The organism is Bacillus sp. hwrm1, assembly GCF_040207805.1.
In the GTDB taxonomy this organism is placed as follows: domain Bacteria; phylum Bacillota; class Bacilli; order Bacillales; family Bacillaceae; genus Bacillus; species Bacillus velezensis.
On the sequence record NZ_CP157943.1, the window covers coordinates 1,837,945 to 1,892,325 of the forward strand.

Annotated in this window: 84 protein-coding genes; 75 read left to right on the forward strand and 9 right to left on the reverse strand. The window is 35.1% G+C overall.

The features are described from left to right. Positions 1-8: 8 nt before the first annotated feature. The gene (locus ABK447_RS09395) at positions 9-1,100 is read right to left on the reverse strand and encodes an acyltransferase (RefSeq protein WP_197200330.1); all 1,092 of its coding nucleotides are present in this window, start codon (positions 1,098-1,100) and stop codon (positions 9-11) included. A gap of 303 nt (positions 1,101-1,403) precedes the next feature. Between ABK447_RS09395 and ABK447_RS09400 the strand changes: the two genes are divergently transcribed. The 6 genes from ABK447_RS09400 (at position 1,404) to ABK447_RS09425 (ending at position 4,628) form a co-directional block, all read left to right on the forward strand. After that, positions 1,404-1,841 (forward strand): hypothetical protein, encoded by a 438-nt coding sequence (locus tag ABK447_RS09400; protein ID WP_197200329.1) that lies wholly within the window; start codon positions 1,404-1,406, stop codon positions 1,839-1,841. A gap of 93 nt (positions 1,842-1,934) precedes the next feature. Then, a complete protein-coding gene (locus ABK447_RS09405) occupies positions 1,935-2,138 on the forward strand; it encodes a helix-turn-helix transcriptional regulator (RefSeq protein WP_014470137.1) in 204 nt (67 codons plus the stop codon). 117 nt (positions 2,139-2,255) lie between these two features. Further along, a complete protein-coding gene (locus ABK447_RS09410; protein WP_095353121.1) occupies positions 2,256-2,570 on the forward strand; it encodes a hypothetical protein in 315 nt (104 codons plus the stop codon). A 53-nt stretch (positions 2,571-2,623) separates the two neighbouring features. Further along, positions 2,624-4,114: a hypothetical protein gene (locus ABK447_RS09415; RefSeq protein ID WP_197200328.1), complete on the forward strand. Its 1,491-nt coding sequence runs from the start codon at positions 2,624-2,626 to the stop codon at positions 4,112-4,114. Between the two features lie 33 nt (positions 4,115-4,147). Next, on the forward strand, positions 4,148-4,375 hold the full coding sequence (locus ABK447_RS09420; protein WP_197200327.1) for a hypothetical protein: 228 nt from the start codon (positions 4,148-4,150) through the stop codon (positions 4,373-4,375). A gap of 28 nt (positions 4,376-4,403) precedes the next feature. Beyond that, entirely contained in the window at positions 4,404-4,628 is a 225-nt protein-coding gene (locus ABK447_RS09425) for a hypothetical protein (protein WP_197200326.1), read from the forward strand. A 10-nt stretch (positions 4,629-4,638) separates the two neighbouring features. Here ABK447_RS09425 and ABK447_RS09430 read toward each other — a convergent pair whose 3' ends face one another. After that, positions 4,639-4,821: a hypothetical protein gene (locus ABK447_RS09430; RefSeq protein ID WP_041482308.1), complete on the reverse strand. Its 183-nt coding sequence runs from the start codon at positions 4,819-4,821 to the stop codon at positions 4,639-4,641. 70 nt (positions 4,822-4,891) lie between these two features. Here ABK447_RS09430 and ABK447_RS09435 point away from each other — a divergent pair, with 70 nt between their 5' ends. The 14 genes from ABK447_RS09435 (at position 4,892) to ABK447_RS09500 (ending at position 13,964) form a co-directional block, all read left to right on the forward strand. Next, positions 4,892-5,143, forward strand: coding sequence for a hypothetical protein (locus ABK447_RS09435; RefSeq protein ID WP_197200325.1), 252 nt, complete (start codon positions 4,892-4,894; stop codon positions 5,141-5,143). Between the two features lie 228 nt (positions 5,144-5,371). Beyond that, positions 5,372-5,503, forward strand: a complete 132-nt coding sequence (locus tag ABK447_RS09440) for a hypothetical protein (protein ID WP_197200324.1) — start codon at positions 5,372-5,374, stop codon at positions 5,501-5,503. Between the two features lie 78 nt (positions 5,504-5,581). Next, positions 5,582-6,238: a uracil-DNA glycosylase family protein gene (locus tag ABK447_RS09445; RefSeq protein WP_038458678.1), complete on the forward strand. Its 657-nt coding sequence runs from the start codon at positions 5,582-5,584 to the stop codon at positions 6,236-6,238. A gap of 50 nt (positions 6,239-6,288) precedes the next feature. Then, the gene (locus ABK447_RS09450) at positions 6,289-7,170 is read left to right on the forward strand and encodes a DUF4238 domain-containing protein (protein ID WP_197200323.1); all 882 of its coding nucleotides are present in this window, start codon (positions 6,289-6,291) and stop codon (positions 7,168-7,170) included. A 150-nt stretch (positions 7,171-7,320) separates the two neighbouring features. Next, positions 7,321-7,896, forward strand: coding sequence for a hypothetical protein (locus tag ABK447_RS09455; RefSeq protein WP_197200322.1), 576 nt, complete (start codon positions 7,321-7,323; stop codon positions 7,894-7,896). A 172-nt stretch (positions 7,897-8,068) separates the two neighbouring features. Then, complete coding sequence (locus ABK447_RS09460; protein ID WP_197200321.1) at positions 8,069-9,217, forward strand: AimR family lysis-lysogeny pheromone receptor; 1,149 nt, start codon at positions 8,069-8,071, stop codon at positions 9,215-9,217. Positions 9,218-9,238: 21 nt separating this feature from the next. After that, complete coding sequence (locus ABK447_RS09465; RefSeq protein ID WP_124692917.1) at positions 9,239-9,379, forward strand: lysogeny pheromone AimP family peptide; 141 nt, start codon at positions 9,239-9,241, stop codon at positions 9,377-9,379. A 121-nt stretch (positions 9,380-9,500) separates the two neighbouring features. Further along, a complete protein-coding gene (locus ABK447_RS09470) occupies positions 9,501-9,656 on the forward strand; it encodes a hypothetical protein (protein WP_164504863.1) in 156 nt (51 codons plus the stop codon). Between the two features lie 149 nt (positions 9,657-9,805). Next, positions 9,806-10,018, forward strand: coding sequence for a hypothetical protein (locus ABK447_RS09475; protein ID WP_014472000.1), 213 nt, complete (start codon positions 9,806-9,808; stop codon positions 10,016-10,018). A gap of 14 nt (positions 10,019-10,032) precedes the next feature. Next, positions 10,033-10,263 carry a hypothetical protein gene (locus ABK447_RS09480; RefSeq protein ID WP_014471999.1) on the forward strand — a complete coding sequence of 77 codons (231 nt, stop codon included), beginning with the start codon at positions 10,033-10,035 and terminating at the stop codon, positions 10,261-10,263. Between the two features lie 38 nt (positions 10,264-10,301). Then, positions 10,302-10,466: a hypothetical protein gene (locus ABK447_RS09485; protein WP_021493556.1), complete on the forward strand. Its 165-nt coding sequence runs from the start codon at positions 10,302-10,304 to the stop codon at positions 10,464-10,466. A 9-nt stretch (positions 10,467-10,475) separates the two neighbouring features. Continuing rightward, a complete protein-coding gene (locus ABK447_RS09490; protein WP_072589268.1) occupies positions 10,476-11,534 on the forward strand; it encodes a tyrosine-type recombinase/integrase in 1,059 nt (352 codons plus the stop codon). Positions 11,535-11,610: 76 nt separating this feature from the next. After that, positions 11,611-12,960: a DNA sulfur modification protein DndB gene (locus ABK447_RS09495; RefSeq protein WP_072589267.1), complete on the forward strand. Its 1,350-nt coding sequence runs from the start codon at positions 11,611-11,613 to the stop codon at positions 12,958-12,960. Positions 12,961-12,980: 20 nt separating this feature from the next. Continuing rightward, the gene (locus tag ABK447_RS09500) at positions 12,981-13,964 is read left to right on the forward strand and encodes an integrase (protein ID WP_072589266.1); all 984 of its coding nucleotides are present in this window, start codon (positions 12,981-12,983) and stop codon (positions 13,962-13,964) included. A gap of 220 nt (positions 13,965-14,184) precedes the next feature. On the opposite strand, the gene ABK447_RS09505 is transcribed toward ABK447_RS09500, so the two are convergent. After that, a complete protein-coding gene (locus ABK447_RS09505; RefSeq protein WP_038458670.1) occupies positions 14,185-14,406 on the reverse strand; it encodes a helix-turn-helix transcriptional regulator in 222 nt (73 codons plus the stop codon). Between the two features lie 165 nt (positions 14,407-14,571). Between ABK447_RS09505 and ABK447_RS09510 the strand changes: the two genes are divergently transcribed. The 14 genes from ABK447_RS09510 (at position 14,572) to ABK447_RS09575 (ending at position 21,555) form a co-directional block, all read left to right on the forward strand. Further along, entirely contained in the window at positions 14,572-14,871 is a 300-nt protein-coding gene (locus ABK447_RS09510; protein WP_020954129.1) for a hypothetical protein, read from the forward strand. A gap of 74 nt (positions 14,872-14,945) precedes the next feature. Next, positions 14,946-15,191: a hypothetical protein gene (locus ABK447_RS09515; protein ID WP_020954128.1), complete on the forward strand. Its 246-nt coding sequence runs from the start codon at positions 14,946-14,948 to the stop codon at positions 15,189-15,191. A 367-nt stretch (positions 15,192-15,558) separates the two neighbouring features. Then, complete coding sequence (locus ABK447_RS09520; RefSeq protein WP_173722090.1) at positions 15,559-15,840, forward strand: hypothetical protein; 282 nt, start codon at positions 15,559-15,561, stop codon at positions 15,838-15,840. Beyond that, positions 15,837-16,319 carry a YopX family protein gene (locus tag ABK447_RS09525; protein ID WP_197200320.1) on the forward strand — a complete coding sequence of 161 codons (483 nt, stop codon included), beginning with the start codon at positions 15,837-15,839 and terminating at the stop codon, positions 16,317-16,319. Before ABK447_RS09520 ends, ABK447_RS09525 begins: the two co-directional genes overlap by 4 nt. Next, positions 16,316-16,519: a hypothetical protein gene (locus ABK447_RS09530; RefSeq protein ID WP_041352901.1), complete on the forward strand. Its 204-nt coding sequence runs from the start codon at positions 16,316-16,318 to the stop codon at positions 16,517-16,519. The genes ABK447_RS09525 and ABK447_RS09530 overlap by 4 nt, the downstream gene beginning before the upstream one ends. Further along, complete coding sequence (locus ABK447_RS09535; RefSeq protein WP_197200319.1) at positions 16,516-16,947, forward strand: hypothetical protein; 432 nt, start codon at positions 16,516-16,518, stop codon at positions 16,945-16,947. Before ABK447_RS09530 ends, ABK447_RS09535 begins: the two co-directional genes overlap by 4 nt. 100 nt (positions 16,948-17,047) lie before the next feature. Next, on the forward strand, positions 17,048-17,305 hold the full coding sequence (locus ABK447_RS09540) for a hypothetical protein (protein WP_241745092.1): 258 nt from the start codon (positions 17,048-17,050) through the stop codon (positions 17,303-17,305). A 126-nt stretch (positions 17,306-17,431) separates the two neighbouring features. Continuing rightward, a complete protein-coding gene (locus ABK447_RS09545; RefSeq protein ID WP_197200317.1) occupies positions 17,432-19,630 on the forward strand; it encodes an RNA ligase in 2,199 nt (732 codons plus the stop codon). 48 nt (positions 19,631-19,678) lie between these two features. Further along, a complete protein-coding gene (locus ABK447_RS09550) occupies positions 19,679-19,996 on the forward strand; it encodes a hypothetical protein (protein WP_259429519.1) in 318 nt (105 codons plus the stop codon). 31 nt (positions 19,997-20,027) lie between these two features. After that, entirely contained in the window at positions 20,028-20,327 is a 300-nt protein-coding gene (locus tag ABK447_RS09555; protein ID WP_197200356.1) for a hypothetical protein, read from the forward strand. Between the two features lie 38 nt (positions 20,328-20,365). Then, positions 20,366-20,602, forward strand: coding sequence for a hypothetical protein (locus ABK447_RS09560; RefSeq protein WP_197200315.1), 237 nt, complete (start codon positions 20,366-20,368; stop codon positions 20,600-20,602). A 41-nt stretch (positions 20,603-20,643) separates the two neighbouring features. Further along, positions 20,644-20,886 (forward strand): hypothetical protein, encoded by a 243-nt coding sequence (locus tag ABK447_RS09565; protein WP_241745091.1) that lies wholly within the window; start codon positions 20,644-20,646, stop codon positions 20,884-20,886. Between the two features lie 11 nt (positions 20,887-20,897). Further along, positions 20,898-21,143 carry a hypothetical protein gene (locus tag ABK447_RS09570; protein ID WP_197200313.1) on the forward strand — a complete coding sequence of 82 codons (246 nt, stop codon included), beginning with the start codon at positions 20,898-20,900 and terminating at the stop codon, positions 21,141-21,143. A 190-nt stretch (positions 21,144-21,333) separates the two neighbouring features. Further along, a complete protein-coding gene (locus ABK447_RS09575) occupies positions 21,334-21,555 on the forward strand; it encodes a hypothetical protein (RefSeq protein WP_197200312.1) in 222 nt (73 codons plus the stop codon). A gap of 13 nt (positions 21,556-21,568) precedes the next feature. Here the strand turns inward: ABK447_RS09575 and ABK447_RS09580 are convergent, their stop codons facing one another. Then, positions 21,569-21,943: a YoqO family protein gene (locus tag ABK447_RS09580; protein WP_038458651.1), complete on the reverse strand. Its 375-nt coding sequence runs from the start codon at positions 21,941-21,943 to the stop codon at positions 21,569-21,571. Positions 21,944-22,359: 416 nt separating this feature from the next. Between ABK447_RS09580 and ABK447_RS09585 the strand changes: the two genes are divergently transcribed. Further along, the gene (locus ABK447_RS09585) at positions 22,360-22,722 is read left to right on the forward strand and encodes a hypothetical protein (protein WP_038458648.1); all 363 of its coding nucleotides are present in this window, start codon (positions 22,360-22,362) and stop codon (positions 22,720-22,722) included. Between the two features lie 52 nt (positions 22,723-22,774). Here ABK447_RS09585 and ABK447_RS09590 read toward each other — a convergent pair whose 3' ends face one another. Next, positions 22,775-22,927 carry a hypothetical protein gene (locus tag ABK447_RS09590; protein WP_197200311.1) on the reverse strand — a complete coding sequence of 51 codons (153 nt, stop codon included), beginning with the start codon at positions 22,925-22,927 and terminating at the stop codon, positions 22,775-22,777. Positions 22,928-23,069: 142 nt separating this feature from the next. Here ABK447_RS09590 and ABK447_RS09595 point away from each other — a divergent pair, with 142 nt between their 5' ends. The 3 genes from ABK447_RS09595 to ABK447_RS09605 are packed head-to-tail and all read left to right on the forward strand — an operon-like array spanning position 23,070 to position 24,679. Further along, entirely contained in the window at positions 23,070-23,906 is an 837-nt protein-coding gene (locus ABK447_RS09595) for a hypothetical protein (RefSeq protein WP_160229015.1), read from the forward strand. Then, complete coding sequence (locus ABK447_RS09600) at positions 23,903-24,439, forward strand: terminase small subunit (protein WP_160228922.1); 537 nt, start codon at positions 23,903-23,905, stop codon at positions 24,437-24,439. Before ABK447_RS09595 ends, ABK447_RS09600 begins: the two co-directional genes overlap by 4 nt. A 42-nt stretch (positions 24,440-24,481) precedes the next feature. Then, positions 24,482-24,679: a hypothetical protein gene (locus ABK447_RS09605; RefSeq protein ID WP_014470184.1), complete on the forward strand. Its 198-nt coding sequence runs from the start codon at positions 24,482-24,484 to the stop codon at positions 24,677-24,679. 217 nt (positions 24,680-24,896) lie between these two features. Here ABK447_RS09605 and ABK447_RS09610 read toward each other — a convergent pair whose 3' ends face one another. Together ABK447_RS09610 and ABK447_RS09615 are read right to left on the reverse strand one after the other, a co-directional pair. Further along, positions 24,897-25,709 (reverse strand): RNA ligase family protein, encoded by an 813-nt coding sequence (locus ABK447_RS09610; RefSeq protein ID WP_160228920.1) that lies wholly within the window; start codon positions 25,707-25,709, stop codon positions 24,897-24,899. 69 nt (positions 25,710-25,778) lie between these two features. Further along, on the reverse strand, positions 25,779-26,453 hold the full coding sequence (locus tag ABK447_RS09615) for an SOS response-associated peptidase (RefSeq protein ID WP_160228918.1): 675 nt from the start codon (positions 26,451-26,453) through the stop codon (positions 25,779-25,781). 71 nt (positions 26,454-26,524) lie between these two features. On the opposite strand from ABK447_RS09615, the gene ABK447_RS09620 reads away from it, so the two are divergent. The 7 genes from ABK447_RS09620 to ABK447_RS09650 all read left to right on the forward strand — a co-directional run bounded on the left by ABK447_RS09620 (position 26,525) and on the right by ABK447_RS09650 (position 31,778). Next, positions 26,525-26,767 carry a hypothetical protein gene (locus ABK447_RS09620; RefSeq protein WP_160228916.1) on the forward strand — a complete coding sequence of 81 codons (243 nt, stop codon included), beginning with the start codon at positions 26,525-26,527 and terminating at the stop codon, positions 26,765-26,767. Then, positions 26,748-27,635, forward strand: coding sequence for a hypothetical protein (locus ABK447_RS09625; RefSeq protein ID WP_014470191.1), 888 nt, complete (start codon positions 26,748-26,750; stop codon positions 27,633-27,635). The genes ABK447_RS09620 and ABK447_RS09625 overlap by 20 nt, the downstream gene beginning before the upstream one ends. After that, the gene (locus ABK447_RS09630) at positions 27,625-27,897 is read left to right on the forward strand and encodes a hypothetical protein (RefSeq protein ID WP_014470192.1); all 273 of its coding nucleotides are present in this window, start codon (positions 27,625-27,627) and stop codon (positions 27,895-27,897) included. Before ABK447_RS09625 ends, ABK447_RS09630 begins: the two co-directional genes overlap by 11 nt. A gap of 183 nt (positions 27,898-28,080) precedes the next feature. Beyond that, on the forward strand, positions 28,081-28,479 hold the full coding sequence (locus ABK447_RS09635; protein ID WP_160229013.1) for a hypothetical protein: 399 nt from the start codon (positions 28,081-28,083) through the stop codon (positions 28,477-28,479). A gap of 100 nt (positions 28,480-28,579) precedes the next feature. Continuing rightward, positions 28,580-29,401, forward strand: a complete 822-nt coding sequence (locus ABK447_RS09640; RefSeq protein WP_160228914.1) for a poly-gamma-glutamate hydrolase family protein — start codon at positions 28,580-28,582, stop codon at positions 29,399-29,401. Further along, positions 29,398-31,140 carry a right-handed parallel beta-helix repeat-containing protein gene (locus ABK447_RS09645; RefSeq protein ID WP_160228912.1) on the forward strand — a complete coding sequence of 581 codons (1,743 nt, stop codon included), beginning with the start codon at positions 29,398-29,400 and terminating at the stop codon, positions 31,138-31,140. Before ABK447_RS09640 ends, ABK447_RS09645 begins: the two co-directional genes overlap by 4 nt. Positions 31,141-31,253: 113 nt before the next feature. Beyond that, positions 31,254-31,778, forward strand: a complete 525-nt coding sequence (locus ABK447_RS09650; protein WP_197200310.1) for a hypothetical protein — start codon at positions 31,254-31,256, stop codon at positions 31,776-31,778. Positions 31,779-31,809: 31 nt separating this feature from the next. On the opposite strand, the gene ABK447_RS09655 is transcribed toward ABK447_RS09650, so the two are convergent. Next, positions 31,810-32,046: a hypothetical protein gene (locus ABK447_RS09655; RefSeq protein WP_038460778.1), complete on the reverse strand. Its 237-nt coding sequence runs from the start codon at positions 32,044-32,046 to the stop codon at positions 31,810-31,812. 72 nt (positions 32,047-32,118) lie between these two features. Here ABK447_RS09655 and ABK447_RS09660 point away from each other — a divergent pair, with 72 nt between their 5' ends. From ABK447_RS09660 to ABK447_RS09730, 15 genes are all read left to right on the forward strand, one after another. Continuing rightward, positions 32,119-32,496 carry a hypothetical protein gene (locus ABK447_RS09660; protein WP_061573817.1) on the forward strand — a complete coding sequence of 126 codons (378 nt, stop codon included), beginning with the start codon at positions 32,119-32,121 and terminating at the stop codon, positions 32,494-32,496. A gap of 105 nt (positions 32,497-32,601) precedes the next feature. Beyond that, positions 32,602-32,769 carry a hypothetical protein gene (locus ABK447_RS09665; protein ID WP_166460972.1) on the forward strand — a complete coding sequence of 56 codons (168 nt, stop codon included), beginning with the start codon at positions 32,602-32,604 and terminating at the stop codon, positions 32,767-32,769. Between the two features lie 259 nt (positions 32,770-33,028). After that, on the forward strand, positions 33,029-33,409 hold the full coding sequence (locus ABK447_RS09670; RefSeq protein WP_038458620.1) for a hypothetical protein: 381 nt from the start codon (positions 33,029-33,031) through the stop codon (positions 33,407-33,409). 21 nt (positions 33,410-33,430) lie between these two features. Beyond that, complete coding sequence (locus ABK447_RS09675; RefSeq protein ID WP_197200309.1) at positions 33,431-34,345, forward strand: hypothetical protein; 915 nt, start codon at positions 33,431-33,433, stop codon at positions 34,343-34,345. Between the two features lie 89 nt (positions 34,346-34,434). Beyond that, entirely contained in the window at positions 34,435-35,406 is a 972-nt protein-coding gene (locus tag ABK447_RS09680; RefSeq protein WP_038458615.1) for an ATP-binding protein, read from the forward strand. Positions 35,407-35,447: 41 nt separating this feature from the next. After that, complete coding sequence (locus tag ABK447_RS09685) at positions 35,448-35,918, forward strand: hypothetical protein (RefSeq protein WP_197200308.1); 471 nt, start codon at positions 35,448-35,450, stop codon at positions 35,916-35,918. 14 nt (positions 35,919-35,932) lie between these two features. Continuing rightward, positions 35,933-37,450 (forward strand): replicative DNA helicase, encoded by a 1,518-nt coding sequence (locus tag ABK447_RS09690; protein ID WP_045207846.1) that lies wholly within the window; start codon positions 35,933-35,935, stop codon positions 37,448-37,450. A gap of 15 nt (positions 37,451-37,465) precedes the next feature. Further along, positions 37,466-38,602: a hypothetical protein gene (locus ABK447_RS09695; RefSeq protein WP_045207845.1), complete on the forward strand. Its 1,137-nt coding sequence runs from the start codon at positions 37,466-37,468 to the stop codon at positions 38,600-38,602. Then, positions 38,602-40,329 carry a single-stranded-DNA-specific exonuclease RecJ gene (recJ, locus tag ABK447_RS09700; protein ID WP_197200307.1) on the forward strand — a complete coding sequence of 576 codons (1,728 nt, stop codon included), beginning with the start codon at positions 38,602-38,604 and terminating at the stop codon, positions 40,327-40,329. The genes ABK447_RS09695 and recJ overlap by 1 nt, the downstream gene beginning before the upstream one ends. Before the next feature lie 12 nt (positions 40,330-40,341). After that, positions 40,342-44,271: a DNA polymerase III subunit alpha gene (locus ABK447_RS09705; protein ID WP_197200306.1), complete on the forward strand. Its 3,930-nt coding sequence runs from the start codon at positions 40,342-40,344 to the stop codon at positions 44,269-44,271. A 26-nt stretch (positions 44,272-44,297) separates the two neighbouring features. After that, positions 44,298-44,999 (forward strand): 3D domain-containing protein, encoded by a 702-nt coding sequence (locus tag ABK447_RS09710; RefSeq protein WP_349909938.1) that lies wholly within the window; start codon positions 44,298-44,300, stop codon positions 44,997-44,999. 11 nt (positions 45,000-45,010) lie between these two features. Further along, on the forward strand, positions 45,011-45,214 hold the full coding sequence (locus ABK447_RS09715) for a YorP family protein (protein ID WP_014417936.1): 204 nt from the start codon (positions 45,011-45,013) through the stop codon (positions 45,212-45,214). Positions 45,215-45,218: 4 nt separating this feature from the next. After that, entirely contained in the window at positions 45,219-45,377 is a 159-nt protein-coding gene (locus ABK447_RS09720; RefSeq protein ID WP_165882056.1) for a hypothetical protein, read from the forward strand. Further along, positions 45,374-45,871, forward strand: coding sequence for an AAA family ATPase (locus tag ABK447_RS09725; protein WP_163113697.1), 498 nt, complete (start codon positions 45,374-45,376; stop codon positions 45,869-45,871). The genes ABK447_RS09720 and ABK447_RS09725 overlap by 4 nt, the downstream gene beginning before the upstream one ends. Positions 45,872-45,879: 8 nt before the next feature. After that, complete coding sequence (locus ABK447_RS09730; RefSeq protein WP_072589230.1) at positions 45,880-46,398, forward strand: 5'-3'-deoxyribonucleotidase; 519 nt, start codon at positions 45,880-45,882, stop codon at positions 46,396-46,398. A gap of 62 nt (positions 46,399-46,460) precedes the next feature. Here ABK447_RS09730 and ABK447_RS09735 read toward each other — a convergent pair whose 3' ends face one another. Continuing rightward, complete coding sequence (locus tag ABK447_RS09735; protein ID WP_197200304.1) at positions 46,461-46,808, reverse strand: hypothetical protein; 348 nt, start codon at positions 46,806-46,808, stop codon at positions 46,461-46,463. A gap of 140 nt (positions 46,809-46,948) precedes the next feature. Between ABK447_RS09735 and dcm the strand changes: the two genes are divergently transcribed. The 15 genes from dcm (at position 46,949) to ABK447_RS09810 (ending at position 54,353) form a co-directional block, all read left to right on the forward strand. Continuing rightward, entirely contained in the window at positions 46,949-48,397 is a 1,449-nt protein-coding gene (gene dcm / locus ABK447_RS09740) for a DNA (cytosine-5-)-methyltransferase (RefSeq protein ID WP_238810246.1), read from the forward strand. Between the two features lie 46 nt (positions 48,398-48,443). Beyond that, entirely contained in the window at positions 48,444-48,662 is a 219-nt protein-coding gene (locus tag ABK447_RS09745; RefSeq protein WP_197200303.1) for a hypothetical protein, read from the forward strand. Positions 48,663-48,941: 279 nt separating this feature from the next. Continuing rightward, on the forward strand, positions 48,942-49,139 hold the full coding sequence (locus tag ABK447_RS09750) for a hypothetical protein (protein WP_197200302.1): 198 nt from the start codon (positions 48,942-48,944) through the stop codon (positions 49,137-49,139). Between the two features lie 186 nt (positions 49,140-49,325). After that, the gene (locus ABK447_RS09755; protein ID WP_197200301.1) at positions 49,326-50,084 is read left to right on the forward strand and encodes a hypothetical protein; all 759 of its coding nucleotides are present in this window, start codon (positions 49,326-49,328) and stop codon (positions 50,082-50,084) included. 793 nt (positions 50,085-50,877) lie between these two features. Beyond that, positions 50,878-51,105, forward strand: coding sequence for a hypothetical protein (locus ABK447_RS09760; protein WP_160228887.1), 228 nt, complete (start codon positions 50,878-50,880; stop codon positions 51,103-51,105). A 26-nt stretch (positions 51,106-51,131) separates the two neighbouring features. Further along, entirely contained in the window at positions 51,132-51,308 is a 177-nt protein-coding gene (locus ABK447_RS09765; RefSeq protein WP_160228885.1) for a hypothetical protein, read from the forward strand. Positions 51,309-51,340: 32 nt separating this feature from the next. Continuing rightward, positions 51,341-51,811, forward strand: coding sequence for a hypothetical protein (locus ABK447_RS09770; protein ID WP_160228883.1), 471 nt, complete (start codon positions 51,341-51,343; stop codon positions 51,809-51,811). A gap of 31 nt (positions 51,812-51,842) precedes the next feature. Next, positions 51,843-52,022: a hypothetical protein gene (locus ABK447_RS09775; protein ID WP_020954083.1), complete on the forward strand. Its 180-nt coding sequence runs from the start codon at positions 51,843-51,845 to the stop codon at positions 52,020-52,022. A gap of 32 nt (positions 52,023-52,054) precedes the next feature. Beyond that, positions 52,055-52,450 carry a hypothetical protein gene (locus ABK447_RS09780; RefSeq protein ID WP_160228881.1) on the forward strand — a complete coding sequence of 132 codons (396 nt, stop codon included), beginning with the start codon at positions 52,055-52,057 and terminating at the stop codon, positions 52,448-52,450. A gap of 14 nt (positions 52,451-52,464) precedes the next feature. Beyond that, complete coding sequence (locus tag ABK447_RS09785) at positions 52,465-52,812, forward strand: hypothetical protein (protein WP_160228879.1); 348 nt, start codon at positions 52,465-52,467, stop codon at positions 52,810-52,812. A gap of 392 nt (positions 52,813-53,204) precedes the next feature. Continuing rightward, positions 53,205-53,525 carry a hypothetical protein gene (locus ABK447_RS09790; RefSeq protein ID WP_197200300.1) on the forward strand — a complete coding sequence of 107 codons (321 nt, stop codon included), beginning with the start codon at positions 53,205-53,207 and terminating at the stop codon, positions 53,523-53,525. A 47-nt stretch (positions 53,526-53,572) separates the two neighbouring features. Then, positions 53,573-53,764: a hypothetical protein gene (locus ABK447_RS09795; protein ID WP_197200299.1), complete on the forward strand. Its 192-nt coding sequence runs from the start codon at positions 53,573-53,575 to the stop codon at positions 53,762-53,764. An 89-nt stretch (positions 53,765-53,853) separates the two neighbouring features. Then, the gene (locus tag ABK447_RS09800) at positions 53,854-53,991 is read left to right on the forward strand and encodes a DUF1653 domain-containing protein (protein WP_236822294.1); all 138 of its coding nucleotides are present in this window, start codon (positions 53,854-53,856) and stop codon (positions 53,989-53,991) included. 13 nt (positions 53,992-54,004) lie between these two features. Next, positions 54,005-54,139: a hypothetical protein gene (locus ABK447_RS09805; protein WP_068947567.1), complete on the forward strand. Its 135-nt coding sequence runs from the start codon at positions 54,005-54,007 to the stop codon at positions 54,137-54,139. A 19-nt stretch (positions 54,140-54,158) separates the two neighbouring features. Beyond that, positions 54,159-54,353: a hypothetical protein gene (locus tag ABK447_RS09810; protein WP_068947568.1), complete on the forward strand. Its 195-nt coding sequence runs from the start codon at positions 54,159-54,161 to the stop codon at positions 54,351-54,353. Positions 54,354-54,381 lie beyond the last annotated feature (28 nt).

Here is a 54,381-nt window from a genome sequence, read left to right on the forward strand (position 1 = left end):
CCTTGCAGTTAGCTCGCAATCCTTGTTTTGACTGGTTTGTTTTTCTTGATATTACGTAATTTAAGAGCGGGTTTTTCCACTATTCTGTACGAAAGAAATGCGGATGCAGCAGTAACAGCAATTAGAACTATGATCAACGGGTAATCAGACAGTGTTTTATTAATTCCAGTGTATAGGAAGACGTTGATAATCACCATGTGCCATATGAAAATCCCCATACTGATATCATCTAACCGGTTTAGTTGCCGCAATATCTTCGGCCCATTGTAACCGAACCATACAATTGCATAGCTCAAAGGTACGAACCATAAAAAGTTCCATAATGTGCTGTTTATTGAGCTGAGGTGTAAAGGGTCAATTTTAAAGAATAAAAATAAAATTATTGAAGATAAGAATAAAACAATATGCCGCGGTGACTTACTCCATGCCTTTGCCCAGAAGATGCCCAAGGTGAAATAAAACATCTGCGGCAAAAAAGAATGTAAGTATAAGCTACCGATTACATTACCAGGCAAGAACTTCAAAACCCCGAAAGAAATCAGCACACTAAAAGCAGAAACAGCAAAAGAACAAAGAATCATTTTTTTGAATCCGAAGCGTTTATAAAACCAATAAATTGCGGGTAATACCAGGTAAAAGCTAATCTGAACAGGAATTGTCCAAAGTGAATCGTTAAGACGACCTGTGCCAATGTGATGGAATATGTCAGGGAAATATTGAGGGTATAACACAAAATTGCTAAGAAGCCATGTCCAGTACTCTTTAGTAGTGAATACTGTTAATGAAAGAGCTCCTAGAACAATTAGCAGTACAGTGGAGACAATAGCATAGGTGTATATTGCGGGTGCGATCCTGATAATTCTGCTCCAATAAAAATCGATTACATTGTTTCCTTTTGTCTTGGATCTTTCATAAGAAGTGAAAAGAAAAAATGCGCTTAGAAAAAAGAAGATTGATATGCCGGTGTGAAACATTGCTTTACTCTCTGGGGTATAACCAAAGACAGAAATGTTTAGATCTCTTGTAGCATGGCCAATCAACACACAAAGAGCAACAAAAAGCCTGACAACAAAGAAACAATTAGAGTGTTTTACATTCATTAAAAGAACCTCTTTCCTATACCATATGGCGAATAAGCAGTAAGGCTGCCTATAAGCAGTGATGATTATATCATAAAAATGGAAGATTTGTTCTTAAAAATGAACTAAAATAAATATTTTTGTTCTCAATAAGATGTTTTTGTGTGGTATAGAGAGGTATAGATACTTATAAATACACGTAGATATTCATAGATACATGTATATCTAGCTATATCATGAAGAATACAGATAAATCACGATGTTTCTGCCTGTTCTTTCACCCTTATTTCAAATATAGTATAATTTGGAAAAGGAGGAGAAGGAATGAAAAAGCTAATCTTTTTGGTTGTGATTTGCATTGGTTTTATATTGAGTTTTAACACACCAAGTGCTGAGGCGAAGCTTACATTAGACTACAAAAATGTGAATTTTCACATGAGTGAGGATTCAGAGAGTTTTTCAATGGCAGATTATTTTGATCGGAATTATGATCGCACTTGGCTCTTCTACAAATTCACAATTAGCAATGCAGAAGGGTGTACTCTAAATATGAAAATCAGCAGGATAACTCTTGCTGGCTGGGTATTTCCACGTAGTGAGAAGCAGTTTGTAGGGAACTACGCCGACTATACTGCTACAGATCGAGTAGAGGGAGATGCTAATCGTAATCATATGTTAGAGATTACAAAGAATCCAGGCTGCGGAGATGTGTGGATTAAAGGCATTTATGGATTTGAACACGAAGACTCATTTGATTGGTAAGCTTAATACATAGTCAAGGTATATCCTTGACCTTTTTTATGCATATGATGATAATTTAAAGTGATCATACATAATGAATGTGAGGTAGTTAAATTGATTAAATCAAATCTAAAGCCGATATTAGACGAAAGGAATATCAGTATTCGAAAGCTGTCCAATGATATTGACCATGGTTTTAACACAGTTAGGAAGCTTTATCACGATGAAATGGAGCGGTACCCAAGAGATCTGTTGGATAAAGTCTGTACATATTTAGACATTGAGCTGCATGAGCTGTTGATTTACAAAAAAGATTAAAAAGATATTGATCACTTTAAGTGATCATGGTATACTAAAGTTACTAGAACAGTAAATACTTACAAATTTTCTAAGTCTACATAAAATCGTACTTTCATAGGGAAAAGAGGAAAAGAAATGTTGCCAACTTCTTTAAAAGCAAAAGTTCAGCGAATTTTATTAAAAGGTAGCTTTAAAAAATCTGAGAGCTCTAAAAGCGGAGTAAAAGGACTAAGCAATATTTCTGCGGGTTTTACTTTTGCCAAGACGTTTGACGACGATTACTGCCTCTATTATACAGCTGGTAATATGGCCTTCCGGGGAATGCCCAACGAAGAAAAGGATAATCAAACAGAAAAAATGTATCAGTTCTTATTGGATCAGGGCCTTCAAAAAAACATTGAACTGATAGAGTTTAGAAATCAAAAAGCAATTTTGTTGAAAGTGGAGTAATTTCGCAGCACTTTGAGAAACAGCATAAAATCATTCTTTTAAGGAGATATTGGATGGATAATTACGAACCAAATATTCAACGTCTAAATACAATTGATAAACGACTTAGGAGATATAGCCTTGATTCAAAGCTAGAATTGTTAAGGTTGCTTTATCACGGAGCTAGCCCTTATTTACCAAACGATGATTTTTTGCGAAGTATTCTGCCTCAAAGCCCCCTTAGAAAAAGGGTTAGAGGCAGAGTTTATAATCATGAATTGGCTTACCTCTCTCTGGCTGCAATTGTAAAAGGGGAGTGGAATGGTCAAATAAAAGATATTGATTTTAATGCACTGAAAAAAATTATAGAATTATATCGAGATTATAACGTCCCATTTATACATAAAGAAGATAGTGATTTATCAGACAGTGAAATGTTTGCACAATTTTCAGTACGGACAGGATTACAACAGTTTATATTTCAAAGGTATCCGTTTAGAAGTTTTTACAGATACAACTATTTTTTTAATTATATGCACTCAAATCTAAATATTAAAGACATTTTTATAAACGAATTTGGATACTGTTATCAAGATTATTTGTTATTTTCTTGGGTACTTTATGTTTATTCTTCGAAATCTTCTATTTTCAATCTAGATGAATTATTAAAAAATTGTACAGAAACACTCGGTTTTTCTGAAAGTAAAGCCAGGAGGATTGTTAGTACGTTTTCGATAGAAAGAGAAGATTATCAAGATTTTTATAAAAAATATTCAACAAACGATGAAAATATGAGGATTTATGATTTTAACCCTCTTTTAGTCAAGCCGATTTTAACATATGATTCAAAAAGTTATTTTCCGATGCCATTTGCTATATTTATAGCAGTTACTGAAGGATTATATCAACAGTTATGTACCATAAAAGGACTCCAATTTAAAACTGATTTTGGAAAACTTGCTTTTGAAGACTATATAGAGCATATTTTAAAATTACATAAATATGACTATATAAAAGAGTTTGAATACGAGGTAAATAGAAATCAATTAAGATCTCCTGATTTTATTTTAATTAAAAATGACCATATTATTTTTATGGAATTGAAAGCTAGAGCACCTATGATTAGTCTTAGAACGGCAAATAGAAACAAATATAGAGAAGAGCTTAGAAAATCACATGGTGCAGCATTAGCCCAATGTTTTAAAAAGGAAAGTCATATTAAAAAGGGATTTTTAAAGCATCCTAAACTTCCACAAAATATATCAAGGATATCACATATTGCTTTAACACTTGAGGAATTTAATATAGTAGACAGAACAGGGATTGATGAAGCAATTGCAATGCAAGGAGCACCTTTAAGCGATTCACAATACCATACAATGAGCACAACTACACTTGAGTCCATTTTAGAGGAAGATGACAGAGACGTTTTTGAATATTGTATGGACAGAGAAACGGCAGGTACAACAAATACACATTTTTCTGATGCCGATGTAAAAAGGGTGAAGATTGAAAATAATAGGGATGAAAATTTAATGAGAGATATTATAAGAAAAATCATTTGAATAAACTATGATTTGAAAGGGAGAGGATGACTTATGGCAGCTAAAATGGTAACTGTCTGGTGCAAATATGATAAAAAAGGCAGCGAAGCCAAACTGAATCATATTGAAGATGGATGGGTGAACGGTGAATACCCAAAACCTATAGACCCGTCATTCACAAATCAAGAAGCATGGGAGAAAAGTGATTGGGAAAGGAAATATGCATACTTAGACGAACAGAATAAAGTATTGAGCGTTCCACCAGCAAATTGGATTAAATGATGAACTGGAGATTTGGAGGGGAGGACACATGATCAAGGTTTATACAAGAGGTCATAAGATACCAGAAAAGATTAAGTCTTGCATCTCTGAATGGAATTATTGGTCTTGGATTGTAGTTGCCAATACTGCAAAGAGGAATAAGGATGCGAAACGACTAATAGAGAAGATTGAAGGTGAACCAGACAGGATAGCGGAATATAAAACTGAAGACGGAATTGAAGTATATGTAAGCTACATGATTCCAGTGAAATAAAAAAGAGCACTTAAATGCTCTTCTTCATACCACACCTACGACACTCACGTAAAAACACACCACTTTTCACTGAACTCTTGAATAAAGCGTAATCACAGTTGTCACAGCGTCCATATTTAACATCGGGATACTCCTTATAATCATATACAATTGTTACATCGTAGCCATTAGTCTCAAAATCTTTCTCTTCCATTAATTTTCACCTACACAAAGTATTTAACACTACTATAATACCAGACGATGTAAGTAAGGAGGGCTTTAATTTGATTGGAGTAGCATATTTCTTAATAGTCTGGCTTGGTGTAGGCTTTCTGACAGGATTTAAGGCCTTATTTGTTGATCAGGTTTATGATGAAGAGTTTAAGCAGGAACTGATTGATTCATTTTCACCAGGTATGGAGCAGAATATGATTGAACTGTTCTTTAAGAATAAAATAAATATCATGGTGTTTTACATATTAATTGGATTGCTGCCACTGGCCATAAAAATTGCTGGTCTGTTGAAGAGGGGTTAGCTATGCCGGTTATCGATAACTTTTTTGTTATTCAATTTGAAAATGATGATTACTTCAACTCATTTAAATTAAATGGAAGTGGTTATAAGACATCTAAGGGGCTTCATGGCGCTTCTAAGTTCACTACAATGTCAGAGCTTTAGTGATTGCAAACGAGCTACATGCAAAGTTTAAAGCTACTTCTGCAATAAGACAAATTGAGGTTATTACTAGGTGAGGAGTGTTCAGGTGTACTGGATTGAATGGATTGAGGATGGGGAGACGAAAAGCATTGTTGCAGAAGGTTGGATTGAATGGGCCGCAATCCTGGAAGACCTTTATCAACAGAGATTTGAGTATGTTGAATGGAAACGGCTTTAAATAAAGAGTGAGATCTTGAAATAATTACCTTATTTAAAGTGTAGGTTAACTCAGGTGAACAAAAGGAGTGGTTATCTTTTGTCTGATACACTAAGGCAAGTCTCAAAAAATAGGAAGTACAGAGAATTAGTTCTTCGCAGGAAACAATGCACTTTATGTCAAGGAGTCAAGAATCCGGCAGTAATACTAAATGGGAGATATGATTCCAATCACATAAATCCTTGGACTAAATGGCACGGCAATTTAAATGCTAAAGTGTTAATCATAGGACAAGATTGGGGTCATGTAGATGCATTTATTAGAAATAAGGGCCAAGTGAACCCATTAAATCCAACAAACAATAAACTGATTGAAATGCTAGCTATTATAGGTATCAGGCCAGAAGATACATACTTGACGAATGCAATACTATGCATGAAAGAGACAGAAAACTTGTCCGGTAGAACAAAATCTGCTTGGTATAGGAATTGTAGCGAAAACTTTTTGAAATATGAAATTGAAATTGTTAATCCTAAAATTATTATTACCTTAGGAGTAAAACCCTTTAGGACTGTTAAAAGAGTGTATAACATAAGATGCTCGAATCATTTAGGAGATGTGATTAAGTTCGAGGAACCCATAATCATAAATGAAGCAAAGTGGTTCCCTGTTTATCATATTGGTAAGTTGGCTCGAAGTTCAAGGCCCTTAGAGAAACAAAGAGAAGATTGGGATCGAATAAAGAATTTCCTTTGAATGAATTTAGATAAAAGAATCCTTTTATTGAGAGGGAAGGTTTATAGAAAGTGAATAGAAATCCAGTTAGACAACACACAATTCCAAAGACATATCTAAAACATTTTTCAGAGAATCAGGAAACTATATATTTGTATGATCTGGATAAAGAAGAGATAAGACAACAAAGTATTGCTAGTGTCTCAATTGTTAAAGATTTTTACACAGTAGTTGATGTGGACGAACAAGAAAAATTATATGATTTAGAACATTTTTTGGCCGAGTCAATTGAACCTATTTACAACCCTACCATACAGCATCTGGAAGATAATCGATTTCTAATTAATAAAGAGGAATTTTCATATTTTATTGCTGCACAATATTTAAGAAGTCCCAGGATAAAAAAACAAATTTTGAATGAAATTTATGATGCAGTTATAAATGGTAAATCCGGTGAAATATTTAAAGATGAGGATATAAAAATATTTAGGAAAGAATTTATACAAGACGGCAATGCACTGACTTTAAAGGAATTTTTGCAACAGAGAGAAGAAAATGAAGGGATTTCGATTATTGCTGAAATTGACGACAGTTGTTATGGGCAATATTTTTTTAAAATAATAAGTAAGCTTGCAAAGTCAATTTCAGAAAAAAATTGGGGGTTTATAAATCCTCCCAAAAAGAGAAATTTTATAACATGCGACAATTCTTATATCAGGGCAGATGCTTACGGAGGAAATATTGGATGGATTAACGGTGACATCTTTATTTTAAGTAAAAACCTAGCACTCGTAATTGGAGATATTGAAGGATGGTATGATATTAATCTTAATGATGTGAAATTAATTAACACACATGTGGTTCATAATGCCGATCGATATGTATTTTCCCATTCATCTGAACTTTTAAACCGTTTTGCAAGAAGAAATAAAAACAAATTAAAAGATCATTAAAAAGGCTAAGGCCTCTTCAGAAATTGAAAAGATAACAGATGATAATGCTGCAAAGTTTTTAAACATCGGCATATGTATGAATTGTATAAAGAAATTGATTATAAACAATAAAAAAAGTCCGGATAAAATAATTGTTTTAAAGGGAGACATATGGATAAATACTCAAACTTCAAACTAAAGATTGATGCAAAACCTTCTTTATTTCATGGAAGAACTGTAAGGAAAGCAGTTGGTCAATCACTTTGGTATAGAATCAGGGATCATATATTGCAAAAGGATGCACCTGTATGTAGCATTTGCGGATTTTCTCCTCAGCAAGACGAAATGCGGAACCTTCACCTTCACGAGATTGAGCACTATGACTTTGAAAATATTGTGGTTAAATTAAATGGATTAAATTTAATTTGTGCAAACTGTCACGCTTTTCATCACTTTGGTTTCACACAACTATATTCGAGTAAAGAAAAAATGGAACGATTAATTGAGCATTTTATAAAAGTGAATGAATGCGAAATAAACGACTTTAAAGAATACAGAAAGAGTTTACTCTTCAGACGCCATTCTTCCTCAGAAGTGGAAAGCAAGAAAACAAAATCAAATCTGTCCTTTCGGGATATTCTAGCAGGTAATTATACAGTTAGATATGCAATTCTAGGAGATATACCATTCAAAGACAAAGTTATTGAAAAGCTAAACAAGAAGGGCGTTTATTACCAATACAAATAACTGACATGACCTCTATTAAGAGGATCATGTCTTTATAAAATACGAATTTTAAACAGATACGGATCCTTAAAAAAATAATTAGAATAAAAATAAAATAAATACTTGTAATTCTGACAACTCTAATGTATATTATAAACAAGGGAACATAAGTTGGGAAGGGGTGGAGTAACCAATGAATCTTAAGCAGATGATTAAGAATGAATGTGAAAAAGACAACCAACTCGCAGCGAAACTCTCAAAAATAGCAGGGTACGAAAAAGTTAATGGCTTTTACAAATTCATCAACACCCCAGAGAAAGAAATGGACAACTTAGGCGGTTTAATTAATATTGTTAAAAGCTTGTTTCCTGATAATGAAGAGCAACTTTTAAGTGATTATTTCTTATCATTGGATCCCAACAAAAAATGCGCCAGACAATCTGTTGAATACTCAGATATTAATCAATGGGATACGTTAACAGACAAGATAGTTTCAAGGCTATCTAGCTCAAAAAACCTAGCAAGTCAAGAATGGGGCAATACATACAGTATACATAGAAGATTGAGCGAAAATAAGATAAGTTTAACTGATGCAATAAGAGCAACCGGAAAGTGTAAAACAGATGAAATGTTGTTTTTCTCAAATGCTATGCTGATGTATGAGTATTTGAAGGTAGGCGAGTTTGGATTGATGAAAAGCACATTATCAATTCTCAATTTCAACGATTTACCCGAAGGCTTTGTGAAAGATTGCTATATGAATAGGATTTCATTATTAAATGCAAATATTCATTTAAATGATAATGAAATTGAAAAATCCAGGTATCATTCAGAACAAGTTATTCAAAATTCAAATATAAATCGCCTAAAAGTATTTGGACATTTAACATATGGTAATACATTAATTTTTGAAAGCTATTCTAAAGCAAAAGAGCAGTATCTTAAAGGGTTGGAATTTGCGCGTGATAATGAACATCATACATATAAGCTGCGATTAGCTCTTTGCTTTTTAAGCAACGTTTGGAATAAGGATAATAAATGGCTTGATTTCGACACTGATAATATCCCTGATAAGATTGAGGTAGCATATTACTATACTAATAATAAGGAATTTAATAAAGCAGAGAAGGTAATAAATGAGCTTGAAAATATGGAATTGTATGAATATGATTCTGGGATTCTAGATTACGTTAAGGGGATTCTATATCAAAATAAGAATTATTTTTATGAAAGCACTGCAAAGTTGAAAAAATCTGGTGATAAATTATTTATCAATCTTCCATTAGCGGAGCTAAGGAAAATGGGCTGTGACGAAAAACTACTTGAATTAATCATGGTCTAAAATTGAAGGGAGGTGAATTAAATGAAAAATATTGTTCTTGGAGTTGTAATCTTGTTAGCAATGGCTGTTGGATTTGTTGCCGGACAGCAATCAATTGAGACAGCATCAGTAGACCATGTAGATCAGCCTGTAAAAGTTGCATCACCAAGCCGTGGGGCTTAACTTCAAAGATAATACATAACTTGGCTAGACGTTTGATCCAGTGGATCAGGCGTCTTTTCTAATTTTAAGAGAATGTTCCAGAAATTCATAATATAAAAAACAAGAACATGGGGGAATTAAAATGAAAAAGCATTTCGGACAAGCACTTTCTTATGAGGATATGGCCAAAGGTTACGAAGAAATGGCATCTATTAATCTTGTAATTTCCCAGGAAGACAATCATCTTGAAAATGAAGCAGAAATGGTTAGATCAAAATATAAAGCAAAGGTATCCTAATGAGAATTAAAAACAAATCAGCAGACATTTTAACACATACATAAGGGATGTGTTATTTGTCGTGAATAAAAATAAAATAAATTATTGCATATTATTCTGGCAACATATATAATGAAGTTACAAGATGAACGTTGTTGGGAGATGAAACAATGGAAACAACCAGTGCCACTCAAAAGGAAGAGTTGAAGATTACATCATTAAGACAATATCAATACATAAAACAACTAAAGAACTTCACACGAGTCAATCTCCACCTAGAGGATCCAGATGTGTTTACACCTAATAATGTAACTACAATGAGAAAAAATCATAAAGAATACAACCTCATTAAAGAACAAAAAAATTCTATAAAATGCATTTAAGGAGTAAAATTAAAATGAATAATAAATATTACACAGAAGAAAACAAGGCTAAAGTTTGGAAAAAGCATATGATCGTTTTAAAATTTCTAGAGCAGCCTGAGATAGCAGTTGCTTATAATGAGTTCTTACGAAGAGAAGCGACAAGTGATGAATGGGTTGGGTTCGAAGAGGAGCTTTATGAGGAATTGACGGGGATGCCAATTATAAACGTCTGTAAGGACGAGAGGGTAAATGTCCTAAACTGAATTTTATTATAGGATAAAAATAAATTAGGTGTGATAAAATGAATACAGACATCTTAATTAACGCTCTTAAAGAATACGACATGTTAAAGCAAATGGAAATCTGTAACGCCAATATAATGCTGCTGAGCAATATTCAAGGTGAAAATGAATGGATTGTTGCGTGGAAAGAATTTGATCAATACTTAATGAAAAAAATGATATGAGGTGTCATTATGGAAGCTCAAAAGAAAGCGTCAACACTAAGGGATTATTCAATATTCAACAACATAAATAGGTGGTTTGATGAATTAGATTTAAGAAACAGGGATCAAAAAACTGGAGAAATTGAAAAGTCTAATACTAGAGCCACGTATGAAAGGCATATAAGAGAGTTTTTCAACCACTATGCTGCCAAGGATATTGAATATTTAACTGAGAGTGACCTGGCGATCAAGAAGAGTGACCTGTATGATTATCGAACCCATTTGGCTAAAAATAAAAGTAACTCCAATTCAACAATTAACAACAAGATTGCCGCACTGAAAAGTATGATTAAGTATCTTGAATCTGAACATGAGTGTGATGCATCTGTATTTAATTTTAGGCCTCTTCCAACAGAAAAGAATCCAGCAGGCTCTTTTGAAGGAATATCGGAAGCTGATGAATTTGCTGAGGCAGCGTATGTTACTGAGCGTCAGAACAGATTAATGAAAAAGATGTTTATTTTGTTTAGTGCACGTACTGGAGGGCGTAAATCAGAGGTGCTTAGAGTTGGGTGGGATGATATTACTTATTCAGAAAAGCATCAATGTTATCTCGTCAACTTTAAAAAAACTAAGCAAAAAAAGGCTAGGCCAGTTGGAATTTCCACAGCTTTTTATGAAGAGTTGTTGCTGTTAAAGCAAGAGTATGGGGAACATGAACTGTTATTTCATAAGTTAACAGTTGATTCAATACAGGATATGTGGAATCGCGTATGTAGAGTTATGGGTATTCCCAAAGAAAGAAAGATAACTCCGCATAGTTTACGCAATACTGCAACAAACTTTTCTTACAGCGTTAATGGTGATATTAAAAAAGTGGCAGCGTTCTCTGGTCACAGCAATATCAATGTTTTGAATGATCATTATTTAGTCAATGAAAGGGATTATTCTCAAGATCCAGGGGTTTTGGTTGATCAAAAAGAAGATATGACCTTTTTAGATGATGTTACATTAGAGCAATATAAAGAATTCTTTTTAAAATCAGACATGTATATACAGAGTAAACTTAAAATGTTTTTGAATAAGTGATACAAATTATCATATAAAAGCTTTACTTGCTTATGAAAATAATGATAAATTTAATATGATTATGTGAGGTGATAATGTGTCTGATGTTTTGTTAACAACGGATAAACTTTATAAGTTAAAAAGTGAAATAGAGGAAAGGCTTATTGATATTAAAGATGATTCCAATATGGTGAAGGAATTAAAAGCTACGATGGCGGAAAAATACAAGGCACTCCCTGGTTATATCCAAGAAATTTTAAATAATAATGATAACAACGTACAGCGTTTAAACGAAAAAGAAGTCTACATTGTTTCAAAAGAGATGTATTCAATTCTTGGGGCGCCAGCTTTAAATCCGTTAAATTATTTTCCAACCAGATTGGCAAAAGAGCTTGAAGGTGGGAGAGTATTCGCCGGTGAAGAAGTGGTTAAGCTCCCATACAAGTTTAAAAATGTGATTAAAATTAAAGAGGATAACTATGTCACTTCCATTACTGCCAAAGAACTTAGTGAGTTATATAATAGCTCCATTCTGCAGTACAATTACAACACTCAGCGTGAAGGAAAGTACATTAAGGGCAGCCTTATCCCTGTACCTAAAACAAACCCTAAATCAGTTGATGAGATCAAAGAATTGTTTATCAAAGGCGATTTAATTGTATCTATGTTAACTTTTAACGCTCGTCTTGGAACATCAGATGGGGATGAAGAAGTTGAATATGATCCAAGCGACCAAACCCTCACTGTAACGCGAGGAACCTTATTAGATGCTCTAGATGGGTACCATCGAATTTCAGGTATTGTTAAGGCCATTGCTGAAGTCCCTGAATTAGATCAACCATTCATTTTAAATGTGCTCAATTACGATGAAGAAAAGGCTAAGGTTCACTTTGCTCAAATGAACACAATAAACCCAGTTGAAAAATCCAGAATTGAAGAATTAGGGCAAAAACGGTATTCTTCAACAGTTGTCGAGCAGCTGAAATTTAAAAGTGAACTTAAAAATAAAATAAGCCCACAAAGTGAAATTGGTATCGATAGCAATTTCCTTGTGACATATTATACTTTATCCGAAGCTATAGATGATGCATTTGAGTTGAAATCTCGAAAAGATGCGTTGAAAATTGCGAAATACCTGGTCGACTTTTTTGATAACCTTTTTTATGCCTTCCCAGATGAATTTCTTGAAGATGATTTATCGTCCATTAGAAAGCAATCATACATTAATCATAACGTAATGTTTTACGGTTATGTTTATTTGGCCAAGAAGATGAAGGAAAACAATGTAGAACTAAACAAGCTTGAAAGTATCCTTAATACAATTGACTTTAGTAAGAGCGGAAGAGTGTTTGAAGAATTAGGAAGACGAAATAATGAAAATCAACTGAAGACTGCTATGAAGAAGAAACTAAAGAGAATATTTTATGATGAAATTGCTGTTGTTTAAAGCTTAAAGGAGAATTTAATATGAGTGAAATGTATAATGCTGAATTAAAGGAAAAGTTTTTAGAGAAATACGAAAGTGAAGTAACAAGAAACCTTTATCGTCTGAGGCTAAAAGATTTTTCAGCTACAGAAAACATACTTAAAAAAGACATATTTAATTTTTCTTTGGAAGAGCTGCGTACGTTATTTTTAGATTTAGATAGCAAATCTATAGATTCACTAAGAGGAGCAAGAGCTGTAATTGGACAATACACAACCTGGGCAATGGAAAATGGCTTGGCAAACAGTAATATTAACAAAGTGTATCAGATACAGGATGGCGACCTAAAGCAGTTTATAGACAAAAACAAAAAAACACTATTCACCAATAAAGAAGTAGAAGAGTATGTTGATTTTATGGTTAATTATCAGGATAAGGCCATGATACAGGCTATTTATGAAGGTATAGATGGTTATCAGCATTCTGAGTTACTGAATTTAACAGGTGACGATTTACTCGATGATAACAAGGTGAAGCTGGTAGATGATAAACATGGTATAAGAATAATTACTGTAAGTGATAAATGTTATGAGTTGCTTAAGCGTGCTAATGACCAAAGAACATATCATCTTAGCAATGGTTCTCCAGACAGTGGTCTTAAAAACAAATTTGCCACATTAGTTAAAAGCGAAAATATTTTTAGGCTAAAATATAAGAGTTCTAATCAGAGTATGAAAGCTGACAAATTTTTAGTTCACCGTTCTTTTAGTCAGTTTCAAAAATTTTTAGAAGAACCTTTCTTTACACCTAAAAATCTTATCAACTCAGGAAAGCTCAACATGGCGTATGAGATATATAAAGAGAAGGGTGAATTAAAAGTACCTGATTATAAAAAAATAACTCGACAATATGGATTCCTGAATGAAGACGCGGAGTTTAATTCACAATCACTGAGGAAAGTAGTGAATATGGAGAACTTGGAAAAATATTGTATCAAGTCTGAAGTAATTGAGGCTAATTCTTAATCCCTGTTACAGGGATTAACTTTACATAACTTTTAGAGTAAAAATAAAAACAATATGAATTAACTCGTGATATTTTTTACAAAATATCAGGATTTTGTTCATATTTTTCAGAATTCGACAAAGTTAGACAGAGACAAATTTGTACATATGCAGTAAAATAGTTCTATACACTAAAAAGGGTACAAGGAGGTTCGCTAGGTCAAACTCCCTAGCGATTAAGTCAATGTTTGATTTTCCATTCATAGAGGTCTTCAATCGAACAGTTAAGGGCAATTGCAATGATTTTCGCTGTTTTTATATTCATAGAAGGTCTAACGCCATTAGCGTAATCACTTAACCTTTGCTTACTGATGCCTGTTAGGTTTGAAAGTTGCCCTAGGGACATTCCTCTACGTTCAAGGAGAATGGATATCAAACATTGTCCGATTTCAACCTCAAGCATCGGACAACCTCCTGATATAGTATTGCTTATCATACTATATCAATTCTTTCCAAGTTTTTAAATGAAAGAAAAAAGATTTGCCACTAACTAGGTAAAAGGTTATAATTAAGTCAACAAAAAAGGGAACGTAAGTTCGGTTAATTACTACCAGAGAGAGGGAAACGTATGTCAGAAAAGGATTATTTCATTCAAGGGGAGCTGTGCATACCTTTTTTCGGCAGAATAAAAGCCAAGAATGAAGAGGAAGCACTTTTGTTCGCATATCAATCAATTAAAAAGAAACTGAGAAATAAAACAGGAAAAATGGGGTTTCTTCAAAAAGATCATGAAAAATATGAGGCACTATTTGATGTAGATATCATGTGTACAGAGGATGCTGAATTAACAACCTCTTATGCCGAAGAAATAGACGATTCGTTTGAAAATGAGGATTATAAATCTTCACAATTGTTATCATCGAAGTAAAAATACACACACATCTTGTCAGTCATCATGAGACATAAAAAATTGGTGACTTTTTAGTCAGACTGGAGCATACAATGGATTTTAATCTTGAAATTGACTTGAAAGACATTATGAGATCAGTTTCCATGAGTGTTGGTTCTAAGAACATCCAAAGTGGAGAGTACTACATAGACATTATTTTTAAAAACAATGGGGATTGTTTGAGGATTAGAATGGATCATGCTTCAGTTTTAGAATTTAGAGACAAAATAAATGAAACTCTTTGGAAACTGGACGGCATGAAGACGTTTATGAAGACAGCAGCTTTACAGTATGAGTAAAGCTGATTTTTTTTGATATTATTCAGAGTAAAAATAAAATAAGTATTTACAACAAATGGTTGAGGATATATAATCAAATTAGAATCAGGAAAGGAGATACACTTTAATTATTGATTAATAAACCAATTAACGATCAAATAAGAACTATGGTTTTGAGGAAATATACAAAGCTCTTAGCATCATGTGAAAGGTCTTTGCGCAGCATAGAGAATAATGAAATCAGAATGGCAATTGGAGACCTAGATTTTGTTAAAGACAATTTAGAGGAAATACAATACATACTTCGTGATGTTGTGAATCAGCGTGAATGTATTGAGAATAAAAATAAAATGTAAGTTTTATAGAGATTAAGATAAGGGGGAATAACATGGGTGCATTAATCGCTAAGCAACCGAATGGACGGTACTGCCGATTTAGTTCAGTGGTAGACTGTCCAACGCACATAAATATGACGCGTGAAGACTATTTAAATAATTTTACTGGGACAACAAAAGGAAGGGAAGATGCTGAAGATACACTTGCAAATTATCTCCGGCCGTTTCACGAAGTGATAAAGTGGTACACACCGCTGAACATGAGCGAAAAAGAGTTTGTGGAGGCGTTAAAAGAAATGTGTGACGAAAACCCAAAGGAGGCGCGGGAATTGTGAACACAGCATACAGAGTGTGGGACGGCGAGCAGATGCATTATTGGGATGATGAAGGGTTGAGCCTTGAACTCAAAGGGGACAATTGGATTTTATGGCGTGATGGTTGCAGAGTTATTGTTGCGGAAAGTTATGACAGAAATTCCGTTCTCATGTGGGGCACAGGGTTGAAGGATAAAAACGAAAAAATAATTTATAACGGTTCTATATTTAAATCCCCAGTAAATATCAATCATCAAATTCATGGGAGTTACGCTATTTACGAGGTTGTTCAAAGAAATGGTATATGGATTCAACAATTTTTGAAAAGTGAAAAAGGGTTTTCTGCAAGGGGTTACATGGCGGGGTTATTGATAGATAATTTCGGGGATAACAGAGAATCATTGTTATTTGATGAAAAATTTCTTGAAACATTTGTCCCGAAAATTGAAGTTATTGGCGACGTTTACCAAAACCCTGAGTTATTGGAGGGCGCGGAGTGAATGCTGAAGTAAAGCGTGTTGAATATAAGCTGTGGTACGAAGTTAAGTATGGATGGAAGCATCTCAGTTTCGGCGCCAATGATGATAAAACTGCATTGGAATACGCAGAGGAATACGCAAAAAATAACTACCTCATAAATTATAAGGTGGAAAAAATAACGAATGAGAGATTGTTTTGGACTGAGGAGGGCGCGGAATGAGTAAGAGGTCTACCCTGTTATTAAGGAATAGTGTGAAAGCAGGACAAAGAGAAAAATTCATTACAAATGGCATTCCCTATGATGAACTTGATACACAAATGATCAATTTAATTGATATTTTGAATTTCATGATTGGATTGAAAACACGCCACTGTTGTTTTGGACATAAACCATATGAGGAAATTCAAGTAATGTTTGAAGAAGAAGTAAATTTAAAAGAAGATCAAATTCTAGAGTTAGCGGAATTAGCAGGGAGAGAATGGAAAGGTCTTCAGTTAAGCTTTAGCAAATGGGCGAGATTTTCTCCATTGATGTTTAATTGGTCATTGGTACTATCGAAAAGATTTAGAGATCCAGAAGATCCAAATAAATACCGTTACCTAAGATCAGTTGAAGAATTCTTTGAGAGCTATGCTGCAAAGAAGTGATTAAAAGATGCATTTTAAAGTATCTCAAGGGGAGTGATGAAATTGGAAAAAGAATGATTTGAAAAAAGCACTTGAATACAAATTAACGGGAGGTAAAACGATGAAGATTATTGACGTTTACGGAGACGGAGATTATGCAGCGTTGTTTATTGAGGATGAGTATGGGATTGAACGTGCCTATAAAGAAGCGGTTACAAACGGCGGAAAAGTAAGCATTGAAGGGGACGATCATCGACAGGTTTACGTTGAGGTTCTGGAATTTGGCGCTGTTGACGAAAAATTTATCGCTTATATTCGAGGTAAGCAAGATGACGACATGGCTAAGGACAGCAACTTTTTCGTTATTGATGAGTCGTAATAAATCCGATAACTAAATCAACTCTGTGTAAAAGTTGCGAAGGAATGCTTGATCACAGTGTTGTGGGCAATGTCCCTTGGAGAGAGCAGTTTGGATAAAAATAAAAAATAGAAAGGTTGATAGAATTTGAGAACATTAGTGTTATTAAGAGGCTGCCCCGGAGTGGGGAAATCAACTTGGATCAAAGAAAATGGACTTGAGCAATACACACTTTCTGCGGACAACATTAGGCTATTGTTTCAGTCACCTGTGTTAAACAAAAGTGGAAAATATGAAATCTCTCCAAAACACGACAACAAGGTGTGGGATTTATTAATGAAATTGCTTGAAGACAGGATGGATCGCGGTGAATTCACAATTGTCGATGCAACTCATTCAAAGCAAAGTATGATTTCAAGATATAAGCCACTAGCTCAAAAATATAGATACCGTGTATATGTAGTTGATTTTTCTGATGTTGATGTTCGGAGAATCTTAAAAAGAAATAAAATGAGGGCTGAACATAAGCATGTTCCTGAAAGCAGTATTCTAAATATTTATGAAAGAATGACAACAGAAAAAGTGCCATCTTGGGTAACTGTTCTAAAACCAGATGATTTCGAAAACACGATGACTTATAAGTCAAGATGTTTTGACGATTATAAAAAGATACATATTTTCGGAGATGTTCATGGGTGTAATACTGTACTACAAGAGTACTTAAACGGTGATTTGAATGAAAATGAACTATACATCTTTGTAGGAGATCTTATCGACAGAGGTATTGAAAATGCACAGCTGTTAGAATTCATGATCAAAATTAAAGATTATAAAAATGTGATTATTCTCGAAGGAAATCATGATAGATATATCAATATGTATGGGAATGATGAAGAAACACCTAGCAACACATTTAACAACAAAACTAAGCCAGAAATCGAACAATCCAACATTGATAAAAAAGACATTAGACAGTTGGCCAGGAAGTTTCATCAGTTAGCTTACTTTACATATAAAAACACTAAATACATTGTAACTCATGGAGGAGTTTCAACCGTACCTGAAAATCTCTTGATGACCGCAACAACACAATTTATCAATGGAGTTGGAGATTATTCAGACGATATTGATTATGAATTTGCAAAAAATACGGCTGACCAAAATGTTGTACAGATTCATGGACATAGAAACATGTACCGTTTACCTGTGTTAGCAGCAGAAAGATCTTATAACCTGGAAGGGCAAGTGGAAAGAGGAGGTCATCTTAGAGTCGTTACACTGTCTGAGAACGGAATTGAAACACATGAAGTGAAGAATAAAGTTTTTAAACAAAGTTCAAGTGATGTGCAGAGTAATAGTGTAACTGTTGGAACAATTGATGATTTGGTTTCCCACTTACGTGATCATGAATATGTCCAAGAGAACAAGATGCCAAACAATATCTCATCATTTAATTTTACAAAGCAAGCATTTAGAAAGAAAAAGTGGGATGAAACAAATATTAAGGCAAGGGGTTTGTTTATTAACACCCAGAATAATGAAATTGTAAGTAGAAGCTATGATAAATTTTTTAACATTGGAGAACGATCTGAAACAAGAATGCATCATCTCGTAGATACAATGAAGTTTCCTGTAACAGTGTTCGATAAGGCAAATGGATATTTAGGGACTGTGGGGTATGACTCTTTGTCAGATCAGTTGGTATTCACTTCTAAATCCTTTACATCTCAATTATCAAATGACCATGCGAAATGGGTAGAGGAGTTGTTCTTGAAGACCTTTGATGAATTTACGGTAAATGCCATTAAATATTATCTGAAGCTAAATAATGTTTCATTCGTTTTTGAAGTAATACTTCCAGAAAAAGATCCACATATCATTGAATACAATCAAGACAAACTAGTCCTCTTAGACATAGTAAAAAGACAGATGTCATATGAAAAACTCCCTTACAGTGGAGTGAAAGCTACTGCAGAGTGTTTATCCATTGAGTGCAAAAAACAAGTTGCGGAGTTTAGTAACTGGACAGATTTCTATAGATGGTATCTGGACGTGTCACAAGATTTTTCAATTGAGGAAGAGGGTTATGTAATTGAAGATGCTGCTGGCTTCATGACAAAACTTAAGCTCCCTTACTATAACTTTTGGAAACAAATGAGGGGAGTAAAGCATAAGATCAGCAACAAACATGAGCATATGGTTAACACAGGAAGCCTTTACACTCCTTTGCATAATAGATTTTTTGCATGGGCTAAGACAAAGGACAGAGGGTATCTAAAATCAACTTCCATTATCAAATTGAGAAATGATTTTGAAAAAGAAACTGTGGTATTGGAAGCCAAATGAATTCTAGATAAAAGTAAAATTTCATTGACATAGAAAGGAAGAGATTTTTTGACACATTACAAGTACATTTGCAGATCTGGCTGCGGCCATACCACTATTATTGATAAATTTTATAAGAGACAGAGAGCGTTTTGTGGAATATGCGGGACTCGTTCAACAATGGAGTACATGGGTGAGGTTGAACTTAAAGAGGATTCCTTAGAATTAAGCATTGAAAAGATTAAGCACTATTCAAAACAACTTGAACGATTAGCAAGCTTTAATACGGAGGACGGTGAAGAAATCTTAAAGGATAAGCTGTTTGAAATTGATCAGATTTCAACAGATATAAACGAGTGGTGTAAAACCATTTTAGGAGATATGTAAAATTGAAAATTTTAATGGAAAGAGGAGCTATATGAGAAGATATCAAACACAGGAACAAGTTGCATTAAACTTCTTGCTTTCAGAGGCCAAAGAAGAGCTTAGATTATGTGAGGAAAGAATCGAGTTTCATGCAAAACATAGAGAGTATGTTCTCATTAGGATGGAGAAAGAAATTGAAGCAAAGGCAAATGCGAAAATTGAAAAATTATCTTCGTTGCTTGAGATGGAAAGAGAGTCTTGGTCAAACTCACCTTGTCTTTTACAAATTGGAATAGTGAACTCTAGGGGAGAATCTGTAATTCAAGAAGAGCATTTTTCTGAAGAAATTTAATGAAGTTGAATTTTTAAAGAAAAAGGAGCTGTTATATTGTGAAAGATATCCGAGTGATATATGACAGAAACAAAACTTTGGAAGCGGTCGTTGTCCAATTTGGAGACTATATGTGTGAGCTAACGGACTCACAAGTGATTAATGAAGAAAATAAAGAATTCGATGTACTTAATGGTGAATATCAAGGAACTTGGAAATATGAAAATGGACAACACTGCGAAGTCGAAATTTATGATGGGGTAGACAAGTGGGTTTGTCAAGCATTCTTACACTGAATAAAAAGACTGTTTTAACGGAAATGAGAGGTGAACAGTTAATGAAATTGAGGATAATGAAATGTTCAGATACAAGCTACTGGTACAGAGATAAGATAGGCATGTATTATGATGTATTAAATAAAGGTGGGATCGCCCACATCGTACAACATGATTCAAACACAGCTTTTTCAAAAGCTGCAGTTCTTAAAGAAGATGCTATTGTTTTTGAAGATGAAAAGTTTGATAAAGTTCAGCTATTGTTCAGAAAGCTAGATGATCAGCTTAAAAAGATTTGTTTATAGGAGGGCATGCAATGTTAAAAGAAGTTAAGACATTGGTTTTTGATCCAGACATCGTAAAACGTTCAACACCTGTCAGAGTTAGACAGCGGTTTCCAAATGGGAATTGGTCAGAACCAGAACTAGGCTTTGTTCACAATAATAAAGGAGAATCTTTTAGTTTTACCACTTATGATGGACGTTCAAAAACCAATAAATCTTTTAAGGCAAAGGACGTATTTAAAGGAATTGTTGAAGTCGAAATGGGCAGTTGGGCATGAAAACAAAATAAAAGAATTATTTCAATGTAAGGAGGAAGGCACATAGGTTATTTAAAGCACATAGTTGATACAGCTTGGTTTAACTTAGTTTGGTTTAAATGGCATCTTGGAGCGGATATAAGCATATTTGCTGGCTGCGGATGGAATACATATAAATATTTAAAGGGTAAAAATAAAATAAGTGGAGGTAATGAGGGTGATAAAGAGGAATCTGCTTAGTAACCACGTTGATGAGATTATTAGTGAATATTACGCTGCTAAAGGATATTCAGTCCATAGCATTGACCGCCAGGAAAATGGACAACTGATTGTTGTTACAGAGCGAGTAGCAGAGGAGAAGGAACCGGCACAAGTCGATATTGCGTTTGATTTCATACATAGAAGACCACATAAGAAGAAGTATTTAGCTTAAAAAAGGCAAAGAGTCAAAGCTCTTTACCATTAGGTGTTTTCCTTAGCCGGTTCGCAATGTACTTCATTACGTTTACTGCAATCGACACTAAGGCAATAATCAATGCTATTTCAAATAAAAGAATGTATCCAAAATTTACATTAAGCTCTTCAAAGTAATCGCTGGCAAAAGAGAGGAGTTTATAAATCCCTAGCATAAAAACGATAAAGGAAACACCTAAAATCACAAGTGACTTTTTAGAATAATCTTTAGCGTGTTCAAAATTATAAATCATGATTGATACAAATAACAAACCCGTAGCAATCCTGTGGGATAACGAATCATCGGCCGAAAATGATTGCACTACTATGCTGATGATTAATCCAGTAATACCGATTGTTTTATTCAAGGAATCACCCACTCTTACGTAAGTTAGGTATGAGTTTACCAATTAAAGGGGATTTTCTCAAGATGATACACATTAAAGTTAAATTAAAATCGTGATTTTAAAGGAAGAGGTGGGGAAGTGAAATATAGAAAAAACCAGTTGTCATTGATGCTATTCAATATGATGGATCACAAGATTCTTACGATAAGTTAAGGGACTTCTGCGGTGATATAGTGGGTATCTGGTCTGATTCACTTACAACTATACGTGTTATTTATATACAAACTTTAGAAGGCAACATGATCATTTCACCTAATGATTATGTAATAAAAGGAGTCCGAGGTGAGTTTATTCATGTAAACCAGACATATTTCATCAGACTTATGACAGAGTCTAAATAAAAGATAGTTTTCAAAGTGAAAATGGAGGAAGTAACAATGAAAAAATTTGAAGAAATCATTAAGCAAAAATCAGTACTTCTGAACGAATGGGAAGGAAAAGAAAAGGTTGACGTTTTGTCAGACTTTGAAGAAAAAGAAACTGATGTAAACATTCTGTTTGCCTCTTATGATGGCGACATTTGTGAAGGGCACGCTTGGGTTCTATTTGAAGAGAGAGGGAAATTGTTTGAGGTTAATGGTTCCCACTGTTCATGCCACGGTTTAGAAGATCAGTGGGAACCTGAAGAGGTTACTCTCAATGTTTTAGAACACAGGTTGTTGAATGGAACATTTGGAGAACCGGATTTTAAGGAAGAGTTATGTGACTTTTTGGGTGTTGAATTTAAATTAAACCACTAGAAGATCGCTATCTAAAGCAGTAACCATATAGATAACGATCATAGAGAGAATATCAATCTCTATAACGCCTTCTTTCCTCAAAGTCATCGGGATACTCATTCTGCTTTGTCTTGGACTTGAATACAAACCAAATTACAGCAGCTAGCATGTAATCCATGACTTTATCAAAAGTCCAATTTGTGAAAAGATCCATAAGAATTTTCATTACCTTTCACCTCCCGAGACAAAAATGTCCTATCTCTTTTAGGTGGCATGTGTATGACACGCTCCTATTAATAAAAGAGTGAAAAGTAATATGAAAATCAAAAAGAATTGAAAAAAACATGAAGAAAATTGAGGTGGAGCAAATGAGCGAAACTAAGGCAAACACAAATACAAATATCCATGTACTGGCTGACGAAACACTTGGCGGCATCAAGCGCGAATACGTAGAGATCGATCGCAAGGCGGAGCTTGGCGAGAAGATCGTAATTGTTGAGAAAAATGATTTCGAAGGGTACGAGAACGGCGATGTTTTTACGGTAGATCGCGATTTCCACTCCAAAATGGATTTCGTTGAAAGTAACGTAGCTGCATCCTACGGCAACGATAGTGGGGCTATCTATCACGATGAATACCACGTTCTCGATCCGACCGACATTGTACACATTGACGACGGCCGCTACGAAATGGTCGAACGTGAGGGGGAAGTAGGCGAGAAGATTATCATTGTTAGGCCTGACGGAGTAATAGGGGACGATTATGATACAGGGAGAGTTGGAACGGTAAAATCACGCCATTCTGCTGGAGACGTAAGCGTAGAAACTATTGGGTTGGTGTTTGGTGATGAATACCGTGTCCTCGTCCCATTAGGTAAACATAAGAAGACCTTTGAAAATAAAAATAGTGCATACAAAGAAGTCAAAAACTACATACATAATGAATTAAGTATTTCAAGACAAGATGTACAAGATATGATTAGCATTGCGGTTTCTAATGAAGTTCAGAAGATGTCTAAGTCAGGAAAACTGGATAGAATTGCGGGAGAAAAGATTGAATCACTTATTGAAGAAGGTTTTGAAAACGGAGGTCGGCTGCTACATGGATTTAAAGAAAGGGTGTCACAAACAGTTTCCAATGAGGTAGGTAAACGAATTGCAAACGTGTTAAATATTAATGTGGAATTAAAGGAGGAAGGGAATTGAGAGTTCGAATTATAAAAGGAAGCAGCTGGTATGAAAAATTTGTTGGCAATGCTTATGAATTAATAAATGTAGATACTTCAAGCTCCTGTTTTATTGTAAAGACATGGAGGGAAACAGACACTGATATTATACTTGATCCGTTGCCTGTGCGCTTTGAAGATTCTGAGGTAGTTGAAGAAGGGGTGAGCGAGAAAAAAGAAGTTAGTTTTTTAAAGGATAAGCATCGCTTATTTTGTTATTACTATCTCACCGGACACAATGCAACGCAGTCTGCCATTAAAGCAGGTTATTCAGGGAAGAGTGCACATGTAACGGGACATCGTTTAGCGAAGAAACCCCAAATAGCTAAAGTAATAAATAAAGTAAAGCTTGATTTTCACAATTTCATTGCTGACAAATTGGATATCAGTTCTTGCTTTGAAGATGAATCATTGTATTTAGAAAGGGATTATTTCGTTAAGGCTATGGACGAGCTAATTGAGGCTACAGAAGAACCAGTTATAGATATGCTTGCCGTTGAATCACTAATTTAAAGATCAAAATAAAATAGTTATTTTAAAGGATGTGATTTATTTATGGGGAGAATCAATGAAGATGTTTTTCCTTGTGAGATTTGTGGAGAAACCATTGTTTATGAGCCATCTCTTGAATTTAGAGTAAAATGCGATTACTGCAATGCAGAATATTTAATTGAACGAACTGTAAAGATAACATTGTTATCAAAAGTGAAAATTCACAAGGAAAGGGGTATGAAAAATGAAAGAATTATTTAATTGGCAGAGAATAATGTTTTCTCCTAGGGTGTTATTAAATCACTCGAAATATAAGAATAGTCATACGAAAGTCATTGAGGATGGTTGGCGCTTTGATTGTCATATAGGGAAATATTATAAGTGGATTGAGATGGAATAGAACTAACTTAAAGTGTTAATGTAATAGATTTTGAATTTTGTTAAGAAAGAGACATTAAGGAATTATGTAACGGAGAGGTTAGACTCTCCAGGATTCAAAGGAAGGTATACGGAGTTTGCCATGCTTAGTCTTAAATCTGTGTTTAACCTTACATAAGATCGGTTCTACAAATACATATTCATCAGATTCAGACTTTACTTGTTTCATAGAGTGGAACTTACTTCGTTCCGCATTCGGCATGAATTCCATAAATCCAGCTGTTGTACCATCAGGATAAGACAGAAGAAACTTTATATCCTCTTTGGTGTAGCCAGTGATAAGCACATCTGTGTAATCATAATTAATCACTTTCAGCCAGCTATGGGAACGTTTATTGATTTCATAAGGGGAGTTAGCTTTCTTTAGTACGATTCCTTCAAGATTCTTTTCTTTGGCCAGATTAAAGTAAGCTAATCCGTTTCCTTGCAGGCCTTCAATTACAAAGACATTTTCGTGGTCAAGGTTTAGGTCTAAAAGCATGCTCTTACGTTCAGTGAGCGGCTTATTAGCGATTGAATACCCGTCAATATAGATTACATCGAATACACAATAAACCACCTTATGAGCTGATTTCTTAGACATAAAGCGTTCCATTACAGCTTCAAAATCAGGAGCACCGCCTGGGGCAGCTACAATGATTTCACCGTCTAAAACAGTTCCATTGGGTATATCAATATCCAACAGTTCTGGGAACTTGCTTGTTACTTCATTGTTGTGACGAGTATAAAGCTTTATCTGATCATTAAACTTGGAGAGGATCAGTCTAATTCCATCAAACTTCAGCTCGGTAATATAATCATCGTCATCAAATGGTTCTTTGATTGAATGCAATAACATTGGCGATACAAACAAAATATCACCTCCTACTTAGAACATAATAGCTAAGCGAAGGTGATATATAAAGCAAAATGACTGTGGTACTTAATGGGATTCAATGAGCTCCGGTGAGTTGTTTTTAGGCGAGTTAACTAAGGATGAAACTTGATAAGCTTCCATGTCATCAGCATCATACGGAAGCAGTAAGCTTTGAAGATAATCAGGATCGGTGTTTTTGGGGTTTAGCCATTCCTTTTCGTTCTCATCAGTAAGGATAACCGGCATACGATCATGTATGTCCTCCATAAGCTCATTGGGCTTTGTAGTAATGATTGTGCAGGTGTATAGCGGATTGCCTTCTAGCGTATTCCACTTTTCATATAAGCCGGCAAATGCAAAGAGATTGGATGATTTAAGCTTAATCCGCATAGGAATCTTAGTCTTCGGATCGAGTCGTTTCCATTCATAAAAACTGTCCGCAGGGATGATGCAACGTTTGCTAACAAGCGGTTTTCTGAAGCTAGGTTTCTCGGCCAATGTTTCAGCTCGAGCATTGATCATTTTATAGCCGATCTTTTCATCTTTAGCCCAAGGAGGGATAAGACCCCATCTTAGCTTACCCAGACGGTTGTTTGATCCATCATTAATGATTGTAAGGATGTTTTGTGAAGGAGCAACGTTATAACTTGGATGGTATTCGTCTTCAGACAAAAATTGATCTATATTGAACTGTTCGATGATGTCGTCAAACTCAGAAAATAAAGTGAACCTGCCACACATGTTCATCATCCTTTTAGGGTTTTTGAATATTGTACAGGCTTGATACACGAAAATCAAAAAGGAGGAATGTGATGCAGCGGCAAACAGTTGAGGTAAAAGAAGTTGAAGTGTTGATCAGAGGTATATGGACAAAGAAGAAGTTCACGGATATCCAAAAGGGGCAAACCTTTAAAATTGAAGAGAATGGAAGAGCAAAGAAATACATAGCAAGAGCAGATCCTTATTGGGATGAGATGTACGAGGCTTACATAATTGATTTATTTGATAAAAATAAAATTAAAAAGGGGAAATTTGATGAAGCTAATTGGTATTAAAACAAGTAACTGTTTTTTGGTGTCTGACAATATTGAAGGAAATAAATATTTTCATAGTCAATTAGATGAATTGTTTTTCGATGGGAAACGAGCAACCCAAACGTATAAATCAGACTGGTTTAAGCTTGATAAGGAGCCAAGTGTTATTGAAAAACAAATGCCGGCTAAAAAAATCAATTATAGGTATGAATTAAAAGAGGGATTCCAGGAAACTGATTTGACGCCACAAGTAATTAAAACTTCTTACATAGGTGAAGACAGTGAATACTATGAAGTGAAGGGTCTATATGATTTAAAATTTGAAGAAGTCCCGCAAGAGAATCAAAAAATTGAGTTTGAAATGAATGTAATTGAAGAAATTGACGGAGAACTTAAGTTGCAAAGCCATAATTTTAACTTGAATTATAACTTACTGGATAGGATTCAAACTCATCCAATGCTTCTTGAAACAAAGCCGTGTTACTTGTCCCGAGAAGAAAGTTATAAGATTATCAGAAACCATATTAAAGCCAATATTAACCCTAAATTGGCAAGAATCACGAGTGATTATGATTTCTGTTTAACTGTGGTCAAAGTTTTGGAGCTTTACAAACCTCACGAGTATGTAGTTGATCTTAATGCAATGTACAAACGAAGAAAGCCTAAACTTGAGAAAAGATTTCAAACAAAGCGGGAAGTTGAAATTTACAATGTTGCACCTAAAGCCTATCAGAGCTACCCAATTGTAGAGCCTTTTAGTGGTAAGGACGTTGAGGATTTGAAGAGTAATATTAAGAAATTTTTAGATGATCTGATGGCTAAAATCAACGAGCCTTTAGTCGAATGTGAATGCTGCAAAGGAAGAGGGGTTATTTTGAATGAAAATTAAATTGGACAAAGATTACATGGTAAATGAATTGGGGCTACCTGAATCCTCAATTTTAGAAGAAATCACTGATACGTCTAGGTGGAGTATTCATTATCGTATTGTGTTTGCATATCAAGACAAGTTTTATGAGACAACTTACAGGGAAGGCGCTACAGAGTTACAAGAGGAGAGACCATGGGAATACGATGACCAGGTTGAGTGTTTTGAAGTTGAGCTTAAGGAAGTTAAGGTTAGAAAATGGGTAAGAAAAGAAACTGAATAAAAACGATATTTTATGAAAAGAGGTTTATGTAAATGTCCCATTACTCTGTAATAAATGTATTAAGGTCTGTACAAGAGAAGAGGTTGATTTATTAGAAGATGGTTGGGAAGGCGATTGGCAGGAAGTGCATTTAACATGCGGGGAGAAAGTGATTTGGTTCCTGAGAAGCGAGGAGAGATTTTAATGAACCTATATGAAATTAACTTTAAACATTTTGCACCTAAGGATAGTGAACAAGGGATTTTTACATACTTATATGCTAAAACAGATAATGATGTATATGCATGGCTAAAAACTGATCCAAAATTGTCAAATGGAAGATGGATATATACAGATTACAAAGACCAAGAAGAGGAAGGTGAAAAGTTTGAAATTTATGATGACACATTCGAAATTGTTGGCTATGAAACTTACAAAGAACGGATCATACGATTGAAAGGTGAAATCAATGATGAAAGTGTTGAATTGAATGATCTCTATTATGGTCAAACCTTAATCGGATGGAAGAAGGTCGGATCAAATATTTCCTTAGAACAGATCGAAGCTGCTAAAGATTTAGGGATTAACATTGATTTTGCATAAAAGAGGGATTTGCTATTCGGATAAGGGGGTGGTACTAATGTGATTGCTTATAGGATGAAAATAAAGAATAACAATAAAATTATTAAAGGAGAGTTGATAATTGTTGAAGTATAAAAACAAAATAGAAGAAAAAGAGGTTAAAGGGGTAGAGAAGGCGAGCTTTGACGGGCCTAACCTTCTCCACCTGACACTTCGCAAGGTTACGAAGCTATATAAGTATATCACAGACAAGAAGTCTTTTCCAGTCTTGGTGGCTACTCTGGTTTCATTCCTGAATCCAGTGAGTATTTTAGCAGCGGAGAAGTATCGGAACTTTGAAGAGCTTAAAGCAAATGAATCACCGTTCAATTTTAGCGTGTTCTCAAAAGAGCAAGACACTGGTGTATTAATTCTTGCTCCCCATGGAGGTGGCATAGAAGGGGGAACAAGCGAGCTTGCAAAGGAATTAAGCGAAACATACTCTACATATCTTTTTGAAGCTTTAAAGACACCAGGAGCATTTGATTTACATTTAACCAGTACGAATTTTGATGAACCACAAGCACTTGAAATGTTGAAGGGACATGAGTTCACACTGTCACTTCATGGCTACGCAAGTAATGAGGAACATGTTTTAGTTGGCGGCACAGATCGAGACAAAGCTGAAGCGATAACAAGCACATTAAATAATGCTGGCTACTCTGCAGAGCTTCTTAATGAGGGCACAAGGTTATCTGGCAGCAGTCCGAACAATGTGGCAAATAAAAATAAAACAGGAAAGAGCATTCAACTGGAATTGAGCACAGGACTGCGCAAATCAATGTTTAACACCTTTTCTCTAAAAGGACGTTCTGGCACAAGAAATGAGGCCTTTTATAACTTCATTGACACTCTGTCAGGGTTTCTCAATGAAAATGTAGAAGGGAAGGGTTTGACAACATGAACATTCAGCAGCCCTTATACTATTTTGTTGATGCTCTGGATTGGGGAATTGATGATAAAGGGTCAAATGCAATTGAAACAACAGAAGGGTTAAACCGTGCTTTAGAATACGCAAGCTCAAAATCATTTTATAAAGTATATGTTCCAAAAGGTATCTACCTAATTGATGCAGTTAATACGTCAAGGCGGTTGCCTGAATTTGGCGGAGGTATTAATGTACCGTCTAATATTGAGTTAATACTTCATCCAGAGGCTTTATTTAAAGTGCAACCAAATGATTCTCAAGGCTACTCCTGTTTTTATATCGGCCAAGCAAGTAATGTTACGATTCGTGGCGGTCAAATTATTGGCGATCGATATGAACATGATTACTCGAAAATCAATGCAATTCAAAGAACACATGAATGGGGATACGGTATACATGTTCACGGTAGTAGCAATGTGTTAATTGACGGCGTGAGTGTCTCTAATTGTATTGGAGATGACATTTGGATAGCAGCAGAAGGAATGATGAACACTTCAGGAACATATACACCTTCAAAGAATGTAACCGTTCGAAAGTGTACGCTTTTGAGAGGGAGAAGAAATAATCTGGCTACCAATGGTTGTGAAGGTCTTCTTGTCGATGACTGTGATATAGAGGAGGCTGGTGGAGATACAATTGGGCCACAATTAGGAATTGATTTAGAGGGCTTTGGAGAAAACGGAATTAAATACGATCACCCCTATAAATTAACTGTGCGAAACTGCAGGTTTAAAAATAATGGACGTGGATCCGTTACAGCTCACACAAGCGGCAAGGTAATTATTGAAGGAAACTACAGCGACCATGTTATTTCCTATGGATATAGCACGGATGTCAGTATCAAAAATAACAAGATCATCAATGAAAAGGAAATTAAGACATATGGGATTGACTCGGTAGGTATTTCAAGTACTGAGTCTGGAAACAGAGTTCAAATTGATGGCAATACGATCAGTGGCTTTGAAGTGGGGATTTGTGTAAGAGGAAAGGGTGGCACAGTATCAAATAACACTTTTGAAAAAATAAAAGCATGCCCTATTGCAACACATCAAGCAGAGGACTTTTTAATTACGGACAACAGGATAGAAAACAGTGATTGTGTTCAAGTCCAGGTTAGAAACTCAAATGATATTAAGGTTGTGAACACCAAAGGAAAAGGAACGAGCTCATCATATGCTGCAAAGATAATGGATTCTACCCGAATCAGTCTCGTTAATAATGAGTTTGCTAATGTATATGGTGGAATTTATTGCGAAAGGTCTCAGTCAGTTCGTTTAAAGGGAAATGACTTGTTGTTAAGTGGGAGTGGATACGGCATCTTTTGGGATAAAGACTCTTCTGTCTCACTGCATCGAAATGAAATTCATGAGCCTAGGAATGTTGCAATTAAAGGCACCCCTGAGAAATACAGTTGCCAGATTAGTGAGAATCAGATTTATTTCTGTAAATCATTGATCGCTATCCAACTAACTGGGGGTTCAGAACACATGTTAAAGGATAATGAGATTATGTTTAATCGTTCAGCAGATCAAGGATATGGCGTTTATTTGGAGAATACAAACAAGGTACGTCTCGTAAGGAACGATGTTTATGTAATTGGAGGAAGGCTGCTATCCCATCCTTTTTACACAGAAAAAGCAAAGAATACAACCTTAGTTCAGAACACATATAATAGTGGAACACTGAAGACTGCAGAAGGAGATATTGTAGTCTAAATAAAACTGTAGTTTTAAAAGAAAACAAATTAAATAGAAAGTGGTTTATATGGATATTTTTGGGGTAATGTCTGAGTGTAATATAATTAAAACACTCAGAGGAGGAATTAGGTGTGAAAAGCAACATTGGTAAAATTGGAGTTGTTGGAACTTTACTCGTAAGTGGTTTGCTTTGTGATTTTGGGGCAGGAGTAAATGCAAAAGAGCTAAATCAAAGTAGGAAAGATACTGAAAGCAATAATTACCACCAACCAATCAATGTACTTAAGACCGCCTCAAATATTAAGAGCCCAGGTTTTTCGACAACTGCGGATGATTGGCAAGATGCCGGAACTACATACGGCGATACCAAGTTTGACAAGTATTCAACTGCTGCTGTCGTTCAAACATTAGGATTTGCATTAAATTTGCCTACAGGGGGATGGTCTTCTTATTTAGCTGGACTAGCTAACATGATTATTCTAGGCGAATATAAAATTGTTTACTTTAAGGATAAGCAGGAATTTAAGATGGCAGGGGCAACTCTAATGACCAAGCACCATGTAACGATCTATGAAGATAAGGATCGAAAGAAAAAAATCGGAAGTGACAGCTTTATCATAACGGACAAAGGCGGCCCAAAAGTTGCTATGATGTAAAAAAATGATCCTCCCACCTAAGGGAGGATTCTTATATGCTGTTTATTATGCTGTAAACTAATGCTACAACAAACAATGGATAAGAGATAATGGCAATTAATTTTGAGGATTTACTCTTATTTTTTTGAAATGTGTATATTAGTGCAAATCCTAAAAAGAATATCGTGACAAACCAAAAGGAATAGGCCGGGAACAATGCAATAAGTAAGACAATAAGAGTGGATAACGCGAAAGAAGAGTTTAGCGTTATTTTCTGATTATTTTCCAAATGAACCACCTCCATTCACGTATTCCCCCATATAAAAACACTTAAACATTATACTTAAAGGAGCTTGATTAAATGATCAACATTTTAAGCAAAGAACAAGATGAAGCAATCCGGTATTTCAAAAACAAGCTAAACATATCTGAAAAACTGTACATATCCCTAATTAATTTTAACCTGCTTAGAGATAAACACGAAGACTTTGGCAATAGACTATATGAGCTTTATAAAACAGATCCTTATCTGTATATCAGAGCACTTAAAGAAGGTTATGTGGTTGATCAGCCAATTGAATTTAATGAAGCAATTGTGCGGTTCTATGATGGCGAAGAACTTGCTGTGATCCATAAGACTACTGGGAAGAGATATAACGTGAATATAAAAATGAAAAAGCTTCCTGACGGTTTTACGCTACAAACAATGAACATGTGGTCATGGAGTGAAGTTGTTTAATTTTATGAATTTTCACTTGTTTTGATTTGTTATGTCGTAAAGTGGGTACAATTAAGGATTAGCAGGAAAAGGATCTCTTATATTAATGTTAAGGAGGTATTTAATGTGTTGGTATTTGAATATGGCAGAACGAAGCAAGAAGCTCTGTCTAACCTATGTAGAAAAATGATCCGTGAGTACCCAGATGAAATTTTCACAACGGACTTAGCAAAAGTTTCTGATTACGGTAATGAAGGATCAGATAAGAGATACGTAGCTGAATTTCGGGTATAGGATAGTTTGTTATACAGAAGCGCCTTTGCTTAGGCGCTTCTTAACTCTCAATATCATTTTATAAAATTACACGCGCTATTGGGGGGCGGAAACAAAAAGATCAATAACTTCAGAAGCAGCCTGTACAGCAATTGATAAAGACACTCATCACAAGAAAGAACTGTTTATTATTTTCTAGAATAAAAATAAAATAGTTGTTGACCAATCTGTTTTGGTGATGTAAGATTAAGTTATCCCAAAGAGAGAAAGGAGGAAAGAGATGAAAAAGGAATTAAAGATACTGAAAGTATCTGCCGAAGCCTTACATACCTACAAAAATGATGTAAAAAGGAATTACGACATTGACGAAGACCAAGCAAGAAGAAAATTAACCAGGAATGTGATGTTGGTAAAGGAATTTAAACCAAGAGGAATTAAAAGAGGTCTTTTTTCAAAAACATATTCATATGGAAACTTAAAGATCACAATTCGACATGGAACAGTAATAAGGATTGAAAATGTAAAAGGTGATCCTGAACCTTGGGACTTTCCAAAAAAGAGATACATAGAATTAAACAAGCTACTTGGTATCAAGGATTGTAAGTTTAGTAGCAAGTCTCATTATAGGCATTTTAAGAATAAAAATAAAATCAATAATTAAAGGAAGAGGTTGATTATTTAAATGGCAGAAAATAAAACAGTATTACGTGAAGCATCAAATGTTGTAACTATTGAGGGAACACTGGCTGAGGTTAAACACACTGAATGGAAAAGTGGCAAAGGGCTAAATATTGAACTAGATATTGAAGTTGCACCAAATGAAGTGCATACAGTAAAAGGCTTTTCAAAGTATAAGAAAGACGACGGCACCGACAATGCTATTGCAAAAGGCTACCAAACTATTATTAAGGAGTATAAGTCGATTGCAGAACATGGGAGAGATGAAGCTGACAAAGTGAGAATAACTCAAGGGAAAATCAGTTTAAACGAGTATTATTCACAAGGAAATTTCAAGTCATATCCACAATTAATGGCTAATTTTGTGAACAGACTGGATGCTAATGAAGAATTCAATCCTAGAGCAGAATTTGATGTTGAGCTGTTTGTGAAAAATGTAACCGAAGAAAAAGTAAAAGGCGAAGAAACGGGCAGAGTTAATTTAAATGGCTATATTCCTGTGTACAACGGAAAAGTCATCCCGTTTCAATTTGTAGTCACAGAAGAAGGGTCTCAATACGTTCAAAATAATTATGAAAAAGGCTCTACGGTTAACGTTTTTGGGAAGATTATTAACTTTAAAGAGCAAAAAGTAACGACCAAAACAGCAGCATTTGGCGAAGACAAGAAAGAAATCACTACTAATTCGAAAAGAGAGTACCTAATTACAGGTGGCAATGATCCATATGACGAGGATAGCAAAAATGCTTTTAAGGCAGATGCAATTAAAAAAGCGTTGACTGAAAGAGAGATTTACCTAGATGAGCTGAAGAAGGAAGGTGGCAATGAGAATAATAAAAAGTCTGGGTTTGGCGGAAGCGCTCCTAATAACAAGCCTTCAAAGCCGGTTGAAATTTCAGATGATGACCTCCCTTTTTAATAGATAAAAATAAAATCTATTAACTTAAGATACATATCTGGGGTGGGCTTCGACTCACCCATCAAATTCAAAAATAAAGGAGAGTTTAAATGGCAATCGATATTTTCAACCCTCAAATTTCTGTAGTAGCAAAAGGAACAGAAGGAAAAGTTATAACAGTCTATGGGCCGAATAATCTAGGTAAGACAAAACAGAGCACAAGAATGAAAAAACCCTTATATCTCCCATTCGAAAAAGGATTGAATGCTATTGCTGGTGTTCCATTCATGCCTGTCAATAGTTGGGCTGATTTTAAAAAGGTAAACAAGCAGTTAAATAAAAATGCTGAAAAGGCCAAAGAAAGGTATCAGTCAATCATTGTTGATGAAGTAGACGCATTCGCTAAATATGCAACAAGATATGTTTGTGAACAATATGATGTTGAACGGATTAAAGACGGAAATGACGGTTATGGACTTTGGAAAGAGTATGAAACTGAAGTATGGGAAGAAATTAACAAACTAATCAGTGTCGGATTTACCGTTATTTTTATAGCTCATGCTGCAGAAGACAAAAAAGGGAAGGTACAACCGAAAGGAGATAAGCGAGTTTTAGCTCCAGTACTTGATAACAGTGATATTGTCCTCTATCTAACTTCTAATGGAGTTGATGAAGATGGAAAGGTTATTAAATCAAGCGCCTGGCTGGCTGAAACAGATGAGTATTTCGCTCGAAGCCGATTCGATTACATTGACACATACCTTCCTGAATTCACTGCAGAGAACCTGGAGAAGGCCATTATCGAGGCAGTTGAAAGACAGGAAGAAGCAGAAGGTATTGTTGCTGTTACATATGAAGAGCAAAAACAAAACAATGCTTCAGAGGAGCTTGATTATGACTCTTTGATGGAGCAAATCAAAGAAGTTGGAATTAAGCTCAATGGAGAGGGACGATTGGAAGAGGTTAATGAGATTACAGAGAAGCATTTAGGCAAGGGAGTTAAAGTGACTGAATGCAGCCGCAAACAAGTAAACGTCATGTCTGTAATCTTGGATGATCTAAAAGATCTTCTATCTAAATAAACTGGGGGGATTATTCCCTCCTCCTTATTAGGGGTGATTATTTGGGAAGACAAGTCAAATGTCCATATTGTGAGACTAAATTAGATAAGGATTTAGCGATTCCTTATAAAAAAAGATACTACCATGAACAGTGCTTCAACACGTGGAGACAAGAGGCAGACCATCGAAAAGATTTACTTCAATACATATGCAACTTATATGGTCTTGCATCTCCGACAGGTATGATGCTAAAACAGATCAAAGAGTTTCAAGAGGATTATGGTTATAAGCTAAAAGGAATCGAGCTTGCGCTTAAGTACTTTTATGAAACACTGGCGAATCATCCAAGAGAAGGTGATGGCATTGGAATTGTCCCTTTTGTATATGACGAGGCCAAGCGACATTACATTAAACAAAAGGCAATCCAAAAATCAGCTGAAGACCCTAAAAATCACAAAAGAGAAGAAATCACGTTAATTATAAAAAAGGGATTGCCAGAGAAAAGGGGACTTCTTGACATCTCAACATTATAGGAAGGAGAGTCCATTTGCTACAAGACAAAAAAGCAATTATACAAGTGTTGGGGAGCATATTAAAGGAACCCTCGCTCTTATCTGAAAGTAACGGATACAACCTATCAAAGGCCGACTTTCCCGAAAGATTTCATTCAATTCTCTTTGCTGCAATGTGTAACTTATTTAATCAAGGCACAGAGGTTATAAATGAAGTGGAGATTGATGGATATCTAAAAAACTATGGAATTCAGTATAAAGTTTTCAATGACAATGACGGTATAAATTATATTCATACAATACAGAATTTGGCCGAAGTCGAAAACTTTGAGTTTTATTATAACCGTTTAAAAAAGTTTAGTTTAATCAGGGAAATGCATGGACTAGGGTTTGACGTTAGAGAGATATACGATCATACAATAATTGATCCTAGAGAGCAAGAGGCTATGCAGGAACGTTTTGATAAGAAGTCAATAGAAGAAATACTTTCACATTACGAAATGAAGATTATTGAAGTAAAAGATAAATTCAAAACAAACAGTCAAAGCAAGGGTATTCAGGCTGGAGAGGGTGTTCATCAGTTTTTAGATAGGTTAAAGCTCTCACCAGATATTGGAGTACCTTTGAACAGTGAAATTCAAACTTCGATTTTTAGGGGATCTCGAAGGAAAAAGTTCTATTTGAGATCGGGTACCACTGGAGGAGGTAAGACAAGAAACATGGTTGCAGATGCCTGCTTCTTAGGCGCTACCCAAATTTACAATATCAAAGAAAAACAATGGGAAGATAACCTTTTTAGAGAGAACGCATCTGTAATTTCAACGGAAATGGTACCTGAGGAACTGCAAAGTATAGCAATAGCATATATCTCAGGTGTACCAGAAGAGAAAATACTTCGAAATTCCGCTACAAAGTCTGAAGAAGAAAGAATTAGAAAGGCGGCAGATATATTAGAGGAATCACCTATTTGGTTTGAACATTTGCCGGATTTCAATATCAAAGAAATAGAAGAGACTATTGAGAAGAACGTTAGAAAATACAATGTCGGGTATATTTATTTTGATTATATCCATTCCTCTGTAACCATTTTTTCAGAAATGAGCAGAAACAGTGGAATAAGCTTAAGAGAAGACCAAATTTTATTGCTTATGGCCGATAAGTTAAAGGCTTTATGTAATAAATATGATGTTTTTATGATGAGTGCAACGCAGCTGAACGGTGAATGGAAGGACGCTTGGCTAAAAGGTCTACAAATTGATGCTAATTATTTAAGGGGAAGTAAGGCTATTGCAGATAAAACTGACGTAGCGATGATTATTCTTCCATTAAGCAAAAAAGAGAAGGAAGCTGCTTCAGACATAATGAAGAATGGCTTTGGATACAAGATGCCTAACTTTGTTGTCCATGTATTTAAGAATCGTGGGAATAAACATGATAAGCTGAAGATTTTTACATACATAAACATGGATATCATGAGAACGGAAGATTGTTTCACAACAAATATTGATAACGAATTAATCACAGTTGAAAAATTGAATATTAAAGCAGGATAAGGGGTGTAGCACCCTTTGAAATATGACAAGGACAGAATAAAAGAAAGCCTTACGCTTGAGGATATACATAAGATATTAAAAGAATTGGGTAGCGAAAATAATCAATGGGATCAACAAGGGAACCCAATATACAGAACCGTTTGCCATAACGCTTCTGGGGGAAGCTACAAGCTGTATTATTATCACGAAGCAAAGCAATTTCATTGCTATACAGAATGTGGAGATACATTCGATGTCTTTGAACTTGTTATACGAGCAAAAAGTCAAAAAGGGATCAATATGCCTTTCAATCAAGCCATTGAGTATGTTGCAAGGCTGGCTGGGAGAACATTTGGTTTCGGTAATAGAGAGACATTCACGAATAATGATTTAATTGATGACTGGGAATGGATGGGGAAGTTCAATAAGAAGAAAAAGATAGCCATTGAACTTCCCAGCTTCAATGAGACTGTTTTAGATGTATTTATGCCTTATCCTCATCAAATGTGGTTAGACGAGGGGATAAGCATGCAAACATTAAATGACTTTGAAATTGGCTACTATTTTAGAAGCTACACAGAAGGTATAACCATTCCACATCGAGATTTAAATAATAGATTGATTGGCATACGTAGACGATCTCTTATTAAAGAGGAAGTTGATGCCGGCTATAAATATATGCCTTTAAAAGTTGGGAATACCCTGTATAATCATCAGACCATGATGAATTTATATGGATTACATAAAACAAAAGATTCTATTGAAAGGTTTAAAAAAGCTTTAATTTTTGAATCGGAAAAGTCTGTGTTAAAATGCCAGGATTTTTATGAAGAAGCAAATTTCACATGTGCAGTCTGTTCAAACAACATTTCAAATTTTCACCGTGATATCTTACTTTCTCTTGGAGTGGAAGAAGTGTTTATTGCTTTAGATAAATATAGACCACCGAAAGAGCATGAGACAGAGGAGATGTATCAACGTAAACTGCTAGAGTATCAGAAAAAAATCTTGAAGCTTGCAGCAAAATTTACGCCGTATGTTCGTGTGTATGTTTTATGGGATTTTGAAAACATGCTGGATTATAAAGACAGTCCAGCTGATAAGGGAAAAGACGTTTTAGAGGAGTTGATGAGAAGAAAAATAGAAATCAATACGAATGAAGGAGGGGTTTAGTGGCTTATAAACTCATTGGCAACAATGATTATAATTTCAATCCATTATCGACAATTTTTAAAAACAGAGGGATTGAAAATCCGAAGAGCTTTATTGATGTGAACCAGAGCTCAGTCATTCATTTTTCAAAACTCGATAACATTGATAAAGCATCTGATTGTTTAATAAAGCATTTAGAGAATAAAAATAAAATATTTGTTCAAGTGGATAGCGATGTAGATGGGTACACATCCAGTTCAATCATTATCAATTACATAAAAGCAATTTATCCGAAAGCTGACATACAATACCGGATTCATGAAGATAAAGAGCACGGCATTTTCATTGATACAATTCCTGATGATGTCGACTTAGTTTTAATTCCGGATGCTGGATCAGGTCAATTTGATGAACATGAGGAGCTAAAAAAGAATGGCGTAGATGTAATTGTTATTGACCATCATGAATGTGAAAGAGAATCTAAACACGCTATAGTCGTCAACAATCAGCTCTCGACTGAGTATTCAAACAAAACATTATCGGGTGCTGGAATGGCATATAAGCTTTGCCAGGCCATTGATTATAAGCTAGGCAAAACCAAAGCAGAACAATTTTTAGATCTTGTTTCTATTGGTAATATAGCCGATTCAGCTGATTCAAGAAATCTAGAGACCAGGTACTTTATGAATGAAGGCTTAAGGAACATTAAGCATCCATTAATCAAAAAGCTCTTTAAAAAACAAGAGTTTTCAACCAAGGGTTGCACAAACATACAGAACACACAGTTCTTTATTAATCCATTAATTAACGCAGCTATAAGGGTCGGTAGTAGTGAAGAAAAAGATCAATTGTTGAGATCGTTTCTGTTGTCTAAAGAAAAAGTTCCATATAAGAAACGTGGACAAGATGAAATCAATCTCGTGTCAATTCACGATGACACAGTCAGGATTTTGGGGAACCTTAAAGCTAAACAGAAACGCATTGTTGATGCAGCTACAGTGGAAATTAAAAACAGAATTGAAGAAAAGAATTTGGTAGCTAATAAAGTGCTTATAGTCTACACTGAGGGAATTTTGGATAAAAGCTTGACTGGGCTAGTAGCAAACGTACTTGCAGGTGAATATAAAAAGCCAGTTTTGCTGGCTAGAAAAAGCGATGAAGAAGAAGGGATGTTGAGCGGGTCTATTCGAGGGTATGAGACTGGCCACATCAAAGATTTTAAAAAAGAGCTAACAGATACTGGGCTGTTTGAATTTGTTAAAGGCCATCCAAATGCAGCCGGATTTGCAATCAAGCGTGAAAACTTGATTTTGGTTAATGAAGTTCTAAATGAAAAATTTAAAGATATAGAGACAGGTGAAGAAGTTCAAAATGTTGACTTTGAGATACCGGCTAATCAACTTAGAAAGGAATTTTTAATTAAGCTGTATAGCTATAAAGATTATTGGGGCTATAAGGTCGAAGAACCATTAGTAGCAATAACAGAACTAGAAGTTGATGTTGATCAAATTGAACACATCGGGAAAAAGAACAAGACAACAGTCAAGTTTAAACATGGAGATATTGAATACATACGCTTTAAAAGTGATACAGAATACTTTGAGAAAATTACTCAATCAAATGGAACTTTAATACTTAATGTTGTTGGTAAGGCAAAGGTAAATGAATATAAGGGCAGACAAACACCTCAAATTGAAATTTATGACTTGGAGGTGGTTCGTACAAAGAAAAAAGAACTTGTGTTTTAAGGGGGATGAAAATTGATTGGATGTCACTGCCACACTGATAAAAGTAACATAAGACTACTCGATTCAACAAACTCAGTTGGAGAATTGCTTAAGACAGCTGTTCAGATGAATTATAAAGGATTGGCTATTACTGACCATGAGGTTCTTTCAGCGCATTTGGAAGCGATTAAGACTGTCAGAGAAATGAAGAAGAAGGGAGATATGCCTGCAGATTTTAAACTCATATTGGGGAATGAAGCATATTTAGTCGATTCACTGGAAGAAGTCCGCGATAACTATAAGTCAGGACAGACAAAGTTTCCGCACTTTCTAATGTTGGCAATTGACCCTAAAGGACACGAGCAGCTAAGAATACTATCTTCACAAGCCTGGGAAAATTCATTTTACACAGGAACAATGGAAAGAGTGCCAACAGTTAAAAAGGATGTAGAAGAACTGCTTAGCAAAGATCCAGGTCATATTATCGCTACAACAGCTTGTCTTGGCTCTGAGGTGAATATCAATTTACTCAGAATCAAAGAATGCGAAGAAAGCGGAGACATTCAGTCAATCAAGCAGCACAAATTAAAAATTCATGAGTTTATAACATGGTGTGTAAAAGTCTTTGGGAAAGATAAGTTCTTTATTGAGCTTCAGCCAGCTTTAAGTGAAGAACAGATTTATTGTAATAAGAAACTTGTTGATATAGCTAACGGCTATGGATTGAAAGTGATTGTCACAACCGATGCACACTTTCTTAGACCGGAAGACAGGGCAATTCATCAAGCCTTTTTAAACGCAAAGGATGGAGAGAGAGAAGTCGACTCTTTTTATGAGGCATGTTTTGTTCAGAATGTTGATGAAATTCATGAGAGAATGGACTACATGGACAAAGAGATAATCAAAGAGGCCATTGAAAACACATTGCTAATTGGAGAGATGATTGAAGACTATACTATTGAGCACGAACCAATTATTCCAAAAATGGCTTTACCTGAGTTTGAATTATCCCATTTGTTCAAGCCGGCTTATGAGAAATATAAATATATAAAATTAATGGCTGAATCTGATGAAGAACAGGACAGGTATTTGTTAAAGCTAATTGAAGATGGTTTTAAGGCAAAGCTAATGAAAAAGGATATGTCTAGAAAAGAGTTGCACTCAATTTTAAAACGGATTGATCTAGAATTGGGTGAGCTATGGGAAATTAGTGAGAAGCTAAAACAGGCCATGTCATCTTATTATGTTACCGTCCGGGAAATCATCAATACAATTTGGGATGATGAATGTGGAGGAGACAGCTTAGTTGGAGCAGCAAGGGGGAGCGCAGCAGGTTTTTTAGTAAATTACTTGTTAGACATTACGCAAATTAACCCAATGCAGTACAACCTTCCTCATTGGCGTCACATACATAAATCGAGACCAGATTTGCCGGATATCGATATTGATACTGAAGGATCTAAGCGTCCAAGAATCTTAAAAGCATTAAGGGACAAGTTTGGAGAAAAAAGAGTACTGCAGATTTGCACTTTTGGAACTGAGAAATCTAAATCCGCACTTCAAACTGCTTGCAGAGGCTTAGGAATTGATAATGATATCTCTCAATATTTAAGTGGAATGATTCCATTTGAAAGGGGAGCAAACTGGACTCTCTCCGATTGCTTCTTTGGCAATGAAAAATTAGGTAGAAAGCCTATCAAGGAATTTATTAGAGAGGTCGAGGGATATCCCAATCTGAAAGAAACCTGTCTGAAAATTGAAGGTTTAACTAACAAACGATCTTCTCATGCAGCCGGCGTCCTAATATTCAATGATGAATACACCAAATCAAACGCAATGATGAGGACACCAAAAGGAGCATATATCACACAGTTCAATATGGGCGACAGTGAAGCAATGGGTTCAGTTAAGTATGATCTGTTGACTATTGAGGGATTAGATAAAATTCGAGTAGCCTTAGACCAGCTTATCGAAGACAATCAAATAGAGTCCCAAGGAACTTTAAAAAGAACTTATACTAAGTATTTGCATCCAGATACTTTGGAGTATAACTCTAAGAGAATATGGGAAATGGCTGGCGAAGGAGAAATAATGGATTTGTTTCAGTTTGATACAGAAGTGGGCAACCAATCCGTTGTTAAAGTTAAGCCGAAAAACTTATTGGAAACAGCCGTAACAAATTCTTTAATGAGACTGATGTCAGAAGGGGAAGAACAGCCTGTAGATACATATGTAAGATTTAAAAAAGACATCGACCACTGGTATCAAGAAATGAGAAATTACAATTTAAGTTCAGAAGAAATGGATGTACTTAAAAAACATCTATATAAACCAGAAGAAGGTCTATACGGGATCGCAGATACACAGGAATCAGTTATGATGCTATCCATGGACAAAGAAATTGCTGGGTTTACCATTGAAGAATCTAATAAGCTAAGAAAAGGGATAGCCAAAAAAATCAAAAAAATGATTGATGCAATAAAGACAATGTTTTTTGAGAAAGGGCGAAGCTTGGGAACATCTGAAAACCTTTTAAAATATGTCTGGGAAGTACAATTTAAAAGACAATTCGGATACTCGTTCAGCAGCCTGCATACTCTTGCATATTCTATTATTGCTCTTCAAGAATTGAACCTTAACTATAAGTACAACCCATTGTATTGGAGCACAGCTTGTTTAACGGTCAACAGTGGTGGAATTGAGAGCGAAGAAGATCAGGCCACCAAAAAATCAGCCGCCACAAACTATGGGAAAGTGGCTGCAGCTATAGGGAATATCAGAAAAAGAGGAATTAAAGTTGATTTACCTGATATCAATAGCGCAAATTTTGGTTTTAAAGCAGATACGGAAAGTAACTCTATTATATTTGGATTAAAAGGAATGAATGGAATTGGTGACGATGTTGTTCATCAAATAATTGTAAATAGGCCATACAGTGACTTTGACGACTTCATCGAAAGAATGTTCAAAAGTAGCATCCTTAAAAAAGGACAGATGATCCAACTAATAAAAGGTGGTTGTTTTGATTCTTTTGGTGATAGACAAAAAATAATGAAATCCTTTATTAGTTTGATATCTGAGCCTAAAACCAAACTGACTTTATCGAATTTAAAAATGCTAATCGAAAACAATATTGTTCCCCAGGAATATGCTTTAGAAATTAGATTCTTCCGTTTCAAAGAATACATCAGCAAAAAGGTTTACAAGACAATGAAATCTCCAAAAGACAGGCTTTTCTTATTAGATGATATGTCTTCCGACTTTTACAATCAACATTTCAGTGAAAGCGGAATCGTTGATATGATTAATGGTCAACTTGTTGTATCAGAAAGATTGTTTAAAAAAGAATATGACAGTAAAATGTCCAAAATCAAAAACTGGATATCGACTGAAGAAGCCTTAAGTGGACTTAACAATTGCTCACTTAAGAAAGAGTGGTCTAAGTATGCCGATGGATCTCTTGGTAAATGGGAGATGGATTCATTGAGTTATTATTATAACGATCATGAACTTGCTGGTGTTAACTTTGCTAAGTATGATATTGCTGATTTCTATGAGTTGCCAGAAGAGCCGATCAAAGGGAAACCATATCAATGGCGAGGAAAAACTCTGTATGAATATGAAACGACTCGAATTATAGGAACCGTATTAGACAGGGATAAAAACAAGCACACCATCACACTCCTTACACCTACAGGAGTGGTTACAGTTAAACAGTGGGCTGGCAGCTTTGGACATTATAATAAACAGATTTCTCGACCTGTTGCCGGCGGCAAGAAAGAGGTTGTTGAGAAGTCTTGGTATACCAGAGGAACTTTGCTCATGTTCACTGGTTTCAGAAGAGGCAACAACTTTATTCCTAAAGTATATAAAAACAGCATCTATAGCCACACGGTCTGTAGAATTGATCATGTTGATAGGAAAGGGAATATCAGCCTAACAACCAAAAGAGCTGAGGCATAGGAGGCAGGATTATCAATAAAAATTTTATGAATAAAAATAAAATAAAAATGAACATTTTCAAGTCCGTTTATGGTATGATGATTTTAATTCCCTTAACCACTTTTTCTTACATAAGTTATGAACAGCATTTACATAAAACAGAGGGAAATGAAGACTTAATAAAAGAATCATTTTATAAGAAGCCTAGACAGATTAGGATCCCATCAAGTGAGAATATTGTCTTGCGGTTATTTAAAAAAGCTCAAACGAACAAAGAACAACAATTAAAAAAGCATACAGAGAAGATTATCTCAGCAAAACTCATTAAACCTAAGCAAAGTAAGAAAAGGCACATGAGAGGAGGTGAAAAGGCAAAGCATAGAGTTTTTAAGAGTAAAAATAAAATCATAATCAAAGGAAACAAGCCACCGGCGGCAAAGAAAACCATCCAGGTTAAGCTGAGTGCTTATATTGCCCACTGCCAAGAAGGATGCACAGGAACAACTAGAACAGGTGTTGATGTTACTCAATCAATCTATTACAAAGGGTATCGTGTTATTGCAACCGATCCAAGTGTCATTCCCTTGAATTCAATTGTTGAAATAAGCATTGGTGGGGAAACGTTCAAAGCAATTGCAATTGATACTGGAGGCGCAATCGTTGGAAATAAAGTGGACTTGCTTGTAGCAACCGAGCGTGACGCAATTAATTTTGGCAAGCAAAATGGGACAATCTCGATTATTAGTTAGGAGGCGGTTAATTGCCGAAGTTTTGGTCTTATCCAGAAGGGTTAAAAGTCATCATAAATGAGAATGCAAAGAACGCTTGTCCTCATCATGTTGGACGGGAGGGGAAAATTATTGAGTTGCTTCACTCTGCGACATATGATTACGCGGTCAGTGATGAAACAGGTGATATTACATTCTTCAAGGAGCATGAATTAAATCCAGCTAAAGGAGGTTAATTGTATGTTCAAAAAGGGAGAGAAGGTGATTGCTGGTTTCACAGGAGAGATTGGTGTTGTTGCACAAGTTGATAAAGGACATGAGCAATTAGAAGTTGAGTATCCAGACGGCTCATATAGAGTGCTTGGCTTCAGCAATGTAAGAAGGGTGGAAGATAAATGACGATGATAATTTTAGAAGGCGCTGACTGCTGCTATAAATCAACAGTAGCAGATAAGCTAAGCAAAGAACTCGGATATCCGGTAATAAAGGGATCCAGCTTTGAATTGGCCAAGAGCGGTAATGAGAAGCTGTTTGAACACTTTAATAAGCTAGCCGATGAGGACAATGTAATTATTGACCGATACATATATTCAAATTTGGTTTATGCGAGGAAGTTCAAGGATTACTCAATCTTAACGGAAGAACAGCAAAGGCTGATTGAGGAGAAGATTAGAGACAAAGCCAAGGTGATCTACTTACATGCTGATCCGAAAGTTATTAAGCAGCGTTTAAGTGAACGTGGTGATGAATACATAAATGATCGAGATATTGAACCGGTCTTAGAGTTATACAGAGAAGTAATGAGCGATACAGGATTACATACATATTCATGGGATACAGAGCAGTGGCCTAGCAAAGAAATTGCTGAAGACATAATCTTTTTAATGGGATAGGGGGATTTATGAAGAAAGTAATTGCAATTGATATGGATCAAGTTTTAGCTGATTTACTAAGTGATTGGGTAGCCTACATTAACGCCTATGACGATCCTTTTCTAAAAGAGGAAGATATACTGTGCTGGAATATTAGCAAATATACAAATACCCAAAACAATGTTTATAGACATTTGGATTACGAATTGTTCAGAAATCTGGATGTTATAGAAGGAAGTCAGAGGATAGTTGAGGAGCTGACGAAGAAATATGAAGTATATGTTGTTACTACAGCAACAAACCATCCGGAATCCCTTAAAGCAAAGTTAGAATGGCTTACAGAGCATTTTCCATTTATTCCACATAGCAATGTGGTGCTTTGTGGCAATAAAAACATAATTAAAGCAGATATCATGGTTGATGACGGAGTACATAACTTAGAAACATTTGATGGAATGAAGATACTATTTGATGCACCGCATAACAGGAATGACAATAGATTTATTCGTGTTATGAATTGGGAAGAGATTGAACGGAAATTACTTTAAAATATCATTATATTTAGAGTGAAAATAAAGTTAAAAGGAGTGAATTAACACTCCTTAGTAAACTAACGTGCTTCTACTGTAATTTTATAAATCACATAATTGTCGTTAATGTCATACGCGTAAACCATTGCTGTGCCTAAAGTTGAATGAGAGGATACGACACCACTGGAACTAATGCTTATAAGGTTGCTTCCAGATACAATTTCCCACCGGGTGTAACCTTTTAATAGAGATACGTTAGAATTCCTAAGCATGTGGTAATCAACTGTACCGAGCGGATCGCCTAGCTGCTTAACTTGGTCAACTGATTTGACAGGTGTTAGGGCTGAAGCTTGTGATGTGAATGCAGGGAGAGCTAGTGTTGTAAGCGATAGAGCAGAAACAATCAATCCTTTGTAAAACTTTTTCATAAGGATTACCTCCTAGGTTTTGATTGTAAGTACAACCCTAGTCTAACATGTAAAATATTTGAAATGTGTGAAGTGTTTGTGAAACCGATTAAAAGATCAATTTTATTTAGAATAAAAATAAAATATATGGAGGTTGTTTATTGAGTAAACTACTAGTAATGAGTCTTTTTAGTGGAATCGGTGCGTTTGAAGCTGCACTAAGAAACATTGGGGTTGAATATGAACTGGTTGGCTTTAGTGAAATTGATAAATATGCTATTAAGTCATATTGTGCGATTCACAACGTTGATGAGCAGCTAAACTACGGTGATGTAAGTAAGATAGATAAATCGTTTTTGCCTGAATTTGATCTTTTAGTTGGAGGGTCACCTTGTCAAAGCTTTAGTATAGCCGGTCATCGGAGAGGGTTTGAAGACACAAGAGGAACATTGTTTTTTCAATACATTGAAACTCTTAAGGAAAAGCAACCAAAATTCTTTGTTTTTGAGAATGTTAAAGGGTTAATTAATCATGATAAAGGCAACACCTTAAATGTGATGGCAGAAGCTTTTAGTGAGGTTGGTTACAGAATTGATCTAGAACTGCTTAACTCAAAATTCTTCAATGTCCCTCAGAATAGAGAGCGGTTATACATAATTGGAATTAGAGAAGACTTAATTAAAAATGAAGAATGGGAGCTGGATCTTAACAGAAAGGATGTGTTAATTAAGGGGAAAAAGAGATTAAAGCAGTTAAAGATTAATAGCTTTAACTTTAACTGGTCAGAGCAAGTTTCTACTAGTAAGAGACTTAAAGATTTATTAGAAGCTTATGTCGATGAGAAATACTATTTGAACGAAGATAAAACAGCAAAGCTGATTGAAGAATTGTCGTCAAGAGGTCTTAATATGAAAGAAACTGATGAATGTCAGCTTATTGGACGAGTTGAATTACGAGGGCATGATGCAATCAGGCGAGTAGACTCGCCTGAAGGGGTATCGCCAACATTAACTACTATGGGAGGCGGCCACAGAGAACCTAAAATTGTTGTTGAACAAGTAGGTAACATCAATCCATCCGGAAACGGAATGAATGGTAACGTATACAATTCGTCTGGATTAAGCCCCACTATTACCACTAATAAAGGAGAGGGTTTAAAAATTGCAGTAGAGTACTCAAGAAAAAGCGGGCTTGGCAGAGAACTTGACGTATCTCATACACTTTCTGCTTCCGATTGGAGAGGATTGAACAGAAATCAAAAACAAAACGCTGTCGTTGAGGTAAGACCAGTTTTAACTCCTGAAAGAGAAGAAAAGCGACAAAATGGAAGAAGATTTAAAGACGATGGTGAACCAGCATTTACGGTAAATACTATTGACAGGCACGGTGTAGCAATTGGAGAATATCCAAAATACAGAATTAGAAAATTAACACCGTTAGAGTGCTTTAGGCTACAAGCTTTTGATGATGAAGATTTTGAAAAAGCTTTTGCAGCGGGAATAAGTAACTCACAATTATATAAGCAAGCCGGTAATTCAATTACTGTAACTGTGCTTGAATCAATATTCAAGGAATTAATACATACATACGTTAATAAAGAATCTGAATAAAATTTGTCTTTTAAAGAATAAAAATAAAATATAAGAGGTGGAGTCTGTGGTGAACTATCCAGAAAGTTTAAAAGAGGAAGCCGAAAAGATTAAAGACGAAGTAAGAAGCGGAAAATTAGACGAGGAGAAAATAAAAGCGATTGCTAAGTCTGCAGTTGAGTTTTTAAAATCCGAAGAGAAGAGCCATACACATTATGCAGAAGTTGTCGGTGCAATTGCTGCAAACCTAGAAGAGTTTTTTAAGACTTACCTAAAAGAGGATTAATACAACAGGATAAAAAGAAAGGATAAAGGGATGTTTATTGAAAAGGTACTATGTTAGATGTAAAGATCACAAGGACGAAAATACGTCTTTGATAATTGAGGCACTATCAGCTGAACAGGCAAAACGAAAGGCATTAGACATACATAAAGTAAAGATCGTTTATAACGTGAGCATTGGTGAAGGAACGTCAAGGAATTATCTTGAACGAAAATATTCTCCATACATAAAAAATAACAACAGCAAGGCAATAATTATCTTTTCATAAGGGAGGACGGATCCGTGTACATATTTGATCCAATAAAAGAAACGCTTGTGCAAAATATGGATCAACTTAGCAGCAGAGTTGATGAGTTGTTCATTTACCTTGAAAATGAGTTGCCTTCAACATCTGAAAGACAATGGAAAACTATAGACAAAAAATTCGGTGAGATTTTTACTAAATCTAAGGAATTACAAAATTACATAAGTTGTTTATAAAGGTGAGCAATATCCCCTTGTTATAAGGACATCTGTGTTACTTAATATTCAAAATCAGTAGTATTTCTTAACAATTATTTATATGATTGGTAGCATTTATTAAAGAAAGAAGGTGATTTATGAGATTGTTTGTTTGATAAGTATTGGTGCCAGAGCGAATTATATTTTTACAAAGGGGATATTTTAATGAACAATTTTTATCGAACGATCTTAGCACTAGTTGCCGTATTTGTCCTAGCCTTTTCAACATTTCCTCCGAACAGTGATGCAAAGAGCACAATCTCAACAGATAATGTCGACAAGGATAAAGTAAAATCAGAGGCAGAATTTATTGCAGATCACACTATTGATGTGAGTAAAAAGACTAAGGAAAAACTTCTATTCAAGGCAGAAAAAGCAATTGAAGATGGAGACATTAAGTATCATAAATCAAACGAAAAGGTATTTGATAATGCATCAGTTAGAGGTATCAAGTATGATGATGGCACAGTAACTTATTCGGTTTCTTATTTATACGTGGATACTGAAAAAGTAGACAGAGTTAGCTCATTCAATGTTTCGTTTGATAGCGATATGAATATTGAAGAGTACTATGAAGTTGACATGAAGAAAATCAGCAGTACTCAAAACGAAATGAATTATTGGGTTAATGGTGTTAAGGATGAGGACAAGTCAGGGGTCTTTGAAACAAAACAAACTTCAGAGGACAAAGTAAGTTCATCTAACATGATGAGTGCTCAGAAGAGTTGGACTGGATGCGTATCAGATTGCTTAGGTGATAAGAATATTAGCCAATGGGCAATTACCGGTTTAGCTATTTTATGTGGAGCTGCATGCACAGCTGGTGTTCCAGCAACAGCGGGGACTGCTTGCTATGCTTGTGTAAATTCTGCTGGTATTATTGGTGTAAATGCATTCTTTGATTGTATGGAGAAGTGTAAATGATCAATATCTTAAGTAAAATACTATTTATTTTGTCTGGTTGCGCATTGTTGATCTTTGGGATAATTTTAAAGGATGGATCAATGGCTTTTGGGTTGTTTGCCTTATTATTCATAGCAGCAATAATTGTTCGTGTATTTCATAAACGAACTGAAGACCATTAGCGGCAGCCTTATTGTACTGTAGGGGAGGAAACTCTCCTACTTTTAAAAAAATATTTAGAATAAAAATAAAATAGTTATTGATTGTTCGGGTGAAAGCGAGTATATTAGAAATATAGGAAGCGAGGTGATGCATTGGAGTGTGTTAAATGCAAGGATCACATTGGCGACATCGTTTATTACATAAGAATAGCTGACAACAAAGAATATAAGGAATTCGCGGTACATAAAGAATGCGGAGAAGCAATCAAGAAAGAATGTATTGAAAATTGTAAAGACATGAAATTAGAAAAGACATTGGATTACTTGCAGTTATTTTTAGAGTAAAAATAAAATATTCCTTTTATCAAGAATCGAGGTGAATGAAATTTCATATTTGATACTGGGTCTAATCTTATTCGGCTCAATATTCTTAGGAAATGGATTGGCATGTTTGGTTGAGAATAAAAACTTTAAAGAAGGTAAGCCATTTTATATTACGGTTTTCTTAATAGGAGGATGTTCACTCATTCTTGGAGTTATTCTTACAGTGATATGAACAATGTGAAGGGAAATAGCCAGAATGAAATATTCATAATTTCCCGGGCAAGCGCAGTATACGACAAATCAAAACAAATAATGAGGAGAGATAGAAGATGTCAAAAGTTAAATTTACAGGCAAGGTTGGAGCAAAACGTATGAGCTTTATGAAGGAAGGTACAAAGGAGCTTCATTCAGCCTACTATGCAACTGTTGAAAGTACTGATGGACAAATGTTTACAATCAAAGACCCATCAGCACCATTTAAATTAGCTGAAGCGGCTACTGAAAAAGAAGCGATGGAAAAAGCTGAACAGTACCTAAATAGAGTTGGACTAAGCTGAAAAATTGAAAAACATGGAGGAACATAATGCAACTAGCCATTAATATTCTTGAACTTGTTGGTCTTTTGTTGATTGGTTTTGTATCAATAGATACATATGGAATGAAAAGGAGAATAAAACCTCTAATTGCTACATGGATATTAGCGATTTCTGGTTCAGCGTTCATGAGTGCGGCTATCTTATTGATCCTCAGCAATATCTAAATAAATTATTAAATTAAAGGGAGAATGAGAATATGCAAACCTTAAATGCACCGATTTACGAAGTAAAACAGGATAGTGATTGGTATAAGTCTGAGATGAAACGAAAAAACGGCATTAACGCCTTCTTCGATAAATTCGAAGAAAAGTATGGAATCAAGGGAGGCTTCTCGTTTTACCACTCTGAATATTTCGGAGTCTATGAAGGAACCGAAGCGTATGAAGTATTTAAAAATGACATTGTTAAAAATCCAAAAGACGGATTTTACGCTATCAAAAAACGATCTAAGCATTTTAAAGAAATTAAAGCTATGATTGAGAAAATTGAAGAGGTGAGTCCTTTTAGGTCTCATGATGAACTTGGTTTAAATAACATGACTGGTCGTCAGTGGATAGATGACAGATGGTTCTTTGGAGTTAAAAGTGAACAACTTGTTAAAGGAGAAAGTGTGGTTGCTATTGACTATAAAGATTATCTAAAAATTGTAATGGAGCATTTAGATTAAAATTCAATTTTTATAAAGAAAGGAGAAAACCATGAGAGACATTACATCCGAATTCACATTAAGAGGAGTAAACAGAAAAACTCTGAAACTCCTGGCAACTAAGAGTATTGATTATCCAGATACATGGGTAAAAGTGCAAATTGGAGATCAAATGGCAGAAGTTGAGGCCAAACAACTATTGGTGGCAATAACGGCATTTAATGAAATGTAACGTTAAAGACATCCTTGTAAGGAGGTGAATGAGTGGGACGCCATAAAGCAACATTTGAAGGATTGGTTATGAAAGAAAGTTATTACGCACACCGTGCCCCAGGCACAGAGAGGTGGATTACTCAGCCAGTGTGTAAGGTAACTCGTACTGAACCAATCTTCGAGGGCTATATAGATATTGAGCCTATAGAAATTGGAGGTAAAGTTTATATCCCTGGACTTAACGAATATGTCATAGTGACTGACAGGCAGCGAAACATACATAACGAATGGACATATCAAACCGACAGAGTGATCAAGACAATTGTAGATGAAAAAAGCTTGAAGGAATGCGAAGAACTCAATGAGGAGCAAGTAAAAAGCAGTGATGGTCTAAAACAAAGGCTTACTAAAGCTTCTTGGTGGAAGAGGCTAATTAAAAAAGACTAAAGGAGAGAAATTTATTGAATAAGGATACAAAGGATATTTGGAACGGTTTCTTTATCGGATCAGGTTCTCTGATTGTAGTTGGATTACTCATTTTTGTTGAAGCATTGACTATGTCACTAGTTGTCTATTATGGATTGAATCACGTGTTAAATCCTTTGCTTATTGATACATACAACATTCAAAATGTCCATGTCACTTTACCTCATGCATTTGTTATTGGTGTTTTACTCAATATATTTGTCAAAGGTGTAAAACAGTCAGATCAAGAAAAAAACGAACACATCTTCAAGAAAGCAGGCAAGTCGTTATTGTATTCAGCTTTTGCACTGATCGTTCTGTATGTGAGCACACTGTTTATCTAACAAGGAGAAACTCGCATGAACTTAAATACATGGAGGGTGATGTTATGGAATTAACAAAGAAGATTACAACGGCTAGAGGTACATATGAAATTAAATTATCCGTTAAAGAAGGGGAAGTTTTACGATAGCACATTTTAGAATGGGAGGTTAAGGATTTTATTACGAAAAATACATTAGCTGCAGGCACTGGAGTTCCGGGGTTAATCATATACTCAGGTTTAAGAAAATGGAGTCTAATTGAACAAGTTAAAAAAATTATTGGAAGAGTAGAAGCAGATGAATTGCGACAGAAGGAAAAGAACGAGGATATTGAAGAATTTAATGACTGGAACGGAGTTCTTGCATAACCGGTTAAAAGTTTTATTTTAAACAAATAATAAAGGGGTTTTAAAATGAAAATCAAAAATGCAGAACTGTACAAAGTCATTGAAAATAAATATTTACCTAATAACAAAATCGGAATCATGGAATTCGAAAATTGTGAGATGTATGAGGAAAACCAGCATATTTTCTTAGAAACCGATGAAAAAGCTATTGATTATCACACTCTCTATAATTATTTAGATAAGAAAGTATTCTTAAGTGTAAGCAGGAATGGGGTGGAAAGACCTTCGGTTATCCCAGTTAAATTTAAAAGAGATGCTCATTTTTCAGTAAGAAAAGTAACCAGATTGGAATTTGAAGTTCAAGAGCCATGTATAACTATTTCTTAAAAGAAATTAATTAAAAGGATGATTTTAAAGGAAGAGGAGGAAAGCCCGTGGCTTATGATGAGATTTATAGCAAGTTAATTAACCCAAAAGTAAGTGATGTAATTAAAGCATTACAAGATCAACTTGATTTTTACGGCGACACACCAGTTAACTTCAGGATTGATGGTGAAGAAACAAGGGATGAGATTCAATTATATCCATATAAAAATGTTCTTGTGTTGCATTTAGAGGAAGTTTAAGGAGGAAAGCTACAATAGACACATTTGATTTTATCGGATGTCATTTTAAACACTATAAAGGTGGCATTTACAAGGTTATTGGAGAGGCTATTCACACTGAAACAGAAGAAAAGCTGGTTACATATGAAGACCATGACGGAGTTCTTTGGGCAAGACCTAAAGACATGTTCCTTGGAAAAGTGGTTGTTGATGGTAAAGAGATTAAGAGATTCACAAAAATAAACTAAAAGGATGATGAAAATGAATAAAAAATATGGACTTTATTGCATGGGAACACTTGTTAATACTTATGATGATGCTATTGAGGCTCATAATGATGCTGTGTATGCTCAAGAAGAAAGTGGAGTACCACATGAGGTAAGAGTAATTCAATAAAATAAGAGGAGGACATTAAATGATTCAAGGATTTTATAAAGATCAGAAACTTCACCTTATAGAAGATCCTATGCAGCAGTACACTGTCATGAAAGTTGAAGAAAATGCAGTATGTGTTTACCGATGGATCGATGACTATAGACACAAAATTGAAAGATTCACAGATGTTGATGAAGCTAAAAAGCTCCTTGGAGAGGGCTGGCCAAAACAATAATAAAGGAAGATACAGAAATTTACAATTG

What these genes read in the sequence shown, in the direction of transcription:
- ABK447_RS09395 (WP_197200330.1), bottom strand. Translation starts at nt 1,100, where the DNA reads ATGAATGTAAAACACTCTAATTGTTTCTTTGTTGTCAGGCTTTTTGTT.
- ABK447_RS09400 (WP_197200329.1), top strand. Translation starts at nt 1,404, where the DNA reads ATGAAAAAGCTAATCTTTTTGGTTGTGATTTGCATTGGTTTTATATTG.
- ABK447_RS09410 (WP_095353121.1), top strand. Translation starts at nt 2,256, where the DNA reads ATGTTGCCAACTTCTTTAAAAGCAAAAGTTCAGCGAATTTTATTAAAA.
- ABK447_RS09415 (WP_197200328.1), top strand. Translation starts at nt 2,624, where the DNA reads ATGGATAATTACGAACCAAATATTCAACGTCTAAATACAATTGATAAA.
- ABK447_RS09420 (WP_197200327.1), top strand. Translation starts at nt 4,148, where the DNA reads ATGGCAGCTAAAATGGTAACTGTCTGGTGCAAATATGATAAAAAAGGC.
- ABK447_RS09425 (WP_197200326.1), top strand. Translation starts at nt 4,404, where the DNA reads ATGATCAAGGTTTATACAAGAGGTCATAAGATACCAGAAAAGATTAAG.
- ABK447_RS09430 (WP_041482308.1), bottom strand. Translation starts at nt 4,821, where the DNA reads ATGGAAGAGAAAGATTTTGAGACTAATGGCTACGATGTAACAATTGTA.
- ABK447_RS09455 (WP_197200322.1), top strand. Translation starts at nt 7,321, where the DNA reads ATGGATAAATACTCAAACTTCAAACTAAAGATTGATGCAAAACCTTCT.
- ABK447_RS09460 (WP_197200321.1), top strand. Translation starts at nt 8,069, where the DNA reads ATGAATCTTAAGCAGATGATTAAGAATGAATGTGAAAAAGACAACCAA.
- ABK447_RS09465 (WP_124692917.1), top strand. Translation starts at nt 9,239, where the DNA reads ATGAAAAATATTGTTCTTGGAGTTGTAATCTTGTTAGCAATGGCTGTT.
- ABK447_RS09470 (WP_164504863.1), top strand. Translation starts at nt 9,501, where the DNA reads ATGAAAAAGCATTTCGGACAAGCACTTTCTTATGAGGATATGGCCAAA.
- ABK447_RS09475 (WP_014472000.1), top strand. Translation starts at nt 9,806, where the DNA reads ATGGAAACAACCAGTGCCACTCAAAAGGAAGAGTTGAAGATTACATCA.
- ABK447_RS09480 (WP_014471999.1), top strand. Translation starts at nt 10,033, where the DNA reads ATGAATAATAAATATTACACAGAAGAAAACAAGGCTAAAGTTTGGAAA.
- ABK447_RS09485 (WP_021493556.1), top strand. Translation starts at nt 10,302, where the DNA reads ATGAATACAGACATCTTAATTAACGCTCTTAAAGAATACGACATGTTA.
- ABK447_RS09490 (WP_072589268.1), top strand. Translation starts at nt 10,476, where the DNA reads ATGGAAGCTCAAAAGAAAGCGTCAACACTAAGGGATTATTCAATATTC.
- ABK447_RS09500 (WP_072589266.1), top strand. Translation starts at nt 12,981, where the DNA reads ATGAGTGAAATGTATAATGCTGAATTAAAGGAAAAGTTTTTAGAGAAA.
- ABK447_RS09505 (WP_038458670.1), bottom strand. Translation starts at nt 14,406, where the DNA reads ATGCTTGAGGTTGAAATCGGACAATGTTTGATATCCATTCTCCTTGAA.
- ABK447_RS09510 (WP_020954129.1), top strand. Translation starts at nt 14,572, where the DNA reads ATGTCAGAAAAGGATTATTTCATTCAAGGGGAGCTGTGCATACCTTTT.
- ABK447_RS09515 (WP_020954128.1), top strand. Translation starts at nt 14,946, where the DNA reads ATGGATTTTAATCTTGAAATTGACTTGAAAGACATTATGAGATCAGTT.
- ABK447_RS09520 (WP_173722090.1), top strand. Translation starts at nt 15,559, where the DNA reads ATGGGTGCATTAATCGCTAAGCAACCGAATGGACGGTACTGCCGATTT.
- ABK447_RS09535 (WP_197200319.1), top strand. Translation starts at nt 16,516, where the DNA reads ATGAGTAAGAGGTCTACCCTGTTATTAAGGAATAGTGTGAAAGCAGGA.
- ABK447_RS09540 (WP_241745092.1), top strand. Translation starts at nt 17,048, where the DNA reads ATGAAGATTATTGACGTTTACGGAGACGGAGATTATGCAGCGTTGTTT.
- ABK447_RS09555 (WP_197200356.1), top strand. Translation starts at nt 20,028, where the DNA reads ATGAGAAGATATCAAACACAGGAACAAGTTGCATTAAACTTCTTGCTT.
- ABK447_RS09565 (WP_241745091.1), top strand. Translation starts at nt 20,644, where the DNA reads ATGAAATTGAGGATAATGAAATGTTCAGATACAAGCTACTGGTACAGA.
- ABK447_RS09570 (WP_197200313.1), top strand. Translation starts at nt 20,898, where the DNA reads ATGTTAAAAGAAGTTAAGACATTGGTTTTTGATCCAGACATCGTAAAA.
- ABK447_RS09575 (WP_197200312.1), top strand. Translation starts at nt 21,334, where the DNA reads ATGAGGGTGATAAAGAGGAATCTGCTTAGTAACCACGTTGATGAGATT.
- ABK447_RS09585 (WP_038458648.1), top strand. Translation starts at nt 22,360, where the DNA reads ATGAAAAAATTTGAAGAAATCATTAAGCAAAAATCAGTACTTCTGAAC.
- ABK447_RS09590 (WP_197200311.1), bottom strand. Translation starts at nt 22,927, where the DNA reads ATGAAAATTCTTATGGATCTTTTCACAAATTGGACTTTTGATAAAGTC.
- ABK447_RS09595 (WP_160229015.1), top strand. Translation starts at nt 23,070, where the DNA reads ATGAGCGAAACTAAGGCAAACACAAATACAAATATCCATGTACTGGCT.
- ABK447_RS09605 (WP_014470184.1), top strand. Translation starts at nt 24,482, where the DNA reads ATGGGGAGAATCAATGAAGATGTTTTTCCTTGTGAGATTTGTGGAGAA.
- ABK447_RS09615 (WP_160228918.1), bottom strand. Translation starts at nt 26,453, where the DNA reads ATGTGTGGCAGGTTCACTTTATTTTCTGAGTTTGACGACATCATCGAA.
- ABK447_RS09620 (WP_160228916.1), top strand. Translation starts at nt 26,525, where the DNA reads ATGCAGCGGCAAACAGTTGAGGTAAAAGAAGTTGAAGTGTTGATCAGA.
- ABK447_RS09625 (WP_014470191.1), top strand. Translation starts at nt 26,748, where the DNA reads ATGAAGCTAATTGGTATTAAAACAAGTAACTGTTTTTTGGTGTCTGAC.
- ABK447_RS09630 (WP_014470192.1), top strand. Translation starts at nt 27,625, where the DNA reads ATGAAAATTAAATTGGACAAAGATTACATGGTAAATGAATTGGGGCTA.
- ABK447_RS09635 (WP_160229013.1), top strand. Translation starts at nt 28,081, where the DNA reads ATGAACCTATATGAAATTAACTTTAAACATTTTGCACCTAAGGATAGT.
- ABK447_RS09645 (WP_160228912.1), top strand. Translation starts at nt 29,398, where the DNA reads ATGAACATTCAGCAGCCCTTATACTATTTTGTTGATGCTCTGGATTGG.
- ABK447_RS09660 (WP_061573817.1), top strand. Translation starts at nt 32,119, where the DNA reads ATGATCAACATTTTAAGCAAAGAACAAGATGAAGCAATCCGGTATTTC.
- ABK447_RS09670 (WP_038458620.1), top strand. Translation starts at nt 33,029, where the DNA reads ATGAAAAAGGAATTAAAGATACTGAAAGTATCTGCCGAAGCCTTACAT.
- ABK447_RS09675 (WP_197200309.1), top strand. Translation starts at nt 33,431, where the DNA reads ATGGCAGAAAATAAAACAGTATTACGTGAAGCATCAAATGTTGTAACT.
- ABK447_RS09680 (WP_038458615.1), top strand. Translation starts at nt 34,435, where the DNA reads ATGGCAATCGATATTTTCAACCCTCAAATTTCTGTAGTAGCAAAAGGA.
- ABK447_RS09710 (WP_349909938.1), top strand. Translation starts at nt 44,298, where the DNA reads ATGAATAAAAATAAAATAAAAATGAACATTTTCAAGTCCGTTTATGGT.
- ABK447_RS09720 (WP_165882056.1), top strand. Translation starts at nt 45,219, where the DNA reads ATGTTCAAAAAGGGAGAGAAGGTGATTGCTGGTTTCACAGGAGAGATT.
- ABK447_RS09725 (WP_163113697.1), top strand. Translation starts at nt 45,374, where the DNA reads ATGACGATGATAATTTTAGAAGGCGCTGACTGCTGCTATAAATCAACA.
- ABK447_RS09730 (WP_072589230.1), top strand. Translation starts at nt 45,880, where the DNA reads ATGAAGAAAGTAATTGCAATTGATATGGATCAAGTTTTAGCTGATTTA.
- ABK447_RS09735 (WP_197200304.1), bottom strand. Translation starts at nt 46,808, where the DNA reads ATGAAAAAGTTTTACAAAGGATTGATTGTTTCTGCTCTATCGCTTACA.
- ABK447_RS09755 (WP_197200301.1), top strand. Translation starts at nt 49,326, where the DNA reads ATGAACAATTTTTATCGAACGATCTTAGCACTAGTTGCCGTATTTGTC.
- ABK447_RS09760 (WP_160228887.1), top strand. Translation starts at nt 50,878, where the DNA reads ATGTCAAAAGTTAAATTTACAGGCAAGGTTGGAGCAAAACGTATGAGC.
- ABK447_RS09765 (WP_160228885.1), top strand. Translation starts at nt 51,132, where the DNA reads ATGCAACTAGCCATTAATATTCTTGAACTTGTTGGTCTTTTGTTGATT.
- ABK447_RS09770 (WP_160228883.1), top strand. Translation starts at nt 51,341, where the DNA reads ATGCAAACCTTAAATGCACCGATTTACGAAGTAAAACAGGATAGTGAT.
- ABK447_RS09775 (WP_020954083.1), top strand. Translation starts at nt 51,843, where the DNA reads ATGAGAGACATTACATCCGAATTCACATTAAGAGGAGTAAACAGAAAA.
- ABK447_RS09790 (WP_197200300.1), top strand. Translation starts at nt 53,205, where the DNA reads ATGAAAATCAAAAATGCAGAACTGTACAAAGTCATTGAAAATAAATAT.
- ABK447_RS09805 (WP_068947567.1), top strand. Translation starts at nt 54,005, where the DNA reads ATGAATAAAAAATATGGACTTTATTGCATGGGAACACTTGTTAATACT.
- ABK447_RS09810 (WP_068947568.1), top strand. Translation starts at nt 54,159, where the DNA reads ATGATTCAAGGATTTTATAAAGATCAGAAACTTCACCTTATAGAAGAT.